The organism is Rhodococcus sp. PvR044 (assembly GCF_040548995.1).
GTDB lineage: Bacteria > Actinomycetota > Actinomycetes > Mycobacteriales > Mycobacteriaceae > Rhodococcus_G > Rhodococcus_G oryzae.
Window position 1 is genome coordinate 1 of record NZ_JBEPSX010000003.1, and the last position, 56,489, is coordinate 56,489.

Here is a 56,489-nt window from a genome sequence, read left to right on the forward strand (position 1 = left end):
GTGGTCATGGGTACAACCTTTTGATGTGAGCGGGACTGCCGCGGCCCGCGGTGTGTTGGGGGGTCACTCGTTCCGTGCGAGTTCAGTCACCATAGATGCCCGGTGTGGCGCCTGTCACCCCCAAGGAACAAGATTCTTCTCGTCTGACTGTTATTCGGGCAACTGATCGGGGTCAGATCGGCTCAATTGTCTAAGTTTGCGGGCGAAATTCTGCTCAAGCCTTGTCTTCGCTCCTCCGATCTGGTCATACTGATCCGCACGTCGACCGCCGGGCACCGCGCGGCCGACCTGTTTCCGGGCCCTATGCCGCAGGGCTCCGCACCCGTTCGTTCCGTCCGAGTCACCGTCAATTCGCATGAGCCGCAGGCTCTTTCCGATCACGTGACTAGGAACCCCAATGACAGAGACCGCTTCCACAGAACAACCCGCACCCACGCTGCACAAGACCATGCGGTGGTACGACGGCTTCGCGATGTCGCTGACCATGCCCGCCGCGTTGATCGCCTCGCTCGGTGCGTCGATCGTCGGCCTCGGCGGCTGGGGGGCCGTACTCCTGTGGACCATCTCGATGCTGCTGGCGACGGTGGCCAACTGGATCTACACCGAGCTCGCGGCGATGTTCCCGGACACGTCCGGTGGCATCGCGGCGTACGCGGCGGAGGCATGGAAGGAACGGGCACCGATCGTCGGTCCACTCGCCGCCGTCGGCTACTGGTTCCCCTGGACCACCGCGCTGTCGGTCTACGCCGGCATCATCGGTGCACTCGTGCAGTCCCAGTGGTTCCCTGACCAGGACTGGTCGATCAGTCTCGGGCCGATCGGGCTCGACTTCCCGATCATGGTCGGGCTGATGGTGATCGGAATCCTCTACGTGCTCAACATCGTCGGGGTCCGGATCACGATGACCTTCGTCTACATCACCGGCGGCATCCTGCTGATCCCGCTGGCGGTGTTCATCATCGGGCCGCTGATCACGGGCGGTTTCCACATCTCCGAGCTGACCTGGAATCTGCACGGCATCGAGGGTCTGCGCACCTCCTTGGTCTGGCTGTACGTCATGGCCTGGACCTCGTTCGGCGTCGAGGTCTGCGCGACGTTTGCCCCGGAGTACCGCAACACCGTCTCCGATACGGCGAAGGCGTTGAAGGCCGGCGTGCTCTTCTCGCTCGGCGTCTTCGTGTTGCTGCCCCTCATCCTCACCGGCTACGTCGGCGAGGCCGCGATCGCCGAGGCACCGACGACCTTCTATGTGTCGGCGTTCCAGGATCTCGTCGGTGGCGCCGCAGATGTCATGGTCCTGTTCCTGATCTGCTCGCTGCTGCTGATCATGGTGACCGGTCTCGCGGACGGATCCCGCGTGCTCTACAACATGGGCAAGGAGGGCACGAGTATCCGGCAGGTCGGCGTGCTGAACAGCCGGGGCATCCCCGTCCGGGCCCTGACGGTGGCCCTCGTGGTCAACGTGCTCGTCCTGACCGTGTTGAAGACGCCGCTGGCGATCATCGTCACCGGCAACCTCGGCTACATCCTCGCGCACATCTTCGCCCTGTCCGGGTTCTTCCTGCTCCGTAAGGACCGCCCGGATCTGGCGCGGCCGATCCGCCTGCCCGCGGTGTTCGTTCCGCTTTCCCTCGCGCTGGCCGCCGTCCTCGTGGTGATCCTGGTCGTGGGCGCCACCGGCTTCGAGGTGACCGGATACGGCGGCTTCAAGGAACTCGCTGTCGCGCTCGGTGTGTTGGCGCTGGGTGTCGTGCTCTGGCTGTACCGGCGCAAGGTCCAGGACCGCGGCGAGGTGACTGAGCAGGCGGTTTCGTGAACGCCTATGCCCTGCTGGCGGGGGCGATCGCGTGCGAGATCGTCGCCACCCTCTCGCTCAAGGCCGCCGACGGTTTCAGCCGTCCGCTGCCGTCGATCGTGGTCGTCATCGGGTACGCGGCCAGCTTCACGCTGCTCGGGTTCGCGCTGGCCCGCGGGCTCAACGTCGGGGTCGGGTACGCGATCTGGTCCGGCGTGGGAACGACGGTCGTCGCGATCCTCGGCGTGCTCATCTTTCGGGACACGCTCTCGGCCACCGCGATCGGAGGCATCGTCCTGATCGTCGCCGGGGTGGTGCTGCTCAATATCGGCCACGGCGGGAACCCCGAGGAGTCCGCAAGTCCCGGGGGTGCGTCGGTCGGCGCACCCGTCGGGGCGGCCCCGCACGGCGACGCCTGACGCCACGCCCACGACGCCGTCCCCGCTCGTGCCGGCGTTGCCATACCCCTTCACACAAAGGAACTCACATGTCGCCCATCACCCGTCGCTCGATGCTCGTCGGTTCACTCGGTGTCGCCGCCGCATTCGGTCTCAGTTCCTGCGCGACGTCCTCAGCTCAGTCGTCATCGTCCCCGGGCGCTCGGTACGACGTGATCGTCATCGGCGCCGGGGCGGCAGGGCTGGGGGCAGCCAAGCGGATCCATGAGGCGGGCAAGAAGGTCCTGGTGCTCGAGGCACGGGACCGGATCGGCGGTCGCGTCTGGACGGATCGAACGACCATGAGCATTCCGTTCGAGCGTGGAGCCGAGCTCCTGCACGGCGGTCCGGACATCTCCACGTGGGCCTACGTGACGGATATGGGCTTGGGCACGCACCGCCTCGACCCGAACTACTCCCGCTTCGACCCGCAGTCTCCCTGGGAGGTGCAGGGCTCCGCGCAGTTCTATCGATTCCCGAACGGGGTTCCTGCCGTCGGTCCAACGGCGCCGGCCCCGGCGGACGGCGAGACGGCGGAGGCCTACCTCGCCCGGTTGGGCATTCCGCGCTCGAACTACCCGCTCGCGCTGCTCATCATCGAGGTCGACGACGAGCAGTTCGATGTCTTGCCTGCGGAGAACGTCGTCGACACCCTGCAGGAGTGCCTCGATGTCGAGCGGACCGGCGAGGCACCGGTCGACGACTATGCGGGCGACTTCCGGGTGATCGGCGGCTACGACCAGATCATCCGCGCAATCGGTGAGCGGGTGGAGATCAAGACGAACACCGTCGTCGACACGATCACGCACAGCGCAGGCGGGGTCTCCGTTTCGGCGGGTGGCCGCGACTACGAGGCGGCACGGTGCGTCGTCGCGGTCCCCGCCGGAGTCCTCAAGGCGGGGAGGATCGAGTTCTCGCCCGCCCTCCCGGACACGAAACTCGATGCGATCGAACAGGTTCGGTACCTGTCCGTGTACAAGGCGATCCTCGAATTCTCGCGTCCGGTCATCTCCATGCCGTTCGGGCTGGCCGAAACGTACTCGCTCCGGCCGCCAGTGCTGTGGGACGCGTCCGCCGGTACCCCGGGATTCACGGGACAACTGCTCGTCGCCTGGGCAACCGGTGCTCAGGCCGACGAGTTGCTCGCGCTCCCGGAACACGAGCGTTTCGAGAGGTCGCTCGAGACGGTCCGCAGGCTGGGCGGCGACGCAAACGTCACCTATTCGAAGGCCTCGACCTACGACTGGTCCAAGGACGAGTTCGCGCTCGGCGCCTACCCGGAGAAGTCGGACAAGGTCATCTATGAGCCCGTCAACGGGGTGCTGCATTTCGCGGGGATGGTGACGAGCACCGTCCACAGGTCGCTCAACACGGGTACGGACGCCGCAGACTCCGTCCTTCGGTCGCTCTGATCTGTACCGAAACCTATTGACTCAGTTCACCAATCGAGAGGAATACATGTTCACCGAGTTCGTGAAATCCGGCCCCCGCTCGGGCGCCCGACGTGCCCGTCTGGTCAGCGTGAGCATCGGTGCTGCCGCGGCGGTGGCGATCGGCCTGATGTCGACCGGTGCGGCGCATGCCGACACGTTTGTGCCGCTGCCGGACGGGCAGAAGGCCGGGCCGGGTGCGGTGGTCTCCCGTACCGGTGAGAGTGTCCTGATCTCGCCGTCGCTGGCCGCCAATGGTGCCGGCCGCACCGCGTGGGTCTCGGGCACGGTGACCGCCGATGTCACCGGTGTCTCCGGTGAGGGCGAGGCGGGTCCGTGGAACGGTGCGACGAACGACAAGGGCACCAACAACTCCTCGACGCACGGGGTCTCGCGGATCAGCACCGGCTACATCGTGGGCTGCCAGGTCGACATCACCGGTCTCGGTGGGTCGATCGGGATGGGCGTGAGCATGGACGGCCCGTCGATCTCCGGGTCGCTGACGGTCCCGGTCTCGGCCGGCCAGGTGAAGTTCGTGGGTGTCGCGGGTAAGGACATCAAGAAGAACGGCAAGTACGCCGTGCAGTACCAGGACACCCAGATCGAGATCCAGAACTGCGGCGGCTACGCGCAGGCCCGCTCATACACGGTGGTCGAGATCGTCGGCAACGACTACTCCAAGACCACCCTGTACGGCCAGCCCTTCAGCATCGGCTGACCCAGTCCCCGCCTGAACTCGATACCTGAACCCTCAGAGGAAAATTCATGAACACCAGCAAGAATGGCCTGCGTCGCGGGCTGCGGATCTCCGCCGTCGGCGCGGCCACCGCGATTGCGGTCGGCTTCCTGTCGGCGGGTGCGGCGAACGCCGACACCTTCGTGCCGCTGCCCGGCGGCACCATCACCAAGACGCTCGCCGACGGCACCATCGTCACCGTCACCATGACCGGTGAGTCCGCGAACATCTCCGGCTCCATGGGTGCGACCCCGCTGCACCGCAACGTGTGGGTCTCCGGCTCGGCGAAGGTCGAGATCTCCGGCGGCTCCGGCGCCGAGGGCGGTTACATCGAGCCCGGCTACGTCGTGGCCTGCCAGCTCACCCTCGGCGGCGAGGCCGGCGGTGAGTCCGGTATGGGTGCCGGCTGGGACGGCACCGCGGGCGAGCCCGAGGCCGCCACCGCGGGCAACGTCTCCATCGGACCCGGCGAGGCCGCGAGCTTCTCGGTCCTCGACCTCGAGTATGCGGACGATTTCGGTGGCGAGTCGCACTCCGGCGAGCACTCCTTCGAGGGCGCCACCGGCAGCGTCACCTGGGCCGACTCCACCATGGGCGTCGAGGGCTGCGCCGGCTACGCGCAGGCCCGCTCCTACGTCAACGTCACCGTCGACACCGAGAACGTCAAGGGCACCGTCACCCTCTGGGGACAGCCCTTCAGCATCGGCTGACCGCCGCACGCAAGGACCCGGCCCGCGCACCCCAGGAACTGCGGGGGTGCGTGGACCGGGTCCTGGTTCGACGCGTGGTGCCGCTGCGGAAGTCCATGCACCGCGAGTAACTTCGGTCGACATGACGGACGATCCGATCGACCCCCGGCTCCAAGAGATCGCGGAGCGCGTCTTCGACGCGGCCAGGACGGGTGATTCCGCGACCATCGCCGCCTATCTCGATGCGGGTGTCCCGGTGAATCTCACCAACGGCGCCGGCGACACGTTGGTGATGCTCGCCGCGTACCACGGGCACGTCGAGGTGGTGCAGCTGCTGATCGACCGGGGCGCGGACGTCGACCGCCTCAACGGTCGCGGTCAGTCGCCGGTCGCGGGGGCCATCTTCAAGGGCGAGGAGGCAGTGGTGCGTGCGCTCGCCGCCGCCGGGGCCGATCCGAACGCCGGCCACCCGACCGCGGTCGACTCGGCGAAGATGTTCGGCAGGGAGGACTACCTACAGCTGTGGGGCTCGTAGTCGGTCAGCCGAGGTCGACGCCGAGCCGGTCGGCGAGCTCGCGCAGTTTCTGCATGTCGTCGATGCCGACCGCGACATAGGCGTGCAGGCCGTCCGGGTCCTCGCGGAGCAGGTACTCGTAGTCGCCGGTGGTCAGCGTCTCGCCTGCGGAGTCCAGAAAGCGCCATCGCACCCGGACCCGCACCAGCCGGTCGGTGAGCGCGACCGATTCGAGGAGCTCGTGCGCGACCCCTGCGACTCCTCCGAAGCGCCACTATCGACCACCTTGATCGCGCAGCCGCTAATTATCGAGGTAGTTGAGACCTGGGTCATGGGTATCGACCCGTTGTCCTCTGCATACGCCTTCTCGTGCTCTCAGCCCTGCTCGCCGCGCACCGACTGCCAGATCCGTTCGGGCAGTACCTTCGCCGCCTCGTCCAGGTCGATTCCCGGCGCAGCCGACAGCCAGCGCCTGCTGGTCTCCGCGACCGGTCCGATCACCAGCATCTCGATCAGCGCGGGGGACAGCGCGACCACCCGGCCCGCCTCGACGTGCGGGGTCATCCAGTCGGACATCGCCCGCATGCGGGGTTCCTTCTCGGCCGCGAGCTCCTCTGCGTGCGCGGGTAGAAAGCCCGAGTACGCCGAGGCGTGGATGAAGTGTGCCTGGGCGCGGTGTCGCCCCACCCAGCGCAGGTAGGCCGCGGCCATCGCCTTGACCCCCGTCCGCGCGGTGCGGCAGCGGACCAACTCGGCGATCAGCGAGTCCAGCAGATCGGACATGCACCGGCTGTACAGCGCCGCGGACAGGCCGTCGAAGCTGCCGAAGTGGTGGTAGAGGCTGCCGACGCTGACCCCGCTCTCCGTGGTCACCGCGGTCATGGTGAATCCGGAGGGCCCGGACCGTGCGAACACCGCCAACGCCCCGTCGAGGAGTCGCTGCCTGGTCTCGGTGCCCCGATGCTGCGTGCCGATGTCCACCTCCAGGGCCCACGGGCATGCCATTGACAGGCCGCCGCGCATTGACAATGCTTTCTAGAAAAGCTCTCTAATTTTAGCGGAGGGATCTGCGCATGCGCGAGTTCGAACTTCCAGCGACGTTCACCATCCCGGCGGATGTGTCGATGGCGGACACGGTATTCCGGTACGCGCAGGTCTCGCCGGATTTCGTCCCGTTCCAGCTGCCGTCCGGGTCCGGCTGGTCCGATGTCACCGCCGCCCGGTTCGCCGAGGGCGTCACCGCGGTGGCGAAGGGCCTGATCGCCTCCGGGGTCGCGCCGGGGGACCGCGTCGCGATCATGTCGGCGACCAGGTACGAGTGGGTGCTGCTCGACTACGCCATCTGGACCGCGGGCGCCTGCACGGTGGCGATCTACGAGACTTCGGCTGCGGCACAGGCGAAGTGGATCCTCGAGGACTCGGGGACCACGCTGCTGATCGTCGAGGCGCAGCGGCACGCCGACACGGTCCGAGAGGTGGCGGCCACCGCGCCCGCGCTGCGCGAGACGCTGCAGATCGACGAGGGCGCTGTCGACGAGCTGATTCGCCGCGGGGCGGGGGTGGACGACGCGGAGCTGCGCGCCAGGCGCACCGCGGTGGGGGCGAGCTCGCCGGCCACGCTCATCTACACCTCCGGCACCACCGGTCGCCCGAAGGGCGTGCAGCTGACCCACGCGAACCTGTTCGCGGAGTCGGTGGCCGTGCGCACCGCGCTGAGCGAGGCCCTCGTCGAGGGCAAGCGGACCCTGATGTTCCTGCCGCTGGCGCACGTGTTCGCCCGCGCCATCTCGGTGGGTGCATTCGACGCCAAGGTCACCGTCGCGCACACCTCGGACTGGACGACGCTGGTCGACCAGTTCGCAGCGTTCAAACCGAATTTCATCCTGTCCGTGCCGCGGGTGTTCGAGAAGGTCTACAACGCGTCCCGGCAGAAGGCCGTCGACGGCGGCAAGGCCAAGATCTTCGACAAGGCGGCGGCGACCGCGATCGAATGGAGTCGCGCCCGGGACGAGGGCGGCCCGGGCCTGGGGCTTCGGCTGCGGCACGCACTGTTCGACCGGCTGGTCTACGGGAAGCTGCGGGCGGCGCTCGGCGGCGAGTGCGACCTCGCCGTCTCCGGTGGTGGCCCGCTCGGCGCCCGGCTCGGGCACTTCTTCCGCGGCGTCGGCCTGCCGATCTACGAGGGGTACGGCCTCACCGAGACCACCGCCGCGGTCACCGTGAACACCTCGTCCCGCCAGCGGGTCGGCACCGTGGGCCGTCCGCTCGACGGACACGGGGCGCGGATCGCCGACGACGGCGAGCTACTGGTGCGCGGCCCGGTGGTGTTCGACGGGTACTGGCACAACGAGGAGGCCACCGCGGACGCCTTCGTCGACGGCTGGTTCCGCACCGGCGATCTCGGCACGATCGACGAGGCCGGGTTCGTCACCATCACCGGCCGCAAGAAGGAGATCATCGTGACCGCGGCGGGCAAGAACGTCTCCCCGTCGCAGCCCGAGGACGCGCTTCGGGCGCACCCGCTGATCGGTCAGTGCATGGTCGTCGGCGACGCGAAACCCTTTGTCGGGGCGCTGATCACGATCGACCCGGAGGCACTGACCGGATGGCGGGAGCGCAACGGGGTGGCCGCCGACGTGCCGCTCGTGGAGCTGATCGGTCACCCGGCGCTCGTCGCGGAGATCGATGCCGCGGTCGCGGAGACCAATGCCCAGGTGTCCTCGGCCGAGCAGATCAAGAAGGTCCGGATCCTGGCCGTCGACTGGACGCAGGAGACCGGCGAGCTGACCCCGAAGATGTCGCTCAAGCGCAACGTGGTCCTCGAGCGCCACGCGATCGATGTCGAGGAGATCTACACCTGACGGTCAGCGGGCGCCGGTCACGAGGTCGCGCTCGGCGTCCGCGCGGAGGTCGTACTCGGCGCGGGCCTTGGCGACCTCGTCCTGATGCAGTTCGGTCCAGCTGACCAACGCCTGGATGGTCTCGTGCAGCGTCTCGCCGAGCGGGGTGAGCGCGTAGTCGACCCGTGGCGGCACCACGGGGTACACGGTGCGGCGGACCAGTCCGTCGCGTTCGAGTTGTCGCAGCGTGACGGTCAGCATCCGCTGGCTGATGCCGTCGATCTCCCGACGTAGTTCGGTGAAGCGCAGGGTTCGCCGGTCCAGCAGCGCGATCACCAACAGTGACCATTTGTCCGCGATCCGGTCCAGGATCTGCCGGACCTCGCAGTCCTCCCTGGTGTCCCACTGGTAAGGGTCCCGGTCGTCGCCGGTATCGGCGCAGTGAGTCGGTTCCTTCAAAGTGCCTTCTTCCATAGTTCTCAATGGTGCCGAAGGATTGGGCCAGTTACAAGAGGGAACCGACCCCACGGCACGGAACCGGGGTCGATCGGTTCCCGACGGCCGACCGAAGGAGCGTTCAGTGCTGGAATCACCGCAACCACCCCTGCTCGAGCGAGATCGCGACCGGTTCGCCGGTCGGGAGTGGGCCATGCTCCTCGTGCTGTGCGGCGCGATCTTCCTCGAGGGCGTCGACGTGTCGATGTTCGGTGTGGCGCTGCCCTCGATCCGGGCCGACCTGTCGATGTCCACCGCAGAGCTCCAGTGGGTGATCAGTGCTTACGTGCTCGGGTACGGCGGCTTCATGCTGCTCGGCGGCCGGGCGGCGGACTTGCTGGGACGGCGCCGGATGTTCCTGCTGTGGCTCGGGGTGTTCATCGCCTTCTCCGGACTCGGGGGACTCGCCTCGGAGGGCTGGGTCCTGATCGCCGCCCGCTTCGTGACGGGTGTGGCCGCCGGTTTCATGGCGCCGGCTGGGCTGTCGATCATCACCACGACGATCGCCGAGGGGCGCAAGCGCAACCAGGCGCTGCTGGTATACGCGGGGACGGGCGCGGCCGGGTTCTCGCTGGGCCTGGTCGTCGGCGGAGTGCTCGCCGAGTTCTCTTGGCGCTGGGTCTTTTTCGCCCCGGTGATCCTCGCGACGCTGATCCTGCTCGCAGGCGTCCGGCTGATCCCGGTGCAGGCACGTCCGGCCGTGCGGTCGATGCGGGACTTCGATCTGATCGGTGCGTTCAGCGTCACCGGTGCGATGCTGCTGCTGGTCTACGGCGTGGTCCGGGCGCCCGACGTCCCGCTCGGCGCGACGGTGGCAGCGCTCGCGGGCAGCGCCGCGTTGCTGACCCTGTTTGTCGCAGTCGAGCGCCGGGTGCCCGCGCCGCTGGTTCGCCTGGGCATCCTGCGCTCGGGGCCCCTGGTTCGGGCGAACCTGGGCGCGGTCCTGTTCGCGGGCTCGTTCGTCGGATTCCAGTTCATCCTGGTGCTCTACCTGCAGGAGATGCGCGGTTGGTCTGCGTTGGCGACCGGGTTGGCCATGCTCGCGGTGGCGGGTGACGCGGTGCTCGCGCCCACGCTGACGCCGCGTCTGGTGAACCGGTTCGGGAACGTCCGGGTGATCTTCGCCGGGCTGCTGGTGGCCGGGGTGGCGTACGCGTCCTTCCTGTGGATCGGTGCCGACACGGCCTATGCCGCGATGCTGCCCGCGCTGATCCTCATCGGTGTCGCCTTCGCCCTGGTGTACGGGCCGTTGACGATCGCGGGGACGGACGGGATCGCCGAGGACGAGCAGGGCCTGGCAGGCGCGCTGCTCTACACCTCCTGGCAGCTCGGATCCGCGCTCGGTCTGGCGGTGGTCACAGCGGTGCAGGTCACCACGCTCGCCGGCGACCCCTCGGAGGCCGGCCTGCTCGACAGTTACCGTGCCGCGCTGACGGTTCCGGTGCTCGCCATCGCCGCGGCGGCCGTCATCACCGCGTTTGGTCTGCGGGCGCGTGCGGAGATGCGTTCGTCGGAAAGCGTGCCGGTAGCGGCCTGACCTCGCGCGCCCTCCCGCCGTCCCGCGCGCTATCAGGTGCGCGGGACGCTTCCGCGCGCCAGGGGAGATGCGCTGCTCAGCGACTCACGCGGCGCTCTGGAAGATTCCGGGAGGCTCGCAGACGTCCGGCGGCAGCTGGTCCCTCCGGTCCTGGAGGTCCTGGTTGCGTTCCATCCGTTCTCGCTCCCGGTCGCGCCAGGTGTCGTCGTCCCGGTCCATATCCCCGTCATCGAAGGGCGAGCTCGCGTTGTCGGGCTGTACCTGACAGGGGACCGGGTCCGGCGCGGCCACGTTCGTTCCAGCCCGGTCGTCACCGTAGCCGCCGAATAGCACGGCGGCAGCGGCAAGGGATCCGAACATCCAGGTGATGGCGAGTTTCACTGCCTCGTCCTTCCTGTCGGGGAAGGAGGGTCGACGCGATGCGGGCACAGCCCTGCTCCGGCGACAATGTCGATCGTCGTCGTCGCCCAGCCTTCCGGCAGGCTTCCGTCATGCTCGCGACCTGGCAGTGCCATCGGTCTTCGCGATCGCCCGCTCGCCCACCAATGGTGGTGGCCGTGGACATGGCGCGCCTCGAATAACCGTGTTCAGGTGCAACCAGGTGGCGCCAGGAGATATTCCCGATGACGGTGCGTGGCTACAGCTTCGACGACCGCAGCTCGTGACCCTTCGAGGTCTTGCAGCGCCCGGTCTCGAGGTCCCACTGCCAGCCGTGCAGGTTGCAGGTGAGGTTGGTGCCCTCGACGACGCCGAACTTGGACAGGTCCGCCTTGAGGTGCGGGCAACGCCGCTGGATCTCGTAGCCGCCGACCTCGATCGACGCGGAGTCGTCGTGCGCCTCGGAGAACCAGCCGTCGGCGTACGCGATCCGCTCGTCGGTCAGGCACTTGAAGAAGGTGTAGAGGAACTCGTTGTAGCCACCGACCCGCCACGCCTGGAACCGGGTGGACAGGAAGATGGTGTTCACCCAGTCGGGCTCGTCGTCGCGCAGGACCGTGCGCACCAGCTCGGGGGCGATGCGGAAGCCGTACCGGTACTTGCCCTCGCCCTCGATCGGCTCGCGCACGGTGCGGTTCGGGAAGTCCAGGACGACCGTCTCAGGTTCATTGCCAGGGGTGCCCATCACCAGGCCGACCGGGTAGCCGATGCCGTCGCAGATCAGGTCGGACTGCGCCATGATCGGCTCGAACTTTGCCCGCAGCGGCCCGAGCAGCGGCTCGCCCTCGGCGGGCGCCCATGACGCCTTCTCCGCCGCGAGGACCGGCGCCATCCGCTGCGCCATGTCCTCGATGTAGGCGGCCTTGTCGCTGAAGATCTTGTCGACCTCGGCATCCGGGATCGGGTGCGTCAGGGTCAGTTCGGCGCCGTGGACGTCCACCGTCGAGCCGGGGATCATCAGCACGCCGCCGTCGTTGCCGTGGATGCGCATCTGCTCCAGGAAGACGATCTGATCCGGGAAGATGTTGCCCTCGTCGCCGCGATCGTCGTTGAGGTAACGCAGCTCCTCGTCCAGGAACACCGGGGGACCGGCCGATGGCACCACCCAGGTGGCCCCGACCTGCTCGATGTAGCTGCGGCAGCGGTCCATGCCGCGCTGGCGCTTCTGCTTGCCGAAGTTCGACTTGGTGCGAGAGGGGATGTCGTAGACCATCGGGTACCAGATCGCGCCCGAGTACTGCAGCAGGTGGATGTCGATCTTGCCGAACTGCTCGTGCAGCACGTCCATGTCGACCGGGCGGGCGTCGTTCATGTTGAAGCAGGTGGTCTCGCCGTCGGAGATGACAAGGCCGGAGTCGCCGATCGGGCCGTCCGCGGGGGCGCGCAGCGCGATGATCATCACATCGAGGTCGCCCACCCTGTGCTTGACCGAGTCCTCGGTCTCGAAGAACTTGGTGAAGCCCAACTTCTCCAGTTCACGCTTGAGGTCCGGCACCGGGTAGTCGGGCAGCAGCACCGTCGCGTCCTTGTTGACGTGCTTGGTGAGCGTCTCCGGGTCGAAGTGGTCCTTGTGCAGGTGCGAGACGTAGAGGTAGTCGCAGTTGCCGAGGGCATCCCAGTCCAGCGCGGTGTTGTCCGGGAACGGGAACCACGATGCGAAGTACGCGGGGTTCACCCAGGGGTCGCACAGGATCGATCCGGCCTTGGTCTGGATGTGGAATCCGGCGTGTCCGACGCTGGTGACCTGCACTGGTAGTCCTCCTGGGGGTTTACGACGCCTCCAGGGTAGGCGGCCGGGAGGTCGCCCGGCACCTCGCGTGGCGTCGGCCACTCCAAGAAGGGACCAAGGTCCTTGCTCCGGCGACCGCGTCCGGCCCGTCCGTACGGTGGATGCGGTGAATGCCCGGAACAGTCCTCGCCCCCCGGTCCGTCACCAGCATGCGGCGGAGCGACGATCGGGACGACACCGTTCACAACAGCGGCGGCGACGGGGTGGGCGGGTGCGGCTGCTGTCGGCCTCGTTGTCCGCGATGGTGCTCGGCGGCGTGGGCCTCGGCTGGGCGGCGCAGTCGCACCTGACCTCGGGGCTGCAGTTCTCGGACGCGCTCGACGCGCTCGCGGGGAGCGGCCCGAAATCCCGGCACGGCGACGCGAACATCCTGTTGATCGGGTTGGACAGCCGCAAGGCGATGGACGGCAGCGACCTGCCCGCACAGTTCGTCACCGACGAGCTGCACGCGGGGGACAGCGGCGTCGGCGGGTACAACACGAACACCCTGATCCTGCTGCACGTCCCGGGCGACGGCAGCCGGGCGACGGCGGCCGCGATCCCGCGCGACGACTACGTGAGCGTCCCCGGGTACGGGATGCGCAAGATCAAGGAGGCCTACGGTCTCGCCAAGGCCGACGAGGACAGCCGGTTGGCCGAGGCCGGTGTCGACGACGCCGAGGACCGGGAACGGCAGTCGCGCGATGCGGGTCGCCGCTCGACACTCGCGACGGTACAGAACCTGCTGCAGGTGCCCATCGACCACTTCGCCGAGGTGAACATGCTCGGCTTCTACCACCTGGCGCAGGCGGTCGGCCCCGTCAAGGTCTGCCTGAACAACGCCGTGCAGGACGACTTCTCCGGGGCCGACTTCCTGGCCGGTCCGCAGTCACTCGACCCGGCGCAGGCGCTGGCGTTCGTGCGCCAGCGGCACGGTCTCGACAACGGGGACCTGGACCGCACGCATCGCCAGCAGGCGTTCATCGCCGGGGTGATCGCCAACCTCAAGAACAGTGGCGTCATCGGCAACATCGGCAAGATGCAGTCGCTGGTCGACATCGTCAAGAAGGACGTCGTCATCGATTCGGGGATGGACCCGGTGTCCTTCGCCTCCCAGGCCGACAATCTGACCTCCGGCAACCTGGACTTCTTCACGCTGCCGATCGAGGAGTACGCCACGGTCGACGGGCAGTCCGTGAACCGGGTCGACCCGGACCGGCTGAGGGCGGAGATCGCGGCGCTGTTCGGAAGCGGTCGGTCCGCAGTCGTGCAGGGCGGCAGGCAGGCGCCGAGTCTCCCGGACCGTGACGAGCCCGCGCGGGGCGCGGCGCCGGACGAGGGCCTGCGCGCCTTTGCGGGCGACGTGCCCTCCTCGGGGCCGCAGGGCGGGGCCGTGCGGGCGGACGACGGCATCCCATGCGTGGACTGACCCGACCCGGGTGTGTCGACTGACCCGACCCGGGTGTGGTGAGTCCGTCCCGCTCTCGTCGTGGTGGGCCGGATCACGGCGGTCGGGCTACGCTGGCCGACGTGGAACCCGTCTACAGAACGATCATCGGTATCGCCCGCGTGGTGTTCGCCGCCGAGGGATTGAAGTTCACCGTCAAGGGTGACGAGCACATCCCGGCCACGGGTGGGGCGGTCATCGCCGTCAACCACACGGGGTACATGGACTTCACCTACGCCGGTTTACCGGTGCGCACCGTCAAGCGCTACATCCGGTTCATGGCGAAGAAGGAGGTCTTCGACAACAAGATCTCCGGTCCGATCATGCGCGCGCTCAAGCACATCCCGGTCGATCGCGCTGCGGGCGCCGAGTCCTACCGGGCGGCCGTCGGCGACCTGCGCGGCGGGGAACTGGTCGGCGGGGAACTGGTCGGCGTGTACCCGGAGGCGACGATCAGCCGCAGCTTCGAGCTCAAGGAGTTCAAGTCAGGCGCCGCGCGGATGGCCATCGAGGCCGGGGTGCCGATCATCCCGGTCGTGATCTGGGGCGCTCAGCGGGTCTGGACCAAGGGTCATCCGAAGCGGTTGGGGCGCACCAACACTCCGATCTCCATCGCGGTCGGCGAGCCGATCCAGCCGTTCGAACCGGCTGGCGAGCTCACCGCGAAACTGCACGCGACGATGGAGTCGATGCTGCACGGGCTGCAGCAGGACTACGAGCACCCGGCGGGCGCCTACTGGGTCCCCGCGCGCCTCGGTGGCGGAGCCCCCACCCTCGAGGAGGCCAACCGGATGGATGCCGAAGAGGCTGAGGCGAAGGCGGCACGTCGGGCACAGCAGTGAGGCGCCGGCTGCTGCGCATCGCGGGTGCGGTCGTCGTCGTCCCGGCCGTAGTGTTGCTGGGCTCGATGGCCTGGGTTGCCGCCGCATCGGCGGGCCACGTGTACGACCCGGAGGACGCTCCGGAGGCTCCGGTGGTGATCGTGCTCGGCGCCAAGGTCAAGGATGGAAAGCCGATGTCCTTCCTCGCCGGTCGCCTTGACGTCGGCGCGCAGATGGTGCGCGAGGGCAAGGCCCGCGCGGTGCTGGTCTCCGGCGACGCGAACGGCACATCCGGCAATGAGATCGCGGCGATGACCGACTACCTGGTGGCCAAGGGCATCGACCGGTCACTGATCGTCGGTGACGACTACGGCCTGGACACCTACGACACCTGTGCGCGCGCCGCGACGACCTTCGGGGTGCGCAAGGCGCTGATCGTCAGCCAGGGCAATCACGTCGCCCGGGCGGTGGCGCTCTGCCGCGACGCAGGCATCGATGCCGACGGCGTCAAGGGTGACTGCGACTGCCGCTTCATCACCGTGGCCAGGAACACCGTCCGGGAGTGGCTGGCCAGCCCGAAGGCCGTCGCAGACATGCTCAGCAGCAGGGACCCGAAGGTCGTCTCGGATCCCGACGACTCGGTCGACCGGGCGCTGGCGGGCTGACGGCGCCCGGCACCAGACGACCCCGGCACCAGACGACAAGGGCCGGCTCCCCGATGGGGAGCCGGCCTCCGTTATCAGGTCAGGATCCGGTCAGGGTCAGGAACCGAAGACGGACCCGACCGAGCCGAGGTCGACGGACCCGTTTCCGGTGCCCGGCTCCGGGTCGGGGCCCGGGTCGACCGGTCCGCCCGCGCCGACCTGGATGGTCGCGAGGGCCCGGCCGCCCGCGTTCACCGGCACGTCGTTGGCGGGCCGGGTGCCGTCCTTCGGGGTGCAGAAGGTCGGAGCGTTCTGGTTCGAGCCGAGCGCGAACGCCCGAGCCAGGAAGGTGTCGTAATTCTTCTCACTGTTGTAGTTGGCGGCCTCGCCCGCGACGCGCACCTTGGGGGTGACGACGCCCTCGGCAACGGCCTTGACCGTGACCTCGACGGCGGGCAGCTGGAACTTGGTGGAACCGTCGGCGGTGGGGTTGCCGTCCATGTCGGTCTTCGTCTTCTCCACCGCGATGCCGCCCGGGGTGTTCAGGCTGGACTTCGGGCCGTTGCCGACGGTCTCGTTGTCGCCGGACAGCCGCAGGATGGTGCCCGCCGCGTCGGGCTCACCCGCGTCGTTGACGCGGATGACCGAGGGCGTGACGCCGGTCAGGCCCTTGCCGGTGCCCACCACGACCGTGGCGCCGACGAACTCGGTGTTCTCCGGGAGCTCCCAGTCGATCTTGAGTCGCTGAATGTCGGTGGTGGTGGCGATGGACTCCTTGTCCGGCAGGGAGCTCACCGTCGGTTGCAGGCGGTAGCTGAACTGTTCGCCGACCTTCACGGAGCCCGGGGCGTCGATCGTCATGCCCAGCGGCTGCGACATGTGCTGGGTGAGGATCGCCCTCGCCTGGCAGGCGCCCTGGAACTCGATCGAGGTGGGCGCGGCGGATGCGGGCGACGCCATCAGCAGGCTGCCCGCGGCCACCGCCGCGGCGGCGACCACGGGGACCGCACCCCGGCGAACGTGCGTGAAGGACATGCATTGCTCCTTACTGGCTTCGGAAACAGTTAGTTGTACAGAAGTAAAGAGATTCTGTGACCCGGACCATAGAGGAGAACTCGTTCGCATAGGCATCGAATCGTTGAAACTGCGATCAGCCCAGCGTGACAGGGGATTCCGCGTCCCGGTCCCGCCATGGATGGAACGCGTTGCACCGATTCGGCATCGTCCGTCACCGCGACAGCATCCGCTGACCCGCGCCGCGCCGTCACCCGCCGGCGGCGCCCGCCGTGATCACGTGCCAGGTCCCTTTGACTCCGTCGCCGCTGGTCTGGCCGGGCTCGGTGTCCTTCGCAAACCGGTACAGGGGCAGGCCGTCGTAGGTCGCCTGCGTGGCCCCGTCCGGTCGGGTGACGGTTCCCAGCGCACCCGCCAGCGGCACGACGGCCCGCGGTGCCCCGAGGGCGGGCGGCCAGATCTCGGCGCACTGACCGGCACACCGGCTGACGCCAGGCGAGTCCTCGTCGAACCGGTAGAGCGTGAAGCCGTCGCCGTCGGTCAGCACGGTGCCGAGCGGAGTTTCCGCCGTGCTCAGCCCGGGGCCAGCCGCCGGCGCCGCGGTCGTGCTCGATGCGGCAGGCGCCGCGGCAGGCTCGTCGGTGCTGTCGCCGCAGCCCGAGAGCGATGCGATGGCCGCGCAGGCGCAGGCCGCCGAGATGATCGACTTCTTGGTAAGCACAGGATCTCCGTCCACTCGTCACTGGTCGTCGCCGCCCGCGGCGGGGCGACGCAGGGGAGTACGGACGGCCCAGCGGCGCCGTTCACCGGCGCCACGACCCGGCAGGTGAACCCGATGCCAGACTCGGGGTGAACGCAGCAGCCCTCGGCTCCGTACTCCCCGGTGGACGTCGAGCGAACCGACGACATTCCGGCGGTGTGGAGGTGAGGTCGTGCGGCTACGCAGGTTGCGTCAGCGAGCGGATCAGTCGGTCGGCAGCCTGGCCGACGACACGGTGTTGCGGGCCGCGTACGACGATCACGGGAGCGAACTCTTCGCGCTCGCCTATCGCTCGCTCGGGGACCGGGGGCGCGCGGAGGAGGCGGTCCAGGAGACGTTTCTGCGGGCCTGGCGGGGCGCGGATCGTTACGACCCGCAGCGCTCCGCCCTGCGGACCTGGCTGTACGCGATCTGCCGCAACGTGGTGATCGACGCGAGCCGCGCCCGCGCCGCCCGGCCCCGCATGGCTGACGCCGAGCCGCCCGACCTCCCGGTGGTGGAACGCCCGCTCGAACAACTCCTCGTGGGACTGCAGATGGAGGAGGCGTTGCGACGGCTGTCCGAACAGCATCGGCTCGTCCTCGTCGAGATCCATCTGCGCGACCGCCCGGCCGGCGAGGTCGCGGCCCAGCTGGGCGTCCCCGTGGGCACCGTCCGCAGTCGGGTGTACTACGGGCTGAAGGCGCTGAGACTCGTACTCGAGGAAATGGGGTGGCACGGTGACCAGTGATCACTGCCTGCAGATGCGTCCCCTGCTGGGGATGTACGTGCTGGGGCGTCTCGACGACCGCGAGTTCGTCGCGCTGCGTGCCCATCTGGACGGATGCCCGGACTGCCGCTCGGAATTGCGCGACCTGTCGCCTGTCGCGGCGACCCTGTCGGAGGCCGATCCCGACCGGCTCACCGAGCCGCTGCCGTTGCCGCCTGCGGCCCTGCCCGACACGATCTTCGGGGCCCTCGACCGCGAGCGCGGACGGCAACGGTACCGCCGGATCGGGCTCGTCGCCGCGGCCGCGGCGGCCGCCATCGGCCTGGCTGCCGGTGGGTTCGTGCTCCGCGGCATCACCGTGAGCGGCCCACCCGGCCAGCCGGTGGCGTTCACCGCACTGTCGCCGGGGGTGGCGGCCTCCGCCCGGGTGGAGAACCGGGCCTGGGGAACCGGCATCAGCCTCGATGTCACCGGACTCCCACAGGGCGGGACCTACAACGTCTGGCTTCAACGCCCGGACGGAAGTCGCATGAACGCAGGAAGTTTCATCGGGGGCGGCGACCGGACGATGTCGATGCAACTGGCGGTGGGACTGCCGATGTCGGACGCGACGACGCTCGGGGTCAGCGCCCCCGGCGACGACCGCGCGCTCCTGCAGGCGCCGCTGCGCTCCTGACGCCTCGCGAGGGCTCAGCGAAACCGCGGGTGCCACACCGCGCGCACGCGGTCGTCCTCGACCACGGTGATGTCGGGCCAGCGGTCGAAGGCCGAACAGGGGTGCGAGATCCCGAGATCGACGATGTCGCCGACGTCGAGTCCCTCGGCGTCGGCGAGCACCAGGTGATGGTCGAAGATCTGGGCCGCCGTCGCCTTCGCCGCTGTGCGGGGCACGCCCCGGGAATCGGTGGCGGACAACAGGACCGGCAGGCCCGCGTCGTAGGGCAATTCGCGCTTTCCGGCGCCGACCACGATCCGCCCGGCTTCCGGCGCGGACAGAACGACGGCCCGGACCGTCAGGGCCGCACGCAGACCCGAGACCGGGGACACCTCCGCGTAGGTGCCGTGGTCGTGCGTGACGTAGCAGCCCGACCGCAATACCGGGACCACACGCCCGCCGTGGTCGGGAAGGTCCACCAGGGCGTCGACGACCCGGTCCGGGAACGCCGAGCCGCCCATGCTGAACACGGGTCGTTCGGCCCGGATCCATGGTGACGCGGCGCGGAACGCCGCCACCGCCTCTCGGCAATGCGCATCGACCAGGGCGATGGTGTCCGCGTCCCGTCGATTGGGGCGGACGCCCTCATAGCCCGCGACGCCCGCGAGGACGACGCCCGGCGTGGTCGCGCACTCCCGGGCGAGGTCGAGCGCCGCCGCTGCATCCCGGACACCACTTCGTCCGCCGGGGGTCCCGATGTCGATGAGGACATGCAGGGGATGGGCCGCGTCCCTCATGACAGAACCCGCCTGGCTCAGGCCCGCCCTCGAGTCCACCAGGAGATAGAGCTCGACCGTCTGGTCAGCATCCAGCCACGCACGCACCGCCTCGAGGTCCGGGCGATGGATCACCTCGTTGGCGATGAGGATGCGCCGCGGCCCCCATTCGAGGGCGATGGCGGCTTGCCGAACTGTGGCGACCGTGACCCCCCACGCGCCTGCGGCCAGCTGACGCTCGACGATCGGGCGCGTCATCGTGGTCTTGATGTGCGGGCACAGCTCGACGCCGCGGTCGCGGCACCACGCCGCCATGAGCCCCACGTTGTGCTGGACCGCGGGCAGGCTGAGCCGCAGCTCCGGCAACGACGACGGCCCACCGGGGCTAGCCACGGCGGCGAGACAGGGCCGTGCTGGCCACAGAGTTGTGCACGGTGAACGAGACTGTGCCCGGGAGGAAGCGGTCGTCGGACCACAGCAACGGGGTGCTGGCCGGGTCGGTGACGCGCCTGCGCTCGCGCAGCAGTGGCGAGCCCTCGACGCACCCCAGGTGACGGGCGTCGTCCACCTCCGCCTCGACGAGGTCGACGGTGTGATCGGCGTCGGCGAACACGACGCCCGCGTCCAGCAGCGGGGACGCGTGCGATGGGGCGTCCGGCGGCAGGTCGGCGACCAGTTTGCCGATCTGTTCGGGGTAGATGGCGCGCTCGAGCATGACTGGAACGCGCGAGAGGGTTCGCAGTCGCACCACCTGGTAGATCCGCGATCCCGATGCGAGCTGGAGCTGCTCGCACTCGAGCGGCAGGGCGAGGCGGTCCTCGACGGCGATCGTCCGGCCTCCGGGATCCTCGCCGATCGAGTGCGCCCAGCCGCTGAAGCTGAGCAGTTCGAAGAAGCTCTGCGTGCGCGCCGTGCCGAGAATGACGCGGCGGGTGCCACGTCGTGAGGTGACCAACCCGTTCGCGCGCAGGACGGCCAGCGCCTGACGGACCGTGCCACGGGAGACACCGTACTGCCCGGCGAGGCCCTCCTCGCTGGGCAGACGGTCCCCGGAACCGAATTCCCCTGAGGTGATCGCCTCCCGCAACTTGGTTGCCAACTTTTCGTACTCGGCCTGGGGGCGCTTGCCCCTCGACTCAGCCAATGCTCGTCTCCGTCCGGCTCGGTGATCTTTGCCTCAATCCTAGCTTCCACAAACTCTTCCCACAGGTCAAAGGCGCACCTCCGCTGGAAGCCGACGGTTCCTGGCCGGTGAATCTTCACGGCTCGATTACGGCTCGTTCATCCCGTGGCCACGTCGCTCTGGCGAAATGAGGTCACGTTGTATAGACAACATTGACCAGGGAGACACCATGCGACTGCACCACCTTCGCCAGGCGAGCCTTGCTTGCTCGCTGGCGATCGCCCTGTCAGCCCTCGCCGGCTGCGGCCTGACCACCAAGGCGGACGGCGACGCAGGCAAGGCCGCCACCGCCACGTCTGCCCAGGACTTCGGTGGCATGGACGGCCTCATTGCCGCCGCCAAGCAGGAGGGCAAGCTGAACGCCATTGCGCTGCCACGGGACTGGGCCAACTACGGGGAGATCATCGACACCTTCGAGGCGAAGTACGGGATCGACGTCGAGGTCGAGAACCCGGATGCATCCAGCCAGGACGAGATCAACGCCGCGACCTCACGCAAAGGGCAGGACCGATCGCCGGATGTCCTGGACGTGGGTCACACCTTCGGGATCAGTGCCTCCGAGCAGGGTGTGCTGGCGCCGTACCGCGTGCAGGCGTTCGGCGACATCCCCGAGGGGCAGAAGGATGCCGCTGCAGCCTGGTACAACGACATGGGCGGCTACGTCTCGATCGGCTGTGATGCCCGCGTTGTCAAGTGCCCGACGACCTTTGCCGAACTGCTCGACCCCCAGTACAAGGGCATGGTCGCGCTGACGGGCAACCCCACGCAGTCCGCCTCCGCGTTCTCCGCCGTCTACGCGGCGGCGCTCGCGAACGGCGGCTCCTTCGACAACATCGCGCCGGGTCTTGACTACTTCGCCAGGCTCAGCGAGGTCGGCAACTTCAACCCGGTCGAGTCCACGCCCGCGACCATTCAGAAGGGCGAGACGCCCATCAGCGTGAATTGGGACTACCTCAACGCCGGGTACCGGGACGCGCTCCGCGACAAGGGTGTTGATTGGCAGGTCTCCATCCCGGCCGACGGCTTGTTCGCCCAGTTCTACTCGCAGGGAATCGTGAAGTGGGCGCCTCACCCGGCCGCGGCGAGGCTGTGGCAGGAGTTCCTCTACAGCCCTGAGGGCCAGAACCTCTGGTTGAAGGGCTATGCCCGTCCGGTGCTCATGCCCGCGATGGAGAAGGCGGGAACTCTCGATGCCACGCTCGCGGCCCGCCTGCCGGAGGTCGATGCCGACGCTCCCGTCTTCCCGGCGGAGGAACAGTCGACCAAGGCCAAGGACGTCGTCAGCCGCGGCTGGGGCAGCGTCCTCTCGAAATGAGCATCCCACTGACCGTGGCCGGTAGCCGGGCCACGCTGCCCCGCCCCGCCCTTGACAGCGCTCTGGTCCCCCGGCGTCGCAGCCTTCGGGTGGCGGCGGGGGGCTGGCTCGGCGTCCTTCCGCTGTTCCTGTTCGTGGGGGTCGCGTTGGGCCTGCCCGTCGCCACGATGGTGATCGGTGCGTTCACCACACCCTCGACGAGTTCGGCCGAGGGCGGACTGACCACGGCCAACATGGCCGCGACGATGCAGGACCCCTACCTGTCGAGCCTGATCGGCAGCATCAAGCTCTCAGCGACGGCCGCGGCGATCGGGGCGGCCGTCGGCCTGCCGATCGCGCACGCAATCGTGACGTCGCGGTTCCGGGCCCTGCGCGAGGCGGTCCTGGCGGCGGCAGGCGTGCTGGCGAACTTCGGCGGGGTTCCCCTGGCCTTCGCGTTCGTGGCGACCCTCGGTAACGCGGGCGTCCTGACCAACGCCTTCCACCTCGGCGACCTCGGTTGGAGCCTCTACGACATGCGGGGACTGACCGTCGTGTACCTGTACTTCCTCATCCCGCTGATGGTCCTGACCCTCACCCCGGCACTCGAGGGTCTGCGGGTGCAGTGGCGTGAGGCGGCGGCCAACAACCGCGCGAACACGGTGCAGTACTGGAGGCACGTGGCGTTGCCGATCCTGCTGCCGTCGCTTCTCGGCGGATTCGTCCTGCTGTTCGGGACGGCATTCAGCACTTACGCGACGGCCGCGGCGATCGCAGGTAGCACGGTGCAGCTGGTCACGGTGCAGATCGCGGCAGGCCTGTCCGGCGACGTCTTGGTGGGGCAGGGCAACGTCGCCCTCGCCCTCGGCCTGGACATGGTGCTGATCGCGGCGATCGTCATGGCCATCTATCTGCCGCTGCAGCGAAGGAGTGCACGATGGCTGGCCTGACGATGTCCAGGCCGGGACTCGGCCGCGGGGTCGTGCTCCTGGTCGCCGGCCTCTACTTCGTGGTCCCGATCGTGTGCGCGTTCGCGTTCAGTGTGGGCATCGGGTCGCCGGGCCAGCAGGTCGGTCTCGACGCCTACACCGGGATCGGCGCCGCGGAGGGCCTGGCCGACAGCCTCGCGCTGACGCTGAAGGTGGCCGCGGCGACCGTCGCCCTTGTGCTCGGGGTGCTGGTACCGGCGCTGCTCGCGGTGCGGCTCGCCGCACCGCGTCTGCGCACGGCCGTGCAGGCCGTGTGCCTGCTACCGCTGGTCGTCCCGGCCGTCGCCCTTGGCGCGGGCATCACCACGCTGCTGCGGTGGGGTGCGGATCGCTATTACGGCACGCCGTTGTTCGAGGGCCTTGTCGCGCTGCAGGATCCAGATTTCCCCGTGATCCTCGTGCTCGCCTTTGCCGTGATGGCCCTGCCTCTGGCGTACAGCACGCTCGACGCCGGCCTGTCGGCGCTCGACCTGCGGGTCCTCGTCGAAGCCGCGCGGTCCTGCGGGTCCTCGTGGCCGCGCACTCTTGTCCACGTCGTGCTGCCGAATCTGCGTGGCGCGCTTCTCAATGCCGCATTCCTGACCCTCGCCCTCGTCCTCGGCGAGTACGCCGTTGCCGCGCTCCTCGGGTACCAGCCGTTCGCCGTGTGGACCGTCGTCATCAGCGGGTCCGAGGCGCAGATGTCGGTGGCCGTGTCCATCGTCGGCTTGCTCGGCACCTGGGCACTGCTCATGGTGATCGCCGCGGCCGGGCGCACCAAACGCCTCAAGGAGGCCTCATGACCGAGTTACTGACCGATCGGATGCCCACCCTCGCAACGGGGGCCGGTTCCACCGTGGAGTTCCGCGGATTGCGTCGCACATTCGGCGCCACCACGGCGTTGGACGGGCTGGACCTGGAGATCCGGCCTGGCGAGCTGCTGGCGCTGCTCGGCCCGTCCGGATGCGGCAAGACGACTGCCCTGCGCACCGTTGCCGGCTTCGAGCGGCCCGACGCGGGCACGGTGCTCATGGACGGCGAGGACGTCACGCGGATCCCCGCGCACCGCCGCGATGTGGGCATGGTGTTCCAGTCCTACAGTCTCTTCCCACATCTGAACGCCGTCGACAACATCGCGTTCGGTCTGCGGATGCAGGGGACGGGCAAGTCCGCCCGGCGTGCCCGCGCGATGGAGCTGCTGGAGCTGGTCGGGCTGCCGCAGCATGCCGAACGGTTCCCGAGCCAGCTCTCCGGCGGGCAGCAGCAGCGGATCGCGTTGGCCCGCGCCCTCGCGCTGCGCCCCAAGGTCCTGTTGCTGGACGAGCCGCTGTCGGCGCTCGATGCGCAGGTTCGACAGACCCTCCGGGAGGAGATCCGCAGGCTGCAACAGCAATTGGGCATCACGACGCTGTTCGTGACCCACGACCAGGAGGAAGCCCTCTCGATGGCGGACCGGGTCGCTGTCATGCGGTCCGGGCAGATGGAGCAGTGTGCCGCTCCTGCCGAGCTCTACCAGCGCCCCGCGACGGCCTTCGTCGCCGAGTTCGTCGGGGTCATGAGCCGGATACCGGGACGGCTTGCGTCGGACGGCCGGGCGGTGCACGTCCTCGGGCGCAGCCTGTCGGTCCACGGGGAGCTCCCGGGCTCAACGGACTTCGGAGGCGGCGCCCGCGACGTCGATGTGCTCGTGCGCCCGGAGACCCTTGGCGTGACGGCGGCAGACGACGGAACCTCCCGCATCACCGCCGCGACGTTCCGGGGCGCAGGCACCCGGTTGACGGTGCGATTGCCGGACGGGCGCGAGGCGGTTGCGGACGTGCCGACTGCCGCCGCCACCGCGCTCGGCGCGGGCACTGCCGTGACCCTCTCGTTGCCGGATTGTCCGGTGCTGGTGGACCGCCCGCGCGGAGCCGCGAGGCCGGCCGGCAGTGCAGTGCAGCAAACTGTTTCGACCACCCGCCGACCCTGGAGGCGCACCCGATGAGCCACGACGCCCGCCCCGGCGCCCCGGCAGCCGTCCTCTTCGACATGGACGGGACACTGGTCGACACCGAGCGGCTCTGGTGGGATGCGGTCGAGCAGGTCGCGGCATGGCACGGCCGTCCCCTGTCGCCTGCCGACGCGCCAGACGTCTTGGGGCGTCCCTCGTCTCACACCGCGGCCCACCTGTGCCGGGCGCTGGGACCGACTGCACCCGACGCGGATGCGCTTGCCCGCGAGCTCGATTCGACGTTCACGACCCTGGTTGCCGACGAGGTCGTGCCGCGCCCCGGCGTGCTTTCGTTGCTCGACGAACTGGTCGCCGCACGGATCCCCACGGCGATCGTGACGGCGTCACCGCGAAGGGTCGTCGACCTGGTGCGCGATACGCTCGGCGCGGAGCGGTTCACCACGACGATCGCCGTCGAGGACACGGTCCACTCCAAGCCGGCGCCGGACCCCTACCTCGCGGCCGCGGCGGCCCTCGGTGTGGACCCGCGCGCGTGCGTCGCGGTCGAGGACACTCCCGTGGGTGTGGCGGCAGCCGAGGCCGCGGGATGCGCCGTGCTCGTCGTGCCCTCGGTTGCGATCCCGCCTGCGGCGGGACGGACGATCCTGGACTCGCTCGAGGGGGCCGACGTCGCCTTCCTCGCCTCCCTGCTGCACCCGGCCGAAAGGTATTGAGCATGGACGACATCCGTCACGTGGTGATCCTGATGCAGGAGAACCGCAGCTTCGACCACTACTTCGGCACGCTCGGCGGAGTCCGCGGCTTCGAGGACCGGCAGGCCCTGACTTTTCCTCACGGCGACAGCGTCTTCCGGCAGCCTGCGCTGTCCCGCGCCGACGGGGGTGTGCTCCTGCCGTACCGGATGGACTCCACCCGGTACAACGCCCAGAACGCGGAGGGTCTGCCGCACGACTGGGAGAGCGGTCACGATGCGATCAATCAAGGCGCGATGAACCGCTGGACCTCGGCCAAGGGCGAGCAGAGCATGGGATACCTCACCCGGGAGGACATCCCGTATCAGTACGCGCTCGCGGACGCGTTCACGATCGGCGATGCGTACTTCTGCTCGATGGCCGGCCCCACCAGCCCGAACCGCCTCTACCTCTGGACCGGGACGGTGGGGCCCGGCCGCGACGGCACGACCGGGCCGTGGATCGACAACACGCCCCTACCGGAGAGCCCGGTCTGCGACTGGACGACCTATGCCGAGCGTCTCTCGGACGCAGGTGTCTCCTGGCGCGTCTACCACACTCCCGGCCTGGACGAGCGCGACGGCAACTACGAGGACAACGCCCTCGAGTACTTCCCCCAGTTCCACGATTTCCCCGAGGACGATCCCCGATACATCAACGCGATGACGAGGTGGGACCTGACGGACTTCGACGCACACTGCGAGGACGGGACGCTGCCCACGGTGTCGTGGCTCGTGTCGCCGTACCTGTTCTGCGAACACCCGAACGCCAGCCCCGCGTACGGTGCGCACTGGGTCGACACCGCCCTCCAATCGCTGTTCGCCAACCCCGAGGTGTGGCGGCACACCGTGTTCCTCGTCATGTACGACGAGAACGACGGCTACTTCGACCATGTCGTGCCGCCCTTCCCGCCCGCCGGGACCCCGGAGGAGTTCGTCGACGGGCAGCCGATCGGGCTGGGCAACCGGGTGCCGCTGTTCGTGGCCTCCCCGTGGTCGCGTGGCGGATGGGTGAACTCCCAGGTGTTCGACCACACCTCGGTGCTGCGTTTTCTTGAGCGCGTCACGGGGGTGCGCGAGCCCAACATCAGTGCATGGCGGCGTGCGGTGTGCGGCGACCTGACGAGCTGCTTCGACTTCGGCAATCCCGACTACTCAATTCCGGAGCTACCGGACACGAGGGCGCTGATGGCGGCCGCCGATGCGGCCGTGGACCTGCCCCCGGTGCCGCTGCCTGCCTCGGGCGCCCAGGTCATGCCGACTCAGGAGCCGGGGAGCCGCCCGCACCGGCCGCTGCCCTACCGGCCCTGGGTCGATGTCGTGGTGGATGGCACCGCCGGCCGGGTTCGCGCCGAGCTGATGAACGAGGGGAGCGTGGCGTTCCACTACACGGTCTTCCCCAACGCGTACCGGCCATTCGCAGGCACGCCGTTCACGGTCGCGCCGCTGGGCACGGCCGTCTACGAGTGGGACGCCGTCCGCACGGCGGGTCGCTACGACTTTACCGTCCACGGGGCCGACGGCTTCCTCTGCCACGTCGCGGGCGTCCTGCCGCTGGCCGAGAACGCGGCGGCACCCGACGTGAGGGCGGTGCTGCGGGTCAGCGGCCCCGCGGATGCGTGGATCGAGCTGGAGCTGGCCAACCACGGTGCGACCACGCTGAACTTCACGATCGCCCCGCAGGAGGGCGGCGGGGAATCGCGGACCTGCGAGGTCGGGCCGATCGGGCGGGCGAGCATCCGCTGGCCCGCGGTGGACGGGCGTTACGACGTGACCATCACCGCCGACGACGGCACGTCATTCACCCGGCGCTACGCGGGAACGGTGCACGGTTCGGACATCGCGCAGGCGTGACCCGCCGTCGCTCGGCACCGCGCGACGCATCGGCAGGCCGTTGGGAGGTTGCGGCATGATGGGTTCGGTGCAGGACAACCGACACACCAAGCCCCTGCTGATCGCCAGCGACGTCGACGGCACCCTGATCGACGACGACGAGAAGGTCAGCGCCCGGACCAGGGCCGCAGTCCAGGCTGCGGTGGCCGACGGGACGCCCTTCGTGCTGTCCACCGGGCGCCCGCCGCGATGGATCGCCCCGGTGGTCGACGAGCTCGGATTCGCGCCGCTCGCCGTCTGCGCGAACGGCGCGGTGGTCTACGACAGCAACGCCGACCGGGTGCTGAGCGCCGTCACGCTGTCCACCGACGAGCTGGGCTGGCTGGCAGACCTGGCGATGAGCGCGCTGCCCGGGTGCGGCCTCGCCGCGGAACGGGTCGGGGCCAGCGCCCACGACGCGGCCACCCCGCAGTTCGTCAGCTCGCCGGGCTACGAGCACGCCTGGCTGAACCCGGACAACACCGAGATGTCAGGGGACGAGGTGCTGGCGCACCCCGCGGTGAAGCTGCTGATCCGGCTGCCCGGCACCAGCAGCGCCGCGATGGCGGCCACCCTCGCCCCGCTGATCGGCACCCGCGCGGACCTGACGTATTCGACCGACAAGGGTCTGATCGAGGTCTCCGCCCCCGGGATCACCAAGGCGTCCGGGCTCACGGTGGTCGCCGAGCAGCTCGGTATCCCGGTGTCCGGCATCGTGGCGTTCGGTGACATGCCCAACGACGTGCCCATGCTCACCCTGGCCCGCCACGGGGTCGCCATGGAGAACGCGCACCTCGACGCGATCACCGCGGCCGATGAGGTGACCACGTCGAATTCGGCGGACGGCGTGGCACGGGTCCTCGAGCGCTGGTGGGGCCAGCCGTAGGCACCCACCTTCGTGCTACTCGCCGCCTCCGGTAGCCCTACCGGAGGCGGCGAGGTGGCATCACTCGACGGCGGTTCCCTCGAGCTCGACCATCTGGCCGGGGATCGCCAGCCGTGTCACCCCGAGCATCGTTGTGGCCGGTGCCACCCCGGAAGCGCCCAACCGTGCCGCCAGCACGCCGTAGTGCTGGAAGAGCAGATCGACATCGGTGGTGTAGACGTTGAGCCGGACGAGGTTTGACAGGGACATGCCTGCCTCACCGAGCACGGCCTCCAGGTTGTCGAGGCTCAGCGCCAACTGCTTCTCCATGTCACCGTCGTGCTGAGGCTTGCCGTCGGCGCTCATCGCGGTCTGCCCGGAGCAGTACAGGGTTCGGGTGTGCCCGGAGACGAGCTCACCCTGGTTGAATCCCATCTCCACCGACCACGTCACCGGGTTGACTGCCGTTCGTTCCACTGCCACATCAGGCTCCATTCGCTTCGTCGGAGTACGCACGTCCATCGGCCCGGTGGCCGCTGTCTGGGACGCCGTGGTGGCAAGCCTCCCAACGAATCAGGACACCTTGTGTCGTGATTCAGTAGAGTTTTCGGATGCGTGCCGACCGGTTGGTGTCACTGGTGCTGCTGCTGCGCCAGCGCGGTCGGCTGACCGCGGCCGAGCTTGCCGACGAGCTCGAGGTGTCCACCCGCACCGTGCTGCGCGACATCGAGGCGCTGTCCGTGGCCGGCGTCCCGGTCTTCGCCGAACGCGGCAGGCACGGCGGGTTCGCGTTGCTACCCGGGTTTCGGACCGAGCTCACCGGGCTGAACCACGACGAGGCGCTTGCCCTGCTGGTCGCCGGATCGCGGCGCGGCGCGCAGGCATTCGGCCTCGACTCGGCGCTGGCCGCGGCGATGCTCAAAGTGGTTGACGCGCTACCCGAAAGCTATCGGGACACCGCTGCTGACGTGGCCGAGCGATTGCTCATCGACCCGGAGACCGATCTGCTGTCGCGACGGCGGGACGCGGAGGAGGTGCCCGGCGCCATAGTCGCCGAGATCCGGCGCGCGGTGTTCGCAGGAAACAAGCTGCGCATCCACTACGCGGCGCTCGACCAGACCCCGCGGTGGCGCACGGTGGACCCGATCGGCCTGGTCACCGTGCGCGACCGGGGCTACCTGCTGGCCACGAGATCTGGCGCGGACCGCACCTACCGGCTGTCGCGGGTGGTAGCCGCCGAGGAACTCCCCGAACCGGCACAGCGACCGGACCGGGTGGATCTGGATCGCGCCTGGCGGGATCGCAGCACCCGGTTTCGGACCGGCGGCGACCAGGTCGCCGTGGTGGTACGGGTGAACCCGGCGCGGCGGGAAGACCTGCTGGACACCGCGCTGGCCGTCCGCACCGAGGAACCCGACGCACACGGCTGGCTGCGGCTGGAGGTGACCTTCCAAGATCCACGACACGCCGAATGGGCGCTGTGGCAGCTCGCCACGGACGGGGAAGCCCTTGCCCCGCAATGGTTGCGCGACTCCCTGCGCGACCGCGCCGCCGCGATCGCCACTCGCTATGGGGACAGCCGGTCCGGCTGATGCGCTGAGATCTACTGACGCCAGGGCGATCTCACTCCAGGTAGCGCAGCACGGCGAGCACCCGTCGGTGGTGGCCGTCCGACGGCGGCAGGTCCAGCTTGGTGAAGATGTTGCCGATGTGCTTCTCGACCGCGCGCTCGGTCACGTGCAAGGAGGCGGCAAGGGCGGCGTTGGACAGCCCCTGCGCCATCAGCCCGAGTACCTCCCGCTCGCGCGGGGTGAGGGCATCGAGGGCCTTGGCCTTGCGGCTCGAGCCGATCAACTGGGTCACCACCTCCGGATCCAGGGCGGTGCCGCCCGCGGCCACCCGCTGCAGGGCATCGACGAACTCGCCGACATCGGCGACCCGGTCCTTGAGCAGATAGCCGACACCCGCAGCCCGGCCGGCGAGAAGCTCGGCGGCATACCGCGTCTCGACCCACTGGGAGAACACGAGCACCCCGACCTCGGGGAACCTGCGGCGCAGGGCCACCGCCTCGACCAGGCCCTCGTCGGTGAAGGTGGGTGGCATCCGGATGTCGACGACCGCGACATCCGGGAGGTGCTCGGCGACGGCCGTCCCCAGCGAGGTCGCGTCGCCGACGATGGCCACGACCTCGTGTCCACGTTCGATCAGCAACTGCGCCAGACCATCTCGGAGGATGGCGTTGTCCTCTGCGATCACGATCCGCATCAGTGTGTCCCGTCGACCGGCAACGAAAGGGTCACCACCGTCGGACCCCCGACCGGGCTGTCCACGTGCAGTGATCCGTCCACGGTACCGGCCCGGGCCGCGAGCCCGGCGAGCCCGCTGCCTGCACCGATGACCGCACCGCCGATGCCGTTGTCCCGCACCGACACCGACAGTCCATCACCGTCGGACATCGCGGACACCCATACCCGGGTCGCCCCGGAATGCCGGGCGACGTTGGTGAGCAGCTCGGCAACGGAGAAGTAGGCGATCGTCTCGGTGCCGGGAGTCGGCCGCGGATCCACCGACACCGCGAGGTCGACCGGCACGACGCTGCGGGCGGCCAGTGTCTGCAGCGCGGGCCCCAGGCCGAGGTCGAGGGCGGGCGGATGGATGCCCCGCACCACTTCCCGTAGCTCGGTCAGCGCCTCCTTGGCGGCGGAATGCGCGCTGTGCACCAGCTCCGAGGGATCCTCGCCCGCCGCGATCCGGTCCTCCGCGCGACCGAGGGTCATCGCCATCGCCACCAATCGGGCCTGGGTGCCGTCGTGCAGGTCGCGCTCCACCCGGCGCAGCCTCGTGGCCGAGTCCTCGACCGCCTCGGTGCGGGTGCGCTCGAGTTCCTCGACGCGAACATCGCGAGCCGCGGGCCCGAGAAGCGCCCGGATCAGCATCCGGTCCAGCGCGGCGAGCGCGCGGATCGGCCAGGGCGCCAGGAACAGCCCGACGATGCCCACCGTCGACAGCACCAGCATCTGCGCCCAGGTGTCGAGGTACACATCGCCGAATTGGATGAGCGAACGTCGGGCGACGCCGTTCTCGTCGTAGTTCGTGGGCTCGATCAGCCACCACAGCAGCGGCGAGACCGCAAAGCCCATCGAGACGACCACGAAGAGCAGGGCGCCCCACACGGCTGCGATCGCGAGCACGGTCTTGATCAGTATGAACGCGATCGCGCGCCATCCCGTTCGGTCGATGAGCCCGGACCAGATGAACCCGAGCGCACCCGGCCGAGGGGAGAACGGTGGCGGATCCTCCACCGGCGAGCGGAGCATCGACGCGGAGAGGGTGCGATAGGCGTGGCCGAAACCCCTGGCCCCCACGATCATCGCCGCCAGCAGGGGGATACCGATCAGGGTGATCACGAGGACGCCCCCGAACATGGCGCCAAGGAAGAGATACGTGATGCCGGCAAGGGCCAGCACGGCGGTCACCGCCAGGTATCCGCCCTCACGCCAGGTCTGCGCCGCGATCGGGGCTCGGAGGAACTCGCGGAGCGCCGGTGCGCGGGGAGTGGTCGTCGTCATGGGAACCATGTTTCCCGATGCCCGATGCGCGTTCGAGGGTGTTGCCAGGCGATTCGGGGGTGTGGCCAGCCACACCGCGGCGCGAGGCACGGAAACGGGAACGGCTCCGCATCGGGGAAACCGATGCGGAGCCGATGTTCTCGTTCCTGTGCCCGGGGTCAGCCGGCGGGCGCGGGGGCCGGTTCGGCAGCCGCGGGCGGAGCGGGAGGCGCCACCGGAGCGGGTGCCGCCTCGGCGACGGGTGCGGCTGCGGGGGTCGCGGCAGCGCCCTCCTGATAGGCCTTCGCGTAGGCGTCGTTGTAGGTCTTGAGGATCGTGGTGACGATGCCGGTGACCTCGTTGAAGATCAACGATCCGCCCTCGAAGTCGGTGCGCTTGCCGTCCGGCACCGTGTATTCATCGCTGGTCGGCAGGCCGAGCGAACCGGAGTCGAGGCCGGAGGTCTGCCAGGTCTCGAAGATCTTGCCGAGCACCGTCCACACTCCACCGTTCGGGGAGGTGGCGATGGCGCCGTTGGTGAACTTCACGACCTTGTTGCCGCCCTTGACCGGGATCTCGCCGGACAGCGAGTTCCCGAGGCGTCCGGTGTCGCCGCCCTCCGCGATCCACTTCTGTGCGATGGGGGAGGGGTCGGTCAGCCGGAGCAGCTCGCCGACCAGTGCGCCGATGGCGCCCGCCGTCGAACCGGTGCCTGCCGCGGCTGCGTCCGGGGCGACGCCCGGGCTCGCGTTGTCGGTGGGCGGGTTGTTCGGTGCCGCGGCGAGCACGCCGGACGACGAACCGCCGCCCAGGTTCGCCGCCGCGATGTCGCGGATCTGGCCGAGCTTGGCGTAGCCGGCGTCGCCCGGGCAGCTGGTGTTGCCCACGTCGCGGTGCGCGAAGATGATCGGCAGGTCAACGGCCTCGCCCTGGGCGTACGGCGTGAACTCGGTGCCCTCGGAGTACATCGTGGTGCGGCCCTTGGGATCCAGGCCCGCCTTCGCGAGTCGCCAGCCGAGGAACTTGCCGACCGCGTTGACGGTCTCCTGTGGCGGGGTCACCGTGGAGAAGTCGCCCATCATCGCGATACCCATGGTGTTCTCGTTGAAACCGCCCGCGTGTGCGCCCTGGACGTTGCGGTCCAGACCGCCTGCGCGGCCCTCGAAGATCTGGCCGTACTTGTCGACCAGCACGTTGTAGCCGACATCGCACCAGCCGAGCGTGGAGGCGTGGTACGCGTAGATCGCGCGGACGATCTCGACCGACTCCGACTTGGAGTAGTCGTTGCTACCCGCGGTGTGGTGCACCGTCGCACCGCCGAGGGAATCGTCGTACACCGGCTCCTGGCAGCGGATGGACTCGTCGGCCCCCCACTGTGCGCGGGTGATCACCTTCGGGCCGGAAGTACTGCCCAGGGGAGTCGCGATGTCGCCGAGGGTGCTGTCCGATGCCGAGGTGCCGGGCTCGATGAGCACGGCGGTGACCGCCTCGGCGAGCTGCTGCACGGAGTTCGCCTGCGGTGCGGCCGCGGGCTGCGGTGCGGGCGCCTGCTGCGGTGCCTCCGGCTGCGGCGCGGGTTCCTGGCCGCGCAGGGGGCTCGACAGCGCGGCGGGCGCGAAGCCCATCGGCAGCTGCGCGGGATCGGCAGGGGCGAGCTGGTTCGGCAGCGCCGGAGCCGCGGGAGCGTCGGCGGTTCCCGACGCGGGCAGCGCCGCCGCGGCCTGCTCGACCTTGGTGACCAGCACCTGGACGGCCTTGGTGGCGCCGACGAACACCGGCTCGGTGCCCGTCTTGCCGCCAGTGGTCTTGTCGTCCTTGCGGGAGTCGACCTTCTCGGTGGCGAACCAAGGGCCCCACGAGCCGTCGGCCAGTTGGGCGCGGACCTTGGCAGCGGTGGCGCCGAGCTCCGAGGTCAGCGCGATCATGCTGAACGGGGTGTCGCGGGTGATCTCCTTGACCGCAGTACCGAACTGCTCCTCGGGGCTCGCGGCGGGAGCCGCTGCGGGCTCGGGTGCCGGTGCCGGCGCGGGAGCCGGTGCGCCGCCTGCGATGTCGCCGGGCGCGGTCAGCTGCGGGATCTGGATCGACGGCGGCAGCGAGATCCCGGGGGGCAGCGGCAGGTTCTGCGGCAGCGGGATCTCGGTGGGGAGGTTGGCCGGGATCGGGATCTTCTTCAGGTCGGACAGATGGAGGTCGGGCAGGTCGAGTCCGGTGATGTCCTTGAGCGGGATCACGATGTCGGGGACCTGCGCGAGGACCACCTCGGCGATCTGCGTCGGGACAGCCGACGGCGCGGAGGTGGTGGTGGAACGGACGCCGGTGGCGCTGGTGACGCCCCAGACCGCGAGCGGGCTCGCGATCGCCAAGGCGGCAACCGTGCCAAGAACGATTGACGGCTTTGGTCGGCGGTAAGGCAAAAGGGACTCCCTCAGTTGTGGTTTGCGGGTGTCGGTGTCAGCAACTGGTGGTGCAGGTGTGACGGTTGTTGCCATCGCTAGTCACTCTTGCCACACTAGTCACAAACTTTCCAACGCTCAACCTTAACTTGAGGCTTTCGAGATCGGCACGTACGCGCCACCGCGCGTCATCCCGTATGTCGCGCGCTGACGATCAACTCCGTCGATGAGGAGATCAGGGTATGGCGAGGACCCGTAGGAAGAAGTTTGTCGTCGGTCGACCGATGCGGGGCGGCTGGACACCGTTCGCGATGCGGGCCGCGGTCCTGGGGCTGGCGCCCGCACTCCTGGTCGGCGGCACCGTCGGCGTGGTGGTCGCGACCAGGTCCGCGGGTCCGGATGTCGCCGAGACCGTCGCCGCCGACGCCCCGTACACACTGACCGGCTACGGCCACGGTCACGGCCGGGGAATGGGGCAGTGGGGCGCATACGGCTACGCAAAGCAGGGCTGGACCGCCGAACGCATTCTCGGCTACTACTACGGCGGAACCACGCTCGAAGCGTTGGGGGACAAGGCGATCGGCGTCCGGCTCATGGGCCTGGACGGCAAGGGGCTCGACGTGTTCTCGGATTCGCCGATGGGAGTGGCGGGCCGGACCGTGGCGCCAGGGGAGGCCGCGCACCTCACCGCCGCTCCCGGCGGCGGCGCGACGGTCGTCGTCACAAGGGGTTGCGACGGCGAGGTGCTGTGGCAGGAGTCCACCGCCCATCCCTGGGTGGACCCCGTCGACCTCGGCCCGGACCGGCCGGCGAACGAACACCTGAAGCTGTGTGGTGGCGGCGCGCCGTTCCGCGGCTCGCTCGGTGTCGCGCTCGAGGGCGACGCGCCCCGGGTCGTCAACCACGTCGGCATGGAGGACTATCTGCTCGGTGTCGTGCCGGCGGAGTCGAGGGCCGAATGGGCCGACACCGGCGGCGCGGAGGCGCTGCGCGCGCAGGCCGTAGCGGCCCGGTCCTACGCGGCGGCCGAGAGCCGGTACGCCTACGCGGAGACCTGCGACACGCAGGACTGCCAGGTCTACGGCGGCTCCTCGAAGGAGAACCCGAAGACCACCGAGGCCGTCCGCTCCACCGCGGGCAAGGTGCTGACGAAGGAGGGCAAGCCGGTCTCCGCGGAGTTCTCGGCATCGACCGGCGGGTACAGCGCCGGCGGCGCGTTCGGGGCCGTCGAGGACCTGGGCGACACCGAATCTCCCAACCACAAGTGGACGCAGACCCTGACCGCGGGCGAGATCGCCACCGCGTTCGGTGTCGGCGAGCTGCATTCGATCGAGGTCACCTCGCGCAACAACCTCGGGCCCGACGGCGGGCGGGTCACCGGGCTGAGGGTGGCGGGCTCGACCGGCACCAAGGAGGTGACCGGCGACGAGGCGCGCACCAAGCTGGGTCTGAAGTCCGATTGGTTCACCATCACCGAGGGCGTCGGGCCCGCCGCGCCGCCGCCTGCCTCCGCTCTTGCGGCGCCGGGCGTCGACAACGCCGACCCGACCGGGGCGGTGGAGCCGACCGACATCGAGCGCAAGTATGCGGAGCTCGGGGGCCATCTCGGCGTGCTCGGGGCCCCGGTCGGGCCGGAGCTGGCGATGCCCGACGAGGCGGGGCGGTTCCGGATGTACACGCACGGGGCCATCGTCTGGACCAAGATCACCGGCGCGCAGGTGCTCGATGCCAGCGTCCTGACGGCCAAGCTGCCCGGCCTGGGGAGCTGACCGGCGATGAGTTTCGGCTGCCTCCCGGGTCACAACATGTGACAGTGGAAAACCACGACCCGGGAGGCAACGATGCAGATCTACCCCTCACTCTGGTTCGACGATCAGGCCGAGGAGGCCGCGAACTACTACGTGTCGATCTTCAAGAACTCGAAGATCCTGACGATCGCCCGATATCCGGCCGGAGCGCCAGGCCCGGAGGGCAGCGTGATGACCGTGGACTTCGAGCTGAACGGGCACCGCATCAACGCGATCAACGGCGGACCGCAATTCACCTTCACCGAGGCGGTCTCCCTGCTCGTCGACTGTGATTCGCAGGAGGAGGTCGACGAGTACTGGGCCAAGCTGACCGCGGACGGCGGGCAGGAGGTGCAGTGCGGCTGGCTCAAGGACAAGTACGGACTGTCCTGGCAGATCGTGCCCCCGGGATTCGACGAGATGATGGTGACCGGCGATCCCGAGAAGTCGCAGCGGGCCATGCAGGCGATGATGCAGATGAAGAAGCTCGACGTGAACGAACTGCGACGCGCGTACAACGGGGAGTAGCCGCCCGTCTGCGTCAGGCAACGCCTCCCGAGCAACCGCTGATCGGGTAGTCCACATAGCCGCCTGCGTCGCCGGAGTAATAGGTGTCGGTATCGCCCGTGGCCAGATCGTGGTGCAGCGCGAACCGGCTGACGAGGTCGGGGTTGGCGATGAAATGCGTGGCGAACGACACGGCGTCGGCGATACCCGCGTCGACCAGGGCGTTCCCTGATTCGCGATCGAACCCGTTGTTCGCGATGAGCGGGCCGTCGAACTGCCGGCGGTAGCGGGCGATCGCGTCGAAGTCGGGAGTGGCGCCTGGCGCGGCGGGGTTTCGTCCGCGCAGGTGCAGGTACGCCACGGGGTGGTCGGCGAGGTCGGCCACGAGCTCGTCGTGGTCGGCGAGTGCCTGATCGTCGGCGACGAAACGATCGCCCGATGTCCAGTACGGCGACAGGCGGACCCCGACGCATCGTCCGTTCCACGGCTCCGCGACCGCGTCGAGGATCTCGAGCAGCAGGCGCCGCCGCCTGGCGCTGTCGCCACCATAGGAATCGGAGCGCCGGTTCAGGCGTGGGTTGAGGAACTGCGGGAGCAGCGTCGAGCCGATGGCATGGACCTCGACACCGTCGAACCCGGCGCGACGGGCATTCTCCGAGGCTCGGTGGTAGTCCGCGATCGTGTTCTCGATGTCCACCACGGTCATCGCGCGCGGCGTGACCGTGTTCTTGAATCCGTCATGGGTGAAGGACAACTCGTGCGGGTTGATCGCCGATGGTCCGGCGGGCAGCTCGCCGCGCAGGTGGTCGGGGTGCGAGGCGGCACCGTTGTGCCAGAGTTGCACCAGGATTCGACCGCCGACTGCGTGCACGACGTCGGTGACCCGTCGCCACGCAGTGACCTGCTCGTCGCTGTAGATGCCAGGCACGTTGACGAACCCGATCGCCTGCTCGCTGACCCAGGTCCCCTCGGTGATGATCAACCCCGCGCTTGCCCGCTGGGCGTAGTAGGCGGCATGCATCTCCGTCGGCGCCAGCCCGTCGTTGGCCGCGCGAGCCCGGGTGGTCGGGGCCATGACGATGCGATTGGGTAGCTGGAAGTCTCGGAAGTCCGCTCGCCGCAGCAGTGGCTGCTCGAGCGCGGTCGTGTGGGTCCTGGTCATGGTCTCTCCTCATCATCGGGCCCCGGTGGTGCCGGGGTCGGCCGGATCGCCTCGGCTGCGTTGTGCCTCAATGACGTAGACGGAGCACGGCGCGGAAAGGTGACCGATGGGTGATCAAGACGAGCTCGCACGGCGATTCGAGTCGGAGCGCAGCAACCTGCGGGCGGTCGCCTACCGGATGCTCGGCTCGCTGAGCGAGGCCGAGGACGCGGTCCAGGAGGCGTGGCTGCGCCTGAGCCGTGCGGACGCCGGCGAGGTGGAGGATCTGGCCGCCTGGCTGCGGACCGTCGTGTCGCGCCTGTGCCTGGACATGCTGCGCACCCGGAAGTCCCGACGGGAGGACCCGGCCGGGCAGCAGGTCCCCGACCACTTCGTAGGCGCCGCCACGGGGACTGACCCGGAAAACGAAGCGCTGCTGGCTGATTCGGTCGGACGCGCGCTGCTTGTCGTGCTGGACAGGCTGGTTCCCGTCGAGCGAATCGTGTTCGTGCTCCATGACATGTTCGCGGTGCCGTTCAGTGAGATCGCCCCGATAGTGGGGCGAACCCCCGTCGCCGCCAAGAAGGTCGCCAGCCGCGCGCGACTGAGAGTGCAAGGTGTGGAATCGATTTCACGCGCCGACCTGGGCGTCCATCGACACATCGTGGAGGCATTCCTCGCAGCGTCGCGCAGCGGCGATCTGAACGCGCTGTTGGCCGTGTTGGCGCCCGACGTCGTGCGGACGGCCGACCCGGCCGCCCTGCCTGCCGGTGCGGCGACCGTGGCCCGCGGTGTGCGCGCGGTGGTGGAGGGCGTCATGGCGTTCGGCAGGCGGGCGCGGTTCGCCGAGGCTGCCCTCGTCGACGGTGCCGTTGGGGTGATCGTGGCCCCACGTGGGCGGTTGCTCCTCGCTCTCACCTTCGCGATCGCGGGCGACCGGATCACGGAGTACGAGGTGATCGCCGACCCGGTGCGGCTGAGGGACCTGGATCTGGCCGTCCTCGCCGAGTGATTGACAAAGTCCTGAATATGTCTCACGCTCGACACATGACAACAACTATGTCCGGCCAGGCCGCCTACGTTCCGCCCTCGGCAGACTCCTGGCGCGACCCCTGGGGCATGTACGCGGCGCTGCGCGAGCACGACCCGGTCCACCACGTGGTGCCCGAGCGGTCGCCCGCCGACGACTACTGGGTGCTGACCCGGCACGCCGACGTGTACGCGGCCGCCCGCGACCACGAGACGTTCTCCTCCGCGGACGGCCTGACCACCAGCTACGGCGAGCTCGAGAAGATCGGGCTCAAGGACAACCCGCCCCTGGTGATGCTGGATCCGCCGGTGCACACCGACTTCCGCCGCCTCGTCGCCCGCGGGTTCACGCCGCGTCAGGTCGAGGCCGTGGAGCCTGCGGTCCGCGAGTTCGTGGTCGAGCGCATCGAGCGGTTGCGCTCGGCGGGCGGCGGCGACATCGTCACCGAACTGTTCAAGCCGCTGCCGAGCATGGTGGTGGCGCACTACCTGGGCGTTCCCGAGGAGGACCGCGGGCAGTTCGACGGCTGGACCGAGGCGATCGTCGCCGCCAACGCCAACGGCGACCCGCTCGAGGCGGCGACCGCGGTCGGCGACCTGATGGGCTACTTCGGCGGGCTGATCGAACGGCGCAAGGCCGACGTCGCCGCGGGCAGGGAAGCCGACGACACCATCTCGCACCTCGTGGCCGCGGGCATCGCCGCCGACGGGGACTTCGCGGGCGTGCTGTCCATCCTGGGCTTCGCGTTCACGATGGTCACCGGCGGCAACGACACCACCACCGGCATGCTCGGCGGCTCCTCGGCGCTGCTCACCCAGCACCGCGACCAGCGCGCCCTGCTGCTGGAGGACCCGTCCCGCATCCCCGACGCCGTCGACGAACTGCTCCGCCTCACCTCGCCGGTCCAGGGGCTGGCCCGCACGACCACCCGCGACGTCACGATCGAGGGCGTCACCATCCCCGCGGGCCGCAAGACGCTGCTGGTCTACGGATCCGCGAACCGCGACCCCAGGGCGTACGGCGCGAACTCCGAGGAACTCGACGTGCTGCGGGCGCCCCGCCAGATCATGACCTTCAGTCACGGCAGCCACCACTGCCTCGGCGCCGCGGCCGCGCGCATGCAGGCCCGCGTCGCGCTCGAGGAACTGCTGGCCCGCTGCCCCGACTTCGAGGTGGACGTCGACGGCATCGAGTACGCGGCCGGTAACTACGTCCGGCGGCCGACGCACGTACCGTTCCGGCCATGAGTTCCGGAACCTGGCTGCGCGACGAACGCACCGATCTCGCGGCGGAGCGCATCCTCGACGCGGCCGCGGAGCTGTTCGTCGAGCGGGGCGTCGCGACGACCGGCATGGCCGAGGTCGCCAAGGCCGCCGGGTGCTCGCGCGCGACCCTCTATCGCTACTTCGAGAACCGCCGCGCGCTGCACCTGGCGTTCGTGCACCGGGAGGCGCGGCGGCTCGGCGAGCGGGTGACCGGTCTGGTGGCAGGCATCGAGGATCCGCGCGAGCGGATCACCGCGGCCATCCTCGCCTCGGTGCGCGAGGTGCGCGCGACACCGACGCTGGCCGCCTGGTTCGGGCTCGGCGACGCGGGGATCGCCTCCGAGCTGGCAGGTACCTCGCAGGTGATCGAGGTGCTCGGCTCGAGCTTCCTCGCCGACGTGTGGGGCAGCGACGACCGCGAGATCTCCAGCCGGGCACGGTGGTTGGTGCGCGTCATCGTCTCGCTGCTCACCGTCCCCGGCGCCGACGACGCCGACGAGCGGGCGATGATCGAGCAGTTCGTGATCCCGGTGCTGATGTCGGGAGCGGAGCGGGTCTGAGAACTTCGATCACCGCGACGGGCTCAGATGTGGACGGTGTCCACGATCTGCCCGATGCCGTAGGTGACGAGCATCGCGAGCGCGCCGCCCAGCACCACCCGCAGCACGGCCTTTCCGCGTGGTGACCCGCCGAGCCGGGCGCTGACGCTGCCGGTCAGCGCGAGCGCGACCAGCACCGCGACGAACGTGATCGGCACGCGCGAGGTGGCGGGCGGGACGAGGATCGCGATCAGCGGCAGCAGGGCGCCGAGGGTGAAGGAGATGGCCGAGGAGGCCGCCGCGTGCCACGGATTGGTCAGCTCGTCGGGGTCGATGCCCAGCTCGGCGTCGGCATGCGCGGCGAACGCGTCGTGCGCCGTCAGTTCCTCCGCCACGGTGCGGGCGGTCGCGGGGGTCAGGCCCTTCGCCTCGTACAGGGACGCGAGCTCGTCGAGCTCGGCGTCGGGCAACTCGGCGAGTTCCCGGCGTTCCTTGGCCAGCAGCGACCGCTCGGTATCGCGCTGGGTACTGACCGAGACGTACTCGCCGAGGGCCATGGACACCGCCCCGGCCGCCAGCCCGGCGATGCCCGCGGTGAGGATCGGGCCGCGCGCGGTGCTCGCCGCGGCGACGCCAACGACCAGGCCGGCGGTGGAGACGATGCCGTCGTTGGCGCCGAGTACGCCCGCCCGCAGCCAGTTCAGCTTGGCGGAGAGCCCCTGGACGTGCGGCTCCGCCGGATGCGAGGCAGGGAGTTGATCCGGATCGGTGCTCATACGCGGAACGCTATCGGCATCAAGATGACTCGGCCAGCAATGCAAGGCTGGCCGAAGTCGCGCCGCCCGTACCCTCGGGCACGTGAGCATCGAACCTGAACCCTGGCCGGATGCAGGGGCCGTCCCCGCCGATCTGCTGGTGGCGAAGACGCTGGTATTCGACCCGTGTGGCTTCGCCTGCTCGGCTCCCGTGCCCGAGCCGGAGAGCGCGGCCTACGTGGCGCACGAGTTCACGGTCGAGGGCCGCCCGATCCGTTTCCGGGTCGCCAAGACGACGCCGAAGAAGGTCGGCCAGTTCGTCACCTTCTGGAAGCGGTCGGCGCAGGGTCCCATCGCGCCCTTCGACATCCTCGACCCGGTCGAGTTGTTCATAGTCATCGCCCGCGACGGCGACCGCCTCGGGCAGTTCGTCTTCCCGAAGCGGGTGCTCGCCGATCGCGGCGTGCTGTCGCGAGACGGTGTGGGTGGGAAGCGGGCGATCCGTGTGTACCCGCCCTGGGCGGAGCCGACCAGCCGCCAAGCCCGCGGCACGCAGGCGTGGCAGCTGGACCATTTCCTGCCGATCGACGGTGCGGGCGCGCTCGACACCACCCGCGCCCTGGCGCTCTACCGGGCCTAGGACGTGTCATTCCCGTCGCGCCCTTGACATTGACGCAACGTCAACCTCCATCCTTGTCTTGTCGGATCGCACCGACACCGATCCTTGTCTTGTCGGATCGCACCGACACCGATGAAGGGGAGGGAGCTCGATGGCAGGGGAATGGTCGATCCAGGACCTGGCCAAGGCGGCCGGGACCACCAGTCGCACGCTGCGCCACTACGGCGAGCGGGGGCTGCTGGAACCGAGCCGGATCGGCGCCAACGGGTACCGCTACTACGACCAGGACGCCCTCGTGCGGCTGCAACGGATCCTGCTGCTGCGCGAACTCGGGCTCGGCCTCCCGGCCATCGCCGAGGTCCTGGCCGGCGAGCGGGACACCGCGGCCGCGCTGCGCACCCACCTCGGGCTCCTCGAGCAGGAGCTCGGCCGGGTGCGACGGCAGATCGAGTCGGTGCGGACGACACTGCGGAAAACGGAAGGAGGTGAACAACTGATGGCAGAGGAAGTTTTCGACGGCTTCGACCACACCCAGCACAAGGACGAGGTGATCGAACGCTGGGGCGAGCAGGCCTACCAGTCCAGCGACCGCTGGTGGCGCGGCATGACCGGCGACCAGCGTCGGGACTGGCAGGCGGCAGTGGCCCAGCTCAATGCCGACTGGATCGACGCCGCGACCTCGGGCGCGGCGGCCGACGGTGAGCGGGCGCAGGACCTGGCCCGTCGCCACGTCGAGTGGCTCGGCGGCGTCCCCGGCACGCCGGGGAGCGGCGCGGCTCCGAACAAGGAGTACATCCTGGGCCTTGGCGAGATGTACGTCGCGGACGAGCGCTTCGCCGCCAACTACGGCGGAACGCATGGCGCGGTCTTCGTGCGGGATGCGTTGGCGGTGTACGCCCTGCACAACCTGTAGGTGAAGACGGCGTGAACTCCGGCTGCAGACGGAGTTCACCCCGGCGCGGCGGCCACCGGATCGTCTGTGACGTATCACCCGGCAGCCCCGGGTTGCCCGGGACCTCCACGCCAGGTCCGATACCCTGGTTGCCCGTGACCTCTGTAACCCCAGGCCCCGCCACCTCTGGCCAGTACGACCTGATCATCGTCGGTTCGGGTTTCTTCGGACTGACCATCGCCGAGCGCGCGGCGACCGAGCTGGGTAAGCGGGTCCTCGTGCTGGACCGTCGCCACCATCTCGGCGGCAACGCCTACTCGGCGGCCGAGCCGGAGACCGGCATCGAGGTGCACATGTACGGCGCGCACCTTTTCCACACCTCGAACAAGCGGGTCTGGGACTACGTCACCCAGTTCACCGAGTTCACCGGCTACCAGCACCGCGTCTTCGCGATGCACAAGGGGCAGTCGTACCAGTTCCCGATGGGCCTCGGCCTGGTTTCGCAGTTCTTCGGCCGCTACTTCAGCCCCGACGAGGCGCGCGCGCTGATCAAGGAGCAGTCAGCCGAGATCGACGCGAAGGACGCGAGCAACTTCGAGGAAAAGGCGATCTCGCTGATCGGGCGCCCGCTGTACGAGGCGTTCATGCGTGACTACACCGCCAAGCAGTGGCAGACGGACCCGAAGAACCTGCCCGCGGGCAACATCACCCGGCTGCCGGTTCGCTACACCTTCGACAACCGCTACTTCAACGACACCTACGAGGGCCTGCCGGTCGACGGCTACACCGCGTGGCTCGAGAACATGGCCAAGGACGAGAAGATCGAGGTCCGGCTGAACACCGACTGGTTCGACGTGCGGGACGAGCTGCGGGCCGCGAGCCCCGACGCCCCCATCGTCTACACCGGCCCGCTGGATCGCTACTTCGACTACTCCGAGGGCGAGCTGGGCTGGCGCACCCTCGATTTCGAGACCGAGGTGCTGCCGACCGGTGACTTCCAGGGCACCCCGGTGATGAACTACAACGACGCGGACGTGCCGTTCACCCGCATCCACGAGTTCCGGCATTTCCACCCCGAGCGCGAGTACCCGTCGGGCAAGACGGTCATCATGCGCGAGTTCTCCCGCTTCGCGGAGAGCGAGGACGAGCCGTACTACCCGATCAACACCCCCGAGGACCGCGAGAAGCTCGAGGCCTACCGGACGCGGGCAAAGGCGGAGACCGCGCAGAACAAGGTGCTGTTCGGCGGGCGCCTGGGTACCTACCAGTACCTGGACATGCACATGGCCATCGCGAGCGCGCTCAGCATGTTCGACAACACCCTCCGGCCGCACCTCGAGACCGGTGCGGCCCTCGGCAACGGGAGCGGCGAATGAGCCCGCGGCATCTGATGGAGCAGGACACCCTCTTCAGCGAGGACGTCGAACCGCTCGGCAAGGCGTTGCTACAGCGGGTCATCCTGCCCCGGCCGGGCGAGCCCCTCGACGTGCGCACCCTCTACCTGGAGGAGGCGACCACCAACGCCAGGCGCGCGCACGCGACCACGCGGACCTCGCTGTCGATCGGCGCCGAGTCCGAGGCCTCGTTCTGCACCTACTTCAACGCCTTCCCGGCCAGCTACTGGCGTCGCTGGTCGATCCTGACCTCTGTCGTCCTGCGCCTCGAGCTGTCCGGTCACGGCCGGGTCGATGTGTACCGCTCGAAGGCCGACGGCTCCCGAATCCACGTGGAGGGCAGGGAGTTCCAGGACGGCGACGTCGCGGTGGAGTTCGAGGTGGAGCTGGCTCCGTTCGAGGACGGCGGCTGGATCTGGTTCGACATCACCTCCGACACCGAGGTGGTGCTCGAGAGCGCAGGCTGGTACGCCCCGATGGAGGCGCCCGGTGCAGGCCGCGTCGCGGTCGGCATCCCGACCTTCAACCGGCCAACGGACTGTGTCAAGGCGCTGGCCGCGCTCGGCTCGGACCCGCTGGTGCTCGGCGCGATCGACGCCGTGATCATCCCGGACCAGGGCACCCGCAAGGTGCGCGACGAGCCGGGCTTCGCCGAGGCCGCCGCGGTGCTCGGCGCCCGGCTCGCGATCCACGATCAGGCGAACCTCGGCGGCTCCGGCGGCTACAGCCGCGTCATGTACGAGGCGCTGAAGACCACCGACTGCGAACACATCCTGTTCATGGACGACGACATCGAGATCGAGCCGGACTCGATCCTGCGCGCGCTGGCGCTGTCCCGGTTCGCCAAGACCCCGACGCTGGTCGGCGGGCAGATGCTGAACCTGCAGGAGCGCAGCCACCTGCACACCATGGGCGAGGCGATCAACCGCGGCATCTTCATGTGGTCGGCCGCCCCGAACGTCGAGTACGACCACGACTTCTCCCAGTACCCGCTCAGCGACCGGGAGAACTCGAAGCTGCTGCACCGCCGCATCGACGTGGACTTCAACGGCTGGTGGATGTGCATGATCCCGCGCCAGGTCGCGGAGGAGATCGGCCAGCCGCTGCCGCTGTTCATCAAGTGGGACGACGTCGAGTACGGCCTGCGGGCCCGCGAGGCCGGTTACCCGACGGTGACCATGCCCGGCGCGGCCATCTGGCACATGGCCTGGTCCGACAAGGACGACGCCATCGACTGGCAGGCCTATTTCCACCTGCGCAACCGCCTGGTGGTCGCCGCGCTTCACATGCCGGGCAACGGCAGGGGCCTGGTCGTCAACACGGTCAAGGCCACCCTCAAGCACCTGCTCTGCCTCGAGTACTCCACCGTCGCGATCCAGAACAAGGCCATCGCCGACTTCCTGCAGGGGCCGGAGCACATCTTCGAACTGCTGCCCACCGCGCTCGGCGAGGTCCGGGCGATGCGCGAGGACTTCCCGGACGCCGTCGTGCTGCCGTCGTCCACGTCACTGCCGCTGCCCTCGGGGGCCGAGGTCGGCGCGGTCGGTGAGCCGGGTAACCCGCTCGCGAAGCTCGTCCGCCTCGGCAAGGGTCTGGTGCACAACGTCCGGCCCGCGCACGAGCAGCACCACGAGCGCCCGCAGCTCAACGTGCCGACCCTCGACGCGCGCTGGTTCCTGCTCTCCCAGGTGGACGGCGTCACCGTCACCACCGCGGACGGGCGCGGCGTGGTCTACCGCAAGCGGGACCCGCGTCAGGCCTGGGGCCTGCTGAAGGAGGCCATGCGGCTGCGCCGCGAGTTGGCCACCCGGTTCCCCGAGCTCAAGCGCGTCTACGCCGACGCGGTTCCTTCGTTGACCAGCAAGGAGAGGTGGGAGAGTGTCTTTCATTACCCGGCGTAGGCCAGAGGGTGCCCTGCTCGACGGCACCGTGACCACCGAGTCCGCCGCCGAGGTGAAGATCCTGGGCACCATCCAGTCCACCATCGGTGCACAGCCGGGCGTGATCGCCGCGGCCCGCGGCATGTCGCACTTCGGTGAGCACGCGCTCGGCTGGGTCGCGATCGCGGGCGTCGGTGCCGCGCTCGACAAGCCCCGCCGCCGTCAGTGGGCGGGCGTCGCGGTCGGCGCGGTCGGCGCGCACGCCGCCTCCATCGTCATCAAGCGGGTGGTCCGGCGTCCCCGGCCGAACGACCCGAGCGTGGCCGTCAACGTGTCGACGCCGAGCAAGCTGAGCTTCCCGTCGTCGCACGCCACGTCCACCACGGCCGCCGCGGTGCTACTCGGCCGGCTGACCGGGCTACCCTTGCCCGCGGTGCTGGTGCCCCCGATGCTGCTCTCGCGGCTCGTGCTGGGGGTCCACTACCCGACCGATGTGCTTGCCGGATCCGCCTTGGGCGCAGCCTCGGCCGCAGTGGTGCTGCGTGCCGAACGGAAGTTTGGAGAGAAATGAGCGAGCACCCGACCGAGGTCTCCGGTCCGCCGAAGTCGCTGCCTGCCGGGATCGTGAAGGCACTGCGCCCGCGCCAGTGGGTGAAGAACGTCCTGGTGCTGGCCGCGCCGCTCGCCGCAGGCTCGGTGAACCAGGTCGACGTGCTGCTGCCGGTGGCGCTGGCGTTCGTCGTGTTCTGCATGGCCGCGTCCGGCATCTACCTGGTCAACGACGCGATGGACGTCGAGGCCGACCGGGCGCACCCGACCAAGCGCTTCCGCCCGATCGCCGCGGGGGTGCTGCCGGTCCGCCTCGCGTACGCGATGGCCGTGGTGCTGCTGGCCGGAGCCATCGGCCTGTCCTTCTTCGCGAACTGGCAGCTCGCGGTCGTGATGGCGGTGTACATCGGCATCCAGCTCGCCTACTGCTTCGGCCTCAAGCACCAGGCCGTCCTCGACATCTGCATCGTCTCGTCGGGGTTCCTGCTGCGGGCGATCGCCGGTGGCGTGGCCGCCGAGATCCCGCTGTCGCAGTGGTTCCTGCTGATCATGGCGTTCGGTTCGCTGTTCATGGCGGCGGGCAAGCGCTACGCGGAACTGCAGCTCGCCGAGCGCACCGGGGCGAAGATCCGCAAGTCGCTCGAGTACTACACCGGCACCTACCTGCGGTTCGTCTGGACGCTCTCGGCGACCGCGGTGGTGATCTGCTACGGACTGTGGGCCTTCGAGCGGGACCAGGTCAACAACACCAACTGGTTCGCGATCTCGATGGTCCCGTTCACGATCGCGATCCTGCGGTACGCGGTCGATGTCGACGGTGGCGAGGCGGGGGAGCCGGAAGAGATCGCGCTCGGCGATCGGGTGCTCCAATTCCTCGCGATTGCTTGGATTGGAGCGGTGGGTGTCGCTGTCTATATCGTCTGACCGGCCCCAGGTGGAGAACACCGAGGCCACCGAGCAGGCCGGCTCCGCGATGCGGTTGCCCGCATGGCTGCCCCGCTCGGTGTTCCTCAGTGGGATCGCGCTGACCGCCGCCCTCTTCGTCTGGGGTGGCTGGGAGCGCCGCTGGATCGCCGACGACGGGCTCATCGTGCTGCGCACGGTCCGCAACCTGCTCGCAGGCAACGGTCCGGTGTTCAACGCGGGGGAGCGGGTCGAGGCCAACACCAGCACCATCTGGACCTACCTGGTGTACGCGTTCAGCTGGCTCACGCAGGCCCGCCTCGAGTACGTGGTGCTCGGCATCGCACTGGTGCTCTCCGGTGGCGCGATCGTGCTGGGCATGCTCGGGACCGGCGCACTCTGGCGTGGCATCGGCCGCCCGGGTGCCACGCTGCTGCTGCCCGCGGGCGCGCTGGCCTATATCGCGGTGCCGCCCGCCCGCGACTACGCCACCTCCGGGCTGGAGTCCTGCCTGGTCATCTTCTGGATCGCCCTGCTGTGGCTGCTGCTGGTGCGCTGGACTCAGCGCCCGCCGACCACAGCCTCGGTGCTGATCCTCGCGTTCGTCGCCGGTCTCGGACCGCTGGTCCGACCCGAGCTGGTCATCCTCGCCGGGCTCGCGCTGCTGATGATCTTCCTGGCGCCCGGTACCTGGAAGCTGCGCGCGTCTATCGTCGCGGTCGCGGGTGCGGTCCCGGTCGGCTACCAGATCTGGCGGATGGGCTACTACGGGCTCCCCTATCCCAACACGGCGGTCGCCAAGGACGCAGGCGGCGCCAAGTGGGGTCAGGGCTTCACCTATCTGTGGAACCTGGTGGGGCCGTACTGGCTGTGGCTGCCGCTGCTCGTGCTGGCCGTCGCGGTCCTGGTGACCCGGCCCTGGTCCGGCGCGGGTGCCGCCGCCGACACCGCGGGCGGCTCCGCAGTCGCACGGTGGCAGTCGCGGCTGCGTACCCCCGGCGCCGTGGTCGCGGTCATCCTGGTCACCGGGCTGCTGCTGATGATCTACTCGCTGCGGGTCGGCGGCGACTTCATGCACGGCCGGGTGCTGCTGCCCGTGCTGTTCTGCTTCATGCTCCCCATCGCCGTGCTGCCGATCCGTATCCCGGCCCGCGAGGACTGGGGCAAGACACGGTCCACCGCGCTGTTCGCGGTCGGTGCCGGCGCCTGGCTGATCACCGTGATCTGGGCGATCTCGGTGACGAACTCGTCGGGCATGCCGAATGGCACCGTCGTCGGCAAGTCCGGGATCGTCGACGAGCGGAACTTCTACGCCCTCAACACCGGTCACCCGCATCCGATCCTGGCCGAGGACTACCTGGACTACCCGCGCATGCGCCCGATGGTCGAGGCGATCGCCAACACCCCGGACGGCGGCCTGCTGCTTCCTGCCGCGGCCTTCACCTACTGGGACGTGGTGCCGCCGCCGGAGCCGATCCCCGAGGGCGGCGCCGGACACACGGTGTACTTCCTCAACCTGGGCATGACCAGCATGAACGTCGGCCTCGACGTGAAGGTGATCGACCAGATGGGCCTGGCCTATCCGTTGGCCGCGCACACCAAGCGGCTCGACGACGGCCGGATCGGCCACGACAAGGCCCTCTACCCGGACTGGGTGGTGGCCGACACCGGCATGGTCGACATCCACCCCTGGCTGCCCTGGTACATGGACGAGGACTGGGTGGCCGACGCCAAGGTCGCGCTCACCTGCCCCGAGACCCAGGAGGTGCTGGCGTCGAGCAGGGGGGAGCTGACCCGCCAGCTTTTCATCCGCAATTTCAAGCGCGCTTTCGACTATGCCAAGTACCGTTTCGACCGGGTTCCGGCCTACGAGCTCCAGCGGTGCAATCTGGTGCCGCCGCCGCCGGTGGAACCCAGGTGAGCGGGTGTCGTCCAGGCCTCGCTTAGTTCGTCGTGCGAACTTGTCTCAGACGTGTAACGATGACTACCAACGAGTCGATATAGATGTCGTGTGTGCCTCGGGGAACACGAGCCGAGGCACCGTTTGTCAGTGCTCGCTGTGTGACATACGCTCCACCGAGCGCAGTGTGATCTTGATCAGTTCCACTGTCGCTGCCACATGTGTGGGGGCGACAGAGCATGGCTTCCGCCGGATCGTCGGGCCGCTTCGGCGGGCACCGCAGAGAAGAAAGAGAGCAGTATTCATGCGTATTGGCAGACCGAGGTTTTCTGAGCGCCTCAAGCAGCGCGCCCTCGGCCTCACAGCAGCCGCGCTCGTCCTGCCGATGGCTGCAGGTATTGCCGGCACCGCCGTCGCAGGTGCCGCCCCGGTCGCGCACCGCGCGCCCGCAGGCGGATTCGAAGAGGTCATGGTGCCCTCGGCGATGGGCGACATCAAGGTCCAGATCCAGTGGGCGGCCCATGGTGGCAACGCCGCGCTGTACCTGCTCGACGGGTTGCGTGCGCGCAACGACCGCAACGCATGGACCTTCGAGACGAACGCGCTCGACCAGTTCCGCAACGACAACGTCACCCTGGTGATGCCCGTCGGCGGCGAGTCCAGCTTCTACACCGACTGGATGTCGCCCTCGAACTTCAACGGGCAGAAGGGCACCTACAAGTGGGAGACCTTCCTCACCCAGGAGCTGCCGGCCTACCTCGAGACCCGTGGCGTCTCGCGTAGCAACAACGGCGTGCTCGGCCTGTCGATGGGTGGCTCCGCCGCACTGACCCTGGCCGCACACCACCGCGACCAGTTCAAGTTTGCCGGTTCGCTGTCGGGCTACCTGAACATCTCCGCGCCGGGCATGCGTGAGGCGATCCGCGTCGCGATGCTCGATGCCGGCCGCTACAACGTGGACGCCATGTGGGGCCCGCCGTGGAACAAGCAGTGGCTGCGCAACGACCCGTTCGTGTTCGCCCCGCAGCTCAAGGGCCTGTCGATGTACGTCTCGGCGGCCAGCGGCCTGCCCGGTGCGCATGACAACCCGCGCGCGCCGATCGACTACTTCAACACCGCGAACGGCATGGCGCTCGAGGCTCTCTCCCTCGCCAACACCCGCGCGTTCCAGGTCCGCCTTGGCACGCTCGGTATCCCGGCCACCTACAGCTTCCCGGCCCGGGGCACCCACGCGTGGAAGTACTGGGAGTCCGAGCTCTGGAATGCGCGCCCGCAGATCCTGTCGGCGCTCAACGCCTGATCGACCGGCTCAGGTCGCGGCGTAAACCGATGATGCCGCCCCTCGTGCCGATTCAGGCAGCGTGGGGCGGCATCGCCGTATCCGGAGCGGACCAGCACCGCGACCATGGGGTTCTTATCCCGCAGAAGTAACAATTGCACCACCCGTCACAGCGCGTCACCCACTTACGCCGGTCCCCTGCGTGTAAAAAGAGCACGAGGTGTAGGTGTCGCTCGATCGAACGACACCTACACGGGCCGGGGGGTAACGGTCGAGGTCCGGATCTTCCGGACCGAGGTCACAGCACTGGGGCCAAACAGCAGAAGGAGTGTCACGGTCAGATGCGAACAGCACTGAGGAATCCGGGAACGCGTCCCGGGGGGAAGGCGTCCGCACCGGGCGCGCGCGGCAGGGTCTTGCGACTGCTCGCGGCCGCGCTCGTGCTGCCGACCGCGGCCGGCCTGACCACCGCGACCGCGACCGCATTCGCGGCGCCCGAGGCCTCCGAGACCACGACCACGACCACGACCACCACCACGACGACGACGGCGCCGAAGGCGACCACGACGGCGAAGGTGCCCGCGGCCGAGACCCTCGAGCCGGTCGCCAGCACCACCGAGGCCGTCGCCACCACCACCGAGGCTCCCGCGCGGACCACGGTGGAGCAGACCACGACGGTCGCGCCGACCACCACGCCCGAGGCCGCGCCCGCCGCTGCCCCCCGGGCGCCGCAGGCCGCGCCGTCCGTCGCCCGCGCCGCCGCGCCGGTGCTGTCGATCCCCGGCGTCTCCAAGGTCGAGTGGATCACCGACCGGCGCGTGGCCCTGTGGGTGGACTCCGCCGCGATGGGTGCCCCGTTCCAGGTGCAGGTGCTGCTGGCCAGGGACTGGAACTCGCGGCCCGACGCGTCGTTCCCCGCGCTGTACATGCTCGACGGTCTGCGCGCGCGCGACGACGAGAGCGGCTGGACGATCGAGACCGACGCCGCGAACTTCTACGCCGACAAGAACGTCAACGTGATCCTGCCGGTCGGTGGCGAGTCGAGCTTCTACGCCGACTGGCTCGCGCCGGACAACGGCAAGTTCTACAAGCTGGAGACCTTCCTGATGAAGGAGCTCCCGCCGGTCCTCGAGAACGGGCTGCGGACCACCGACACCCGCGGCATCATCGGCCTGTCCATGGGCGGCACCTCGGCGATGTTCCTCACCGAGCGCAACCCCGGCTTCTTCAAGTTCGCCGGGTCGTTCTCCGGCTACCTGAGCACCACCTCACTCGGCATGCCGCAGGCGCTGCAGTACGCGATGACCGATGCGGGCGGCTACAACGTCTCGAAGATGTGGGGCCCGCCGGGCGCCCCGGCCTGGGCGGCGCACGACCCGTACACCAATGCCGAGAAGCTCAGGGGCGTCAGCCTGTACGTGTCCAGCGGCAGTGGCATGACCGGTCCCTACGACCAGCCGTCCGGGATCCCCGGCGTCTCCACCAACTACGCGGGCATGGGTCTCGAGATCCTGTCCCGGCTCAGCTCGCAGAGCTTTGCCACCAAGCTGAACAAGCTCGGCATCCCCGCGCAGATCAACTACCGACCGTCCGGCACGCACTCCTGGCCGTACTGGCAGTTCGAGATGCACCAGGCCTGGCCGCAGGTGGCCAACGCCCTCGGTCTCGACGCCAGCGCCCCGAACTGTGGCACCAGCGGTGACATCGGCGCGGTCGCGAACGCGAACCCGTGGCTCAGCGGCTGCGTCACCGGCGAGTACGACGTCGCGGGTGGCAAGGCGCAGGACTTCCGCAACGGCCGGATCTTCTGGTCGGGCGCTACCGGTGCGCACGTGCTGACCGGCATGATCGGCGGCTCGTACCAGGCCAACGGCGGTCCCGCGGGGCCGCTCGGACTGCCCAGCACGGACGAGAACGGCACCCCGGACGGTCGCGGGCGCTTCAACCACTTCCAGCACGGCTCCATCTACTGGACCCCGCAGACCGGCGCGCACGCGGTCCGCGGCGCGATCCGGGACGAGTGGTCCCGTCAGGGCTGGGAGCGTGGACCGCTTGGCTACCCGATCCTCGACGAGGTGAAGGCGCCGGGCAAGGACGGTGCGATCCAGGGCTTCGAGATCGGCGCGATGTACCACAGCCCGCCGAACGGGACCCACGCCGTTCAGGGCCTGATCATGAAGAAGTACGGCGAACTGGGCTGGGAGGGCGGCTGGCTCGGCTTCCCGAGGACCAGCGAGGTCCCGGTCAAGGACGGCGGCCGCTTCAACGAGTTCGAGAACGGCAACATCTACTGGAGTCCCCTCAGCGGGGCCTGGTCGGTGCGCAACGGCCAGATCTTCGACGCGTGGAAGAGCCAGAACTACGAGAACGGCAGGCTGGGCTTCCCGGTTGGTGACCAGCGCGACATCGCGGGTGGGATCCAGCAGGACTTCCAGGGCGGAAACATCACGGTCCGCAACGGCAACGCCGAGATCCACAACCGTTAGCCCCCTTCGCGCACGGGCCGGTGGCCGGGTGAACCCGGCGACCGGCCCGTTCGCGTCGGTAGCCTGTTCATCGACACCCGCGTGGCCGTTGGCACCTCGTCCGCCGGGTGGGTCGCACCCGCAGATCACGAATCCGAGGACTGAACACCATGCTTGTTTCCACTCGTAACTCCCTGGCCCGAGCGCTGACGATCGGCGCGCTCGCGGCGGTCACCGGCGGGCTGCTCGCCGGGTGTGGCAGCGACGACTCGACGGCCAGCAGCACGCCCACCCTGACCACCCATTCCAAGTCCGCGCCCGCACCCGAGACCTCGATCGAGGTGCCCCCGTTCACGACGCCTGCCGTCGCCGCGACCGCACCCCCGGAGACGCCCCAGGCGGTCCCGAGCGGGTTCCCCGGCCCCACGGAGGCCCCCGCGCTCGACGACCGCGGCAAGGCATACCTGGACGCGCTGAAGAAGGGCGGCATCGCCGTCGCCGACAACGGCGACATCGCCATCGTGACCGCGAACTACATCTGTGGCGCCAAGGTCAGCGGTGCGAACAGCGAGGAGGTCACCGCCTACGTCACCGGCATGGCGGGTGCGGAGGCCAGCATCACCGGTGCCACGATGACCCCGGAGCAGGCCGCCGCGGCCGCCCAGGTGTACATCGACGCCGCCAACACCCACTACTGCAAGTAGCCGCGGATGAATGCTGCCGGACGTAAGGGCCGCAAGTCGGGGCGCGGTGTGCTGCGCGTGCTCATCGTGCTCATCGTGGTGCTGCTGCTCGCGCTCGTCGCGTTGGTGGCCTGGTACCTGCTGGCCGGGCGGGTGCCCGCGCCGCCGCCGGGTCCCGGCCCGGAGCCGGAGCGGCCGAGCGCCCAGCCGGCGAGCTGCCCGGACGTCCAGGTGGTCGCCATCCCGGGCACCTGGGAGTCGAGCGCGATCGACGATCCGTTCAACCCGGGCGCGAACCCGGCGTCGTTGATGCTCAACATCACCCGGCCGCTGCAGGCGCAGTTCGAGGGCCAGCGCGCGGAGGTGTACACCGTCCCGTACGTGGCGCAGTTCTCGAACCCGGTGGCGCTCCCGCCGGACGGTCAGATGTCGTACAACAAGAGTCGCGGCGAGGGCACCGCGCGGGCCAGCGAGGCGATGTCGGCCATGCACGCGAACTGCCCGCTCACGACCTTCATGCTGTTGGGCTTCTCGCAGGGCGCGGTCATCGCCGGTGACCTCGCCTCGTCGATCGGCGCGGGCACCGGGCCGGTGCCCGCGGACCTGGTTCTCGGCGTCGGGTTGATCGCGGACGGCAGGCGCGAGCCGGGCACGGCCCAGATCGTCGGCACGCCGGTGGCCGGTGTGGGCGCGGAGCTGTCGCTCGGCGGCCTGAAGGTGCCGGGCATGACGATGACGGGGGCCCGGCCGGGTGGTTTCGGGTCGCTCGGTGATCGGGTGGTCGACATCTGCGCGCCGTCGGACGGCATCTGCGACGCGCCGGCGAACGCCTTCAATCCGGTGAACTTCCTCGCGAGCCTCGCCCGGATCGGCGAGTACATCAACAACCCGGTGCATGCCATGTACAACTCGTTCGTGGTGGACCAAAACGGCACCACGGCCACGCAGTGGATGACAAACTGGGCGGCCGACAAGGTGAGGTCCGCGCCGACCCCAGCTCACGAATAGTGGGAACGGTGCGATGCCGATAGAGTGTCCCACCGGCCACGTTGCCGTACCGCGCCGTCCAGGTCCCCCGTTGTGCCCAGGTTTCAGGAGAAATGATCGATGAGTTCCGCCGACGCACCCGCGCCGCGTAAGTTCCGGTTTGCCGCCGGCGGAGAGGGAAACGCCGAAGAGGGCGGTGCCCGCCGGTTCATCAAGTTGGCCCAGAAGGCCGAGGAACTCGGCTACGACAGCTTCATGATTCCCGACCACCTCGGTAATCAGGTCGGCCCGATCGCCGCGCTGGGTGCCCTCGCGGTGGCGACGGACAAGATCCGGATCGGCACCGCGGTGCTGGCCAACGGATTCCGGCACCCGGCGGTGCTGGCCAAGGACGCGGCGACGATCGACGTGCTCTCCGGCGGACGGCTCGAGCTCGGCATCGGTGCGGGCTGGATGAAGGAAGAGTTCGACAAGGGCGGCATCACGTACGACAGCCCGGGCGTGCGCATCGCCAAGCTCGCGGAGTCCCTCGAGATCCTCGACACGCTGCTGCGCGGCCAGGAGTGCAACTTCCAGGGCGAGTACTACCAGATCAACGGGCTCAAGGGCAGCCCGCGGCCCCGGCAGGGCCCGCGTCCACCCATCGTGGTCGGCGGCGGTGGCCCGAAGATGCTGGCGCTGGCCGCCAAGTACGCGGACATCATCTCGCTCGCCCCGCCCAGCAACAAGGACGGCAAGATGCTGCTGTCCGGCATCACGATGGAGGCGACCGCCGCGCGGGTCGAGCGCATCCGCGAGGCAGCGGGCGACCGGTTCGACGACATCGAGCTGAACTGGACGATCACCACGATCATGCCGACCGATGATCGGGAGGCGATGGCCGAGATGGCGCTGGCGGCCCTGGACAACGGGTACCCGCCGAACATCGAGGTGGACGTCAAACTCACGGTGGAGCAGATCCTGAACTCCCCGTACCTCGCATTCGGCTCCTACGAGGAGATCGCGGACCAGATCCGCGGCGTGCGGGCGCAGACCTCCATGTCCTACGTGGGGATCTTCCCCACGCAGATGGAGGCATTCGCTCCGGTGATACCCCTGCTCAAGGGTGAATGAGAACGGCACTGTCTGTAACATGCTGTTGGTTTGGGATGGGGCGCGCGTCGTTACCGATCTGAGACCTGCACGCATTGCCACCACTAGTCACTATTTGCACGATCCCACGCGGCTGCAGGGGACGAAGCTCACCGGTGTTCGTCGCGATCACGGGGAGCTTGCCTTGGAGGAGAAGGTATGAAGAACTTCGATGACTACGTCGACGACGCCGGCAACATCAGGCTGATGCCCGGCAGCACCCTCGTCGATCACGTCGAACAGCACACCCGCGAGAACGCGGACGAGCTGGCATACCGCTATATCGACTACTCGCGCGAGCGGGACGGTGAGGTGCACGAGCTCACCTGGACCCAGTTCGGCAACCGGCTGCGCGCCGTCGCCGCCCGTCTGCAGCAGGTGACCGAGCCGGGTCAGCGGGTCGCGATCCTGGCGCCGCAGGGTCTCGACTACGTCGTGTCCTTCTTTGCGGCCATGCACGCGGGCACCATC

The 56,489-nt window shown here is 69.2% G+C and carries 54 protein-coding genes (1 of these 54 running past the window's edge); 39 read left to right on the forward strand and 15 right to left on the reverse strand.

The window, feature by feature from the left end; all coding sequences use genetic code 11:
- Positions 1-397 precede the first annotated feature (397 nt).
- The 6 genes from ABIC28_RS08495 (at position 398) to ABIC28_RS08520 (ending at position 5,622) form a co-directional block, all read left to right on the forward strand.
- Positions 398-1,816, forward strand: a complete 1,419-nt coding sequence (locus tag ABIC28_RS08495; RefSeq protein WP_097214445.1) for an APC family permease — start codon at positions 398-400, stop codon at positions 1,814-1,816.
- Positions 1,813-2,214 (forward strand): DMT family transporter, encoded by a 402-nt coding sequence (locus tag ABIC28_RS08500; protein ID WP_246045258.1) that lies wholly within the window; start codon positions 1,813-1,815, stop codon positions 2,212-2,214. Before ABIC28_RS08495 ends, ABIC28_RS08500 begins: the two co-directional genes overlap by 4 nt.
- 68 nt (positions 2,215-2,282) lie before the next feature.
- Positions 2,283-3,644, forward strand: a complete 1,362-nt coding sequence (locus tag ABIC28_RS08505; protein ID WP_097214444.1) for a flavin monoamine oxidase family protein — start codon at positions 2,283-2,285, stop codon at positions 3,642-3,644.
- A 46-nt stretch (positions 3,645-3,690) separates the two neighbouring features.
- On the forward strand, positions 3,691-4,380 hold the full coding sequence (locus ABIC28_RS08510) for an MspA family porin (protein ID WP_354578430.1): 690 nt from the start codon (positions 3,691-3,693) through the stop codon (positions 4,378-4,380).
- A gap of 47 nt (positions 4,381-4,427) precedes the next feature.
- The gene (locus tag ABIC28_RS08515) at positions 4,428-5,108 is read left to right on the forward strand and encodes an MspA family porin (RefSeq protein ID WP_354578431.1); all 681 of its coding nucleotides are present in this window, start codon (positions 4,428-4,430) and stop codon (positions 5,106-5,108) included.
- Positions 5,109-5,229: 121 nt separating this feature from the next.
- A complete protein-coding gene (locus ABIC28_RS08520; RefSeq protein ID WP_097214164.1) occupies positions 5,230-5,622 on the forward strand; it encodes an ankyrin repeat domain-containing protein in 393 nt (130 codons plus the stop codon).
- A 4-nt stretch (positions 5,623-5,626) separates the two neighbouring features.
- Here ABIC28_RS08520 and ABIC28_RS08525 read toward each other — a convergent pair whose 3' ends face one another.
- Positions 5,627-5,794, reverse strand: coding sequence for a hypothetical protein (locus ABIC28_RS08525; RefSeq protein WP_179800711.1), 168 nt, complete (start codon positions 5,792-5,794; stop codon positions 5,627-5,629).
- 182 nt (positions 5,795-5,976) lie between these two features.
- Complete coding sequence (locus tag ABIC28_RS08530) at positions 5,977-6,606, reverse strand: TetR/AcrR family transcriptional regulator (protein ID WP_097214162.1); 630 nt, start codon at positions 6,604-6,606, stop codon at positions 5,977-5,979.
- Between the two features lie 68 nt (positions 6,607-6,674).
- On the opposite strand from ABIC28_RS08530, the gene ABIC28_RS08535 reads away from it, so the two are divergent.
- Positions 6,675-8,462 carry an AMP-dependent synthetase/ligase gene (locus ABIC28_RS08535; protein WP_354578434.1) on the forward strand — a complete coding sequence of 596 codons (1,788 nt, stop codon included), beginning with the start codon at positions 6,675-6,677 and terminating at the stop codon, positions 8,460-8,462.
- 3 nt (positions 8,463-8,465) lie between these two features.
- Here the strand turns inward: ABIC28_RS08535 and ABIC28_RS08540 are convergent, their stop codons facing one another.
- Positions 8,466-8,915 carry a winged helix-turn-helix transcriptional regulator gene (locus ABIC28_RS08540; RefSeq protein ID WP_077043242.1) on the reverse strand — a complete coding sequence of 150 codons (450 nt, stop codon included), beginning with the start codon at positions 8,913-8,915 and terminating at the stop codon, positions 8,466-8,468.
- A gap of 106 nt (positions 8,916-9,021) precedes the next feature.
- Between ABIC28_RS08540 and ABIC28_RS08545 the strand changes: the two genes are divergently transcribed.
- On the forward strand, positions 9,022-10,473 hold the full coding sequence (locus ABIC28_RS08545) for an MFS transporter (RefSeq protein WP_269590376.1): 1,452 nt from the start codon (positions 9,022-9,024) through the stop codon (positions 10,471-10,473).
- 84 nt (positions 10,474-10,557) lie between these two features.
- On the opposite strand, the gene ABIC28_RS08550 is transcribed toward ABIC28_RS08545, so the two are convergent.
- Both ABIC28_RS08550 and ABIC28_RS08555 read right to left on the reverse strand, forming a co-directional pair.
- Positions 10,558-10,854 carry a hypothetical protein gene (locus ABIC28_RS08550; RefSeq protein WP_097214160.1) on the reverse strand — a complete coding sequence of 99 codons (297 nt, stop codon included), beginning with the start codon at positions 10,852-10,854 and terminating at the stop codon, positions 10,558-10,560.
- A gap of 256 nt (positions 10,855-11,110) precedes the next feature.
- A complete protein-coding gene (locus tag ABIC28_RS08555; protein ID WP_097214159.1) occupies positions 11,111-12,661 on the reverse strand; it encodes an MBL fold metallo-hydrolase in 1,551 nt (516 codons plus the stop codon).
- A gap of 250 nt (positions 12,662-12,911) precedes the next feature.
- Between ABIC28_RS08555 and ABIC28_RS08560 the strand changes: the two genes are divergently transcribed.
- The 3 genes from ABIC28_RS08560 to ABIC28_RS08570 all read left to right on the forward strand — a co-directional run bounded on the left by ABIC28_RS08560 (position 12,912) and on the right by ABIC28_RS08570 (position 15,612).
- Positions 12,912-14,108: an LCP family protein gene (locus ABIC28_RS08560; RefSeq protein ID WP_257017828.1), complete on the forward strand. Its 1,197-nt coding sequence runs from the start codon at positions 12,912-12,914 to the stop codon at positions 14,106-14,108.
- A 101-nt stretch (positions 14,109-14,209) separates the two neighbouring features.
- On the forward strand, positions 14,210-14,968 hold the full coding sequence (locus ABIC28_RS08565; protein WP_354578438.1) for a lysophospholipid acyltransferase family protein: 759 nt from the start codon (positions 14,210-14,212) through the stop codon (positions 14,966-14,968).
- A gap of 65 nt (positions 14,969-15,033) precedes the next feature.
- A complete protein-coding gene (locus ABIC28_RS08570; protein ID WP_354578812.1) occupies positions 15,034-15,612 on the forward strand; it encodes a SanA/YdcF family protein in 579 nt (192 codons plus the stop codon).
- Between the two features lie 96 nt (positions 15,613-15,708).
- On the opposite strand, the gene ABIC28_RS08575 is transcribed toward ABIC28_RS08570, so the two are convergent.
- Positions 15,709-16,626 carry an Ig-like domain repeat protein gene (locus ABIC28_RS08575; RefSeq protein ID WP_354578440.1) on the reverse strand — a complete coding sequence of 306 codons (918 nt, stop codon included), beginning with the start codon at positions 16,624-16,626 and terminating at the stop codon, positions 15,709-15,711.
- Positions 16,627-16,855: 229 nt separating this feature from the next.
- A complete protein-coding gene (locus ABIC28_RS08580; RefSeq protein ID WP_354578442.1) occupies positions 16,856-17,326 on the reverse strand; it encodes a COG4315 family predicted lipoprotein in 471 nt (156 codons plus the stop codon).
- Positions 17,327-17,537: 211 nt separating this feature from the next.
- Here ABIC28_RS08580 and ABIC28_RS08585 point away from each other — a divergent pair, with 211 nt between their 5' ends.
- Positions 17,538-18,095, forward strand: coding sequence for a sigma-70 family RNA polymerase sigma factor (locus ABIC28_RS08585; RefSeq protein ID WP_269590380.1), 558 nt, complete (start codon positions 17,538-17,540; stop codon positions 18,093-18,095).
- Positions 18,096-18,108: 13 nt separating this feature from the next.
- Positions 18,109-18,750 carry a zf-HC2 domain-containing protein gene (locus ABIC28_RS08590; RefSeq protein WP_354578814.1) on the forward strand — a complete coding sequence of 214 codons (642 nt, stop codon included), beginning with the start codon at positions 18,109-18,111 and terminating at the stop codon, positions 18,748-18,750.
- Between the two features lie 14 nt (positions 18,751-18,764).
- On the opposite strand, the gene ABIC28_RS08595 is transcribed toward ABIC28_RS08590, so the two are convergent.
- Both ABIC28_RS08595 and ABIC28_RS08600 read right to left on the reverse strand, forming a co-directional pair.
- A complete protein-coding gene (locus tag ABIC28_RS08595) occupies positions 18,765-19,898 on the reverse strand; it encodes an alanine racemase (protein ID WP_097214154.1) in 1,134 nt (377 codons plus the stop codon).
- A complete protein-coding gene (locus ABIC28_RS08600; protein WP_209927912.1) occupies positions 19,891-20,649 on the reverse strand; it encodes a GntR family transcriptional regulator in 759 nt (252 codons plus the stop codon). The genes ABIC28_RS08595 and ABIC28_RS08600 overlap by 8 nt, the downstream gene beginning before the upstream one ends.
- Before the next feature lie 208 nt (positions 20,650-20,857).
- On the opposite strand from ABIC28_RS08600, the gene ABIC28_RS08605 reads away from it, so the two are divergent.
- Genes ABIC28_RS08605 through ABIC28_RS08635 form a run of 7 tightly spaced genes read left to right on the forward strand, consistent with a single transcriptional unit; the run spans position 20,858 to position 28,389 of the window.
- Complete coding sequence (locus ABIC28_RS08605) at positions 20,858-22,003, forward strand: ABC transporter substrate-binding protein (RefSeq protein WP_209927910.1); 1,146 nt, start codon at positions 20,858-20,860, stop codon at positions 22,001-22,003.
- Entirely contained in the window at positions 22,000-22,932 is a 933-nt protein-coding gene (locus ABIC28_RS08610) for an ABC transporter permease (protein ID WP_097214151.1), read from the forward strand. The genes ABIC28_RS08605 and ABIC28_RS08610 overlap by 4 nt, the downstream gene beginning before the upstream one ends.
- Positions 22,920-23,753 carry an ABC transporter permease gene (locus ABIC28_RS08615; protein ID WP_209927909.1) on the forward strand — a complete coding sequence of 278 codons (834 nt, stop codon included), beginning with the start codon at positions 22,920-22,922 and terminating at the stop codon, positions 23,751-23,753. The genes ABIC28_RS08610 and ABIC28_RS08615 overlap by 13 nt, the downstream gene beginning before the upstream one ends.
- Positions 23,750-24,934, forward strand: coding sequence for an ABC transporter ATP-binding protein (locus ABIC28_RS08620; protein WP_354578447.1), 1,185 nt, complete (start codon positions 23,750-23,752; stop codon positions 24,932-24,934). Before ABIC28_RS08615 ends, ABIC28_RS08620 begins: the two co-directional genes overlap by 4 nt.
- On the forward strand, positions 24,931-25,614 hold the full coding sequence (locus tag ABIC28_RS08625; protein WP_097214148.1) for an HAD family hydrolase: 684 nt from the start codon (positions 24,931-24,933) through the stop codon (positions 25,612-25,614). The genes ABIC28_RS08620 and ABIC28_RS08625 overlap by 4 nt, the downstream gene beginning before the upstream one ends.
- Positions 25,615-25,616: 2 nt before the next feature.
- A complete protein-coding gene (locus ABIC28_RS08630; RefSeq protein WP_179800708.1) occupies positions 25,617-27,485 on the forward strand; it encodes a phosphocholine-specific phospholipase C in 1,869 nt (622 codons plus the stop codon).
- 58 nt (positions 27,486-27,543) lie between these two features.
- Complete coding sequence (locus ABIC28_RS08635; RefSeq protein ID WP_354578816.1) at positions 27,544-28,389, forward strand: HAD family hydrolase; 846 nt, start codon at positions 27,544-27,546, stop codon at positions 28,387-28,389.
- 60 nt (positions 28,390-28,449) lie between these two features.
- On the opposite strand, the gene ABIC28_RS08640 is transcribed toward ABIC28_RS08635, so the two are convergent.
- Entirely contained in the window at positions 28,450-28,845 is a 396-nt protein-coding gene (locus tag ABIC28_RS08640) for a RidA family protein (protein WP_354578818.1), read from the reverse strand.
- 134 nt (positions 28,846-28,979) lie between these two features.
- Between ABIC28_RS08640 and ABIC28_RS08645 the strand changes: the two genes are divergently transcribed.
- Positions 28,980-29,960: a helix-turn-helix transcriptional regulator gene (locus ABIC28_RS08645; protein ID WP_354578450.1), complete on the forward strand. Its 981-nt coding sequence runs from the start codon at positions 28,980-28,982 to the stop codon at positions 29,958-29,960.
- A 31-nt stretch (positions 29,961-29,991) separates the two neighbouring features.
- On the opposite strand, the gene ABIC28_RS08650 is transcribed toward ABIC28_RS08645, so the two are convergent.
- The 3 genes from ABIC28_RS08650 to ABIC28_RS08660 form a co-directional block, all read right to left on the reverse strand.
- Positions 29,992-30,633 (reverse strand): LuxR C-terminal-related transcriptional regulator, encoded by a 642-nt coding sequence (locus ABIC28_RS08650; protein ID WP_209927907.1) that lies wholly within the window; start codon positions 30,631-30,633, stop codon positions 29,992-29,994.
- A complete protein-coding gene (locus tag ABIC28_RS08655) occupies positions 30,633-31,937 on the reverse strand; it encodes a sensor histidine kinase (RefSeq protein ID WP_269590387.1) in 1,305 nt (434 codons plus the stop codon). The genes ABIC28_RS08650 and ABIC28_RS08655 overlap by 1 nt, the downstream gene beginning before the upstream one ends.
- Before the next feature lie 158 nt (positions 31,938-32,095).
- Positions 32,096-34,333 carry an N-acetylmuramoyl-L-alanine amidase gene (locus ABIC28_RS08660; protein WP_354578453.1) on the reverse strand — a complete coding sequence of 746 codons (2,238 nt, stop codon included), beginning with the start codon at positions 34,331-34,333 and terminating at the stop codon, positions 32,096-32,098.
- Positions 34,334-34,554: 221 nt separating this feature from the next.
- Between ABIC28_RS08660 and ABIC28_RS08665 the strand changes: the two genes are divergently transcribed.
- On the forward strand, positions 34,555-36,081 hold the full coding sequence (locus ABIC28_RS08665) for a SpoIID/LytB domain-containing protein (protein WP_354578455.1): 1,527 nt from the start codon (positions 34,555-34,557) through the stop codon (positions 36,079-36,081).
- 72 nt (positions 36,082-36,153) lie between these two features.
- Positions 36,154-36,627 carry a VOC family protein gene (locus tag ABIC28_RS08670; RefSeq protein WP_097214141.1) on the forward strand — a complete coding sequence of 158 codons (474 nt, stop codon included), beginning with the start codon at positions 36,154-36,156 and terminating at the stop codon, positions 36,625-36,627.
- Between the two features lie 13 nt (positions 36,628-36,640).
- Here the strand turns inward: ABIC28_RS08670 and ABIC28_RS08675 are convergent, their stop codons facing one another.
- A complete protein-coding gene (locus tag ABIC28_RS08675) occupies positions 36,641-37,768 on the reverse strand; it encodes an alkene reductase (RefSeq protein WP_354578457.1) in 1,128 nt (375 codons plus the stop codon).
- Positions 37,769-37,874: 106 nt separating this feature from the next.
- On the opposite strand from ABIC28_RS08675, the gene ABIC28_RS08680 reads away from it, so the two are divergent.
- The 3 genes from ABIC28_RS08680 to ABIC28_RS08690 are packed head-to-tail and all read left to right on the forward strand — an operon-like array spanning position 37,875 to position 40,602.
- Complete coding sequence (locus ABIC28_RS08680; RefSeq protein WP_097214139.1) at positions 37,875-38,759, forward strand: sigma-70 family RNA polymerase sigma factor; 885 nt, start codon at positions 37,875-37,877, stop codon at positions 38,757-38,759.
- A gap of 35 nt (positions 38,760-38,794) precedes the next feature.
- Positions 38,795-40,024: a cytochrome P450 gene (locus tag ABIC28_RS08685; protein WP_269590392.1), complete on the forward strand. Its 1,230-nt coding sequence runs from the start codon at positions 38,795-38,797 to the stop codon at positions 40,022-40,024.
- On the forward strand, positions 40,021-40,602 hold the full coding sequence (locus ABIC28_RS08690) for a TetR/AcrR family transcriptional regulator (protein WP_209927902.1): 582 nt from the start codon (positions 40,021-40,023) through the stop codon (positions 40,600-40,602). Before ABIC28_RS08685 ends, ABIC28_RS08690 begins: the two co-directional genes overlap by 4 nt.
- Before the next feature lie 23 nt (positions 40,603-40,625).
- Here ABIC28_RS08690 and ABIC28_RS08695 read toward each other — a convergent pair whose 3' ends face one another.
- Positions 40,626-41,357: a VIT1/CCC1 transporter family protein gene (locus ABIC28_RS08695; protein ID WP_097214137.1), complete on the reverse strand. Its 732-nt coding sequence runs from the start codon at positions 41,355-41,357 to the stop codon at positions 40,626-40,628.
- A gap of 82 nt (positions 41,358-41,439) precedes the next feature.
- Between ABIC28_RS08695 and ABIC28_RS08700 the strand changes: the two genes are divergently transcribed.
- The 13 genes from ABIC28_RS08700 to fadD32 all read left to right on the forward strand — a co-directional run.
- A complete protein-coding gene (locus ABIC28_RS08700; RefSeq protein ID WP_354578460.1) occupies positions 41,440-41,976 on the forward strand; it encodes a MepB family protein in 537 nt (178 codons plus the stop codon).
- A 130-nt stretch (positions 41,977-42,106) separates the two neighbouring features.
- A complete protein-coding gene (locus ABIC28_RS08705; RefSeq protein ID WP_354578462.1) occupies positions 42,107-42,868 on the forward strand; it encodes a MerR family transcriptional regulator in 762 nt (253 codons plus the stop codon).
- A 134-nt stretch (positions 42,869-43,002) separates the two neighbouring features.
- Positions 43,003-44,223 carry a UDP-galactopyranose mutase gene (gene glf, locus ABIC28_RS08710; protein ID WP_354578464.1) on the forward strand — a complete coding sequence of 407 codons (1,221 nt, stop codon included), beginning with the start codon at positions 43,003-43,005 and terminating at the stop codon, positions 44,221-44,223.
- A complete protein-coding gene (locus ABIC28_RS08715; protein WP_269590396.1) occupies positions 44,220-46,142 on the forward strand; it encodes a glycosyltransferase in 1,923 nt (640 codons plus the stop codon). The genes glf and ABIC28_RS08715 overlap by 4 nt, the downstream gene beginning before the upstream one ends.
- Positions 46,143-46,170: 28 nt before the next feature.
- Positions 46,171-46,692 (forward strand): phosphatase PAP2 family protein, encoded by a 522-nt coding sequence (locus ABIC28_RS08720; protein ID WP_257017832.1) that lies wholly within the window; start codon positions 46,171-46,173, stop codon positions 46,690-46,692.
- Complete coding sequence (locus ABIC28_RS08725; protein WP_097214134.1) at positions 46,689-47,594, forward strand: decaprenyl-phosphate phosphoribosyltransferase; 906 nt, start codon at positions 46,689-46,691, stop codon at positions 47,592-47,594. The genes ABIC28_RS08720 and ABIC28_RS08725 overlap by 4 nt, the downstream gene beginning before the upstream one ends.
- Positions 47,595-47,643: 49 nt before the next feature.
- A complete protein-coding gene (locus tag ABIC28_RS08730; protein ID WP_257017831.1) occupies positions 47,644-49,494 on the forward strand; it encodes an arabinofuranosyltransferase AftB family protein in 1,851 nt (616 codons plus the stop codon).
- Positions 49,495-49,777: 283 nt separating this feature from the next.
- A complete protein-coding gene (locus ABIC28_RS08735) occupies positions 49,778-50,773 on the forward strand; it encodes an alpha/beta hydrolase (protein WP_097214133.1) in 996 nt (331 codons plus the stop codon).
- 320 nt (positions 50,774-51,093) lie between these two features.
- Complete coding sequence (locus ABIC28_RS08740; protein WP_354578468.1) at positions 51,094-53,238, forward strand: alpha/beta hydrolase-fold protein; 2,145 nt, start codon at positions 51,094-51,096, stop codon at positions 53,236-53,238.
- A gap of 149 nt (positions 53,239-53,387) precedes the next feature.
- Positions 53,388-53,921 carry a DUF732 domain-containing protein gene (locus tag ABIC28_RS08745; protein WP_077043993.1) on the forward strand — a complete coding sequence of 178 codons (534 nt, stop codon included), beginning with the start codon at positions 53,388-53,390 and terminating at the stop codon, positions 53,919-53,921.
- Between the two features lie 6 nt (positions 53,922-53,927).
- Positions 53,928-54,908, forward strand: coding sequence for a cutinase family protein (locus ABIC28_RS08750; RefSeq protein ID WP_097214131.1), 981 nt, complete (start codon positions 53,928-53,930; stop codon positions 54,906-54,908).
- A 99-nt stretch (positions 54,909-55,007) separates the two neighbouring features.
- Entirely contained in the window at positions 55,008-56,000 is a 993-nt protein-coding gene (locus ABIC28_RS08755) for an LLM class F420-dependent oxidoreductase (RefSeq protein ID WP_097214130.1), read from the forward strand.
- Between the two features lie 177 nt (positions 56,001-56,177).
- A protein-coding gene (gene fadD32 / locus ABIC28_RS08760; protein ID WP_097214129.1) for a long-chain-fatty-acid--AMP ligase FadD32 crosses the window boundary here: on the forward strand, positions 56,178-56,489 show its 5' portion. 1,572 nt of this gene lie beyond the right edge of the window; the window shows 312 of its 1,884 coding nt (coding positions 1-312); it begins with the start codon at positions 56,178-56,180; the stop codon falls past the right edge of the window.

What these genes read in the sequence shown, in the direction of transcription:
- ABIC28_RS08495 (WP_097214445.1), top strand. Translation starts at nt 398, where the DNA reads ATGACAGAGACCGCTTCCACAGAACAACCCGCACCCACGCTGCACAAG.
- ABIC28_RS08505 (WP_097214444.1), top strand. Translation starts at nt 2,283, where the DNA reads ATGTCGCCCATCACCCGTCGCTCGATGCTCGTCGGTTCACTCGGTGTC.
- ABIC28_RS08510 (WP_354578430.1), top strand. Translation starts at nt 3,691, where the DNA reads ATGTTCACCGAGTTCGTGAAATCCGGCCCCCGCTCGGGCGCCCGACGT.
- ABIC28_RS08515 (WP_354578431.1), top strand. Translation starts at nt 4,428, where the DNA reads ATGAACACCAGCAAGAATGGCCTGCGTCGCGGGCTGCGGATCTCCGCC.
- ABIC28_RS08520 (WP_097214164.1), top strand. Translation starts at nt 5,230, where the DNA reads ATGACGGACGATCCGATCGACCCCCGGCTCCAAGAGATCGCGGAGCGC.
- ABIC28_RS08530 (WP_097214162.1), bottom strand. Translation starts at nt 6,606, where the DNA reads ATGGCATGCCCGTGGGCCCTGGAGGTGGACATCGGCACGCAGCATCGG.
- ABIC28_RS08535 (WP_354578434.1), top strand. Translation starts at nt 6,675, where the DNA reads ATGCGCGAGTTCGAACTTCCAGCGACGTTCACCATCCCGGCGGATGTG.
- ABIC28_RS08540 (WP_077043242.1), bottom strand. Translation starts at nt 8,915, where the DNA reads ATGGAAGAAGGCACTTTGAAGGAACCGACTCACTGCGCCGATACCGGC.
- ABIC28_RS08570 (WP_354578812.1), top strand. Translation starts at nt 15,034, where the DNA reads ATGGCCTGGGTTGCCGCCGCATCGGCGGGCCACGTGTACGACCCGGAG.
- ABIC28_RS08575 (WP_354578440.1), bottom strand. Translation starts at nt 16,626, where the DNA reads ATGTCCTTCACGCACGTTCGCCGGGGTGCGGTCCCCGTGGTCGCCGCC.
- ABIC28_RS08590 (WP_354578814.1), top strand. Translation starts at nt 18,109, where the DNA reads ATGCGTCCCCTGCTGGGGATGTACGTGCTGGGGCGTCTCGACGACCGC.
- ABIC28_RS08605 (WP_209927910.1), top strand. Translation starts at nt 20,858, where the DNA reads ATGCGACTGCACCACCTTCGCCAGGCGAGCCTTGCTTGCTCGCTGGCG.
- ABIC28_RS08610 (WP_097214151.1), top strand. Translation starts at nt 22,000, where the DNA reads ATGAGCATCCCACTGACCGTGGCCGGTAGCCGGGCCACGCTGCCCCGC.
- ABIC28_RS08615 (WP_209927909.1), top strand. Translation starts at nt 22,920, where the DNA reads ATGGCTGGCCTGACGATGTCCAGGCCGGGACTCGGCCGCGGGGTCGTG.
- ABIC28_RS08620 (WP_354578447.1), top strand. Translation starts at nt 23,750, where the DNA reads ATGACCGAGTTACTGACCGATCGGATGCCCACCCTCGCAACGGGGGCC.
- ABIC28_RS08625 (WP_097214148.1), top strand. Translation starts at nt 24,931, where the DNA reads ATGAGCCACGACGCCCGCCCCGGCGCCCCGGCAGCCGTCCTCTTCGAC.
- ABIC28_RS08630 (WP_179800708.1), top strand. Translation starts at nt 25,617, where the DNA reads ATGGACGACATCCGTCACGTGGTGATCCTGATGCAGGAGAACCGCAGC.
- ABIC28_RS08635 (WP_354578816.1), top strand. Translation starts at nt 27,544, where the DNA reads ATGGGTTCGGTGCAGGACAACCGACACACCAAGCCCCTGCTGATCGCC.
- ABIC28_RS08645 (WP_354578450.1), top strand. Translation starts at nt 28,980, where the DNA reads ATGCGTGCCGACCGGTTGGTGTCACTGGTGCTGCTGCTGCGCCAGCGC.
- ABIC28_RS08650 (WP_209927907.1), bottom strand. Translation starts at nt 30,633, where the DNA reads ATGCGGATCGTGATCGCAGAGGACAACGCCATCCTCCGAGATGGTCTG.
- ABIC28_RS08655 (WP_269590387.1), bottom strand. Translation starts at nt 31,937, where the DNA reads ATGACGACGACCACTCCCCGCGCACCGGCGCTCCGCGAGTTCCTCCGA.
- ABIC28_RS08665 (WP_354578455.1), top strand. Translation starts at nt 34,555, where the DNA reads ATGGCGAGGACCCGTAGGAAGAAGTTTGTCGTCGGTCGACCGATGCGG.
- ABIC28_RS08670 (WP_097214141.1), top strand. Translation starts at nt 36,154, where the DNA reads ATGCAGATCTACCCCTCACTCTGGTTCGACGATCAGGCCGAGGAGGCC.
- ABIC28_RS08675 (WP_354578457.1), bottom strand. Translation starts at nt 37,768, where the DNA reads ATGACCAGGACCCACACGACCGCGCTCGAGCAGCCACTGCTGCGGCGA.
- ABIC28_RS08680 (WP_097214139.1), top strand. Translation starts at nt 37,875, where the DNA reads ATGGGTGATCAAGACGAGCTCGCACGGCGATTCGAGTCGGAGCGCAGC.
- ABIC28_RS08685 (WP_269590392.1), top strand. Translation starts at nt 38,795, where the DNA reads ATGACAACAACTATGTCCGGCCAGGCCGCCTACGTTCCGCCCTCGGCA.
- ABIC28_RS08690 (WP_209927902.1), top strand. Translation starts at nt 40,021, where the DNA reads ATGAGTTCCGGAACCTGGCTGCGCGACGAACGCACCGATCTCGCGGCG.
- ABIC28_RS08695 (WP_097214137.1), bottom strand. Translation starts at nt 41,357, where the DNA reads ATGAGCACCGATCCGGATCAACTCCCTGCCTCGCATCCGGCGGAGCCG.
- ABIC28_RS08705 (WP_354578462.1), top strand. Translation starts at nt 42,107, where the DNA reads ATGGCAGGGGAATGGTCGATCCAGGACCTGGCCAAGGCGGCCGGGACC.
- ABIC28_RS08715 (WP_269590396.1), top strand. Translation starts at nt 44,220, where the DNA reads ATGAGCCCGCGGCATCTGATGGAGCAGGACACCCTCTTCAGCGAGGAC.
- ABIC28_RS08725 (WP_097214134.1), top strand. Translation starts at nt 46,689, where the DNA reads ATGAGCGAGCACCCGACCGAGGTCTCCGGTCCGCCGAAGTCGCTGCCT.
- ABIC28_RS08730 (WP_257017831.1), top strand. Translation starts at nt 47,644, where the DNA reads ATGCGGTTGCCCGCATGGCTGCCCCGCTCGGTGTTCCTCAGTGGGATC.
- ABIC28_RS08735 (WP_097214133.1), top strand. Translation starts at nt 49,778, where the DNA reads ATGCGTATTGGCAGACCGAGGTTTTCTGAGCGCCTCAAGCAGCGCGCC.
- ABIC28_RS08740 (WP_354578468.1), top strand. Translation starts at nt 51,094, where the DNA reads ATGCGAACAGCACTGAGGAATCCGGGAACGCGTCCCGGGGGGAAGGCG.
- ABIC28_RS08745 (WP_077043993.1), top strand. Translation starts at nt 53,388, where the DNA reads ATGCTTGTTTCCACTCGTAACTCCCTGGCCCGAGCGCTGACGATCGGC.
- ABIC28_RS08750 (WP_097214131.1), top strand. Translation starts at nt 53,928, where the DNA reads ATGAATGCTGCCGGACGTAAGGGCCGCAAGTCGGGGCGCGGTGTGCTG.
- ABIC28_RS08755 (WP_097214130.1), top strand. Translation starts at nt 55,008, where the DNA reads ATGAGTTCCGCCGACGCACCCGCGCCGCGTAAGTTCCGGTTTGCCGCC.